We start from the raw sequence: 41027 nt of genomic DNA, 5'->3' as shown, positions 1-41027 counted from the left end.
AGGTCCCAAGGAACCCGAAACCGAGCACACTCGCCAATGCCTGGAAAGTGCCGGTAAGGGTCGCACCACCCGAGCCGCCGGAATAGGTGACAGGCTTGCCACTTGTGGCCTGGAAGAACTGCGCAAACGTGATGGGCGTCACCGCAGCTGCTGGGCTCGCCAGCGCAAGGCCAACACCAGCGAGTGCGGGGACGAGCGATTTGGAACGGAACATCCTCCACCTCCGTTAATCAACCTAATGACACGAGGCCTGCAAGAACCGTGCCAATTCGAAAGGTGGCAGAACCCTCTGAAATGACGAGGGGCGCGCTGGATGGTTGTGACGGAGGTGTAAAAAAACTTGACAGGACGGGTAACGATTTAACAATCTTCAGGTTGGAAGGTCGCCGCGACAGACCTGTCTCGAGCCGTGGCTCAGAAGGCGTTCTTGGGGGCGAGCACGGCAAAGACGGTACGGAAGAGAATGTAGAGGTCGAAACCGACCGACCAGTTCTCGATATAGTGGAGATCGTGCTCCACCCGTTTCTTGAGCTTGTCCTCGGTATCGGTCTCGCCGCGGAAGCCGCAGACCTGGGCCCAGCCGGTCATGCCGGGCTTGACCTTGTGGCGGGCGGCATAGGTCTGGACGACCTCGTGGAACAGCCGGCCGCCGGCCCGGGTCGAGGGCGCGTGGGGCCTGGGGCCGACGAGCGACATGTCCCCCTTGAGCACGTTCAGAAGCTGGGGGAGCTCGTCGATCGAGGTGCGGCGGATGATGGCGCCGACTCGAGTCACGCGCTTGTCGCCGCGGGTTGCCTGGCGGATGCCATCGGTCTCACAAGCATCGTGCGTCATCGAGCGGAACTTGAGCACATTGAACAGGCGGTTGTTGAAGCCCTCGCGCGGCTGGCGGAAGAAGATGGGGCCTGGGCTGTCGAGTTTGATCGCAATCGCCGTGAGCAGAAGAAGGGGCCAGATGACGGCAAGGATGGCAAGCGTGAGCAGGATGTCCTCGGCCCGCTTGATGATGGCGTCCGTCCCCGAGATGGGGCGTTCAAACAGGGTGAGGACTGGCAGATCGCCGAGCAGCACCAGCGGCCGGTGGGCAAATGCGAAGCTTGCAAGGTCGGGCGCGAGCCGGATCCGCACAGGCGTGAGGGCGAGCTTGGCGACCACGCTGCGAATCCGCTCCTCGGCCGACCAAGGCAGCGCGACGATCACCTGGTCAATGAGGCCTTCGCGGATGGCCGCGATGAGATCATCTGAGGTGCCAAACACAGGCAGATCATCGACAACAATCGGCACGCGACCGTCGCGCCGATCGTCAAAGAAGCCAAGCAGCGAGATGGTCAAGCGGTCATTGCCACGGATATAGTGGGCAAGGCGCTGGCCCTGCGCCCCGGCACCGAAGATGACCGCCCGACTGTCGAACACGCCTCGGCGCTTGAGGCGCCGGAGCCAAAGCGTGAGCGCAGCGCGGCTACCGGCCAGCATTACGCCGCCAGTCACAAACCAAGTCACGGCCCAGCCGCGTGAGAATTCGGCCGAGACCTTGAGCAGAAACCCGATCGTAGTCAGGAACAGCGCGACCATGCCCCAGCTTGTGAAGAGCCGCTGCCAGGCCCGGCGAAGGGAGAACTGGGCATCGAGATCATAGGTGCCGACGATCTCGGCGATGAGCCCGAAGAGGAGGCCACCGCCGAGAATCACACGCAGATAGTCGGCGAGAAGGGAGGCCGGGATCACCTCGCCCCACAAGTAGAGGGCAATGGCACCGGATGCGAGCACGAGCCCGAACTCGATCAAGCGGATGAGAAACACTACGAAGTCAATCGGAAGCTTCGCTTCCTCAATTGCAGGGACGGGCCGAGCGGCGGCGGCGCCAACAGCAAGTTGCCTATTCATGCCATGCATCGAACGTAACTCGGCAGCGAACCGGCACACCGAGGCGATTCGCTGCAAATCTTGTGCCACCAAAGCCAGGCGAGTTGCGGGCCCCGCCCGTTGCCGCTAGCGAAGCGCTCGGCGGGCAGAGCTGGACCTCGGCCTCCGGAAGGACCGGACGGAAAGGACAGGGAGGGATGGAAACCATCTACGACTGGGCGACGGTTGCAATCTTTGCTGGCCTTATCGTCCTTTTTCTGCAGCGATCCGTCGGCCCGGCGCGCGACAGCCTGTGGCAATATCTTGGCGCTTCGGTCGCGCTTGCTGTTCTGAACCAAGTGGGAAATGCCGCGATCGATCAAGACAATATGCTCTACCATGTGGTTGCCGCTGGCGGAATTGCAGCCGTGGTCGCCTTCATCGTCGTCGTGCTCAAGCCCTTCACGGACTTTCGGGACTGACGCCAGCCCGCCGCCCGAGGCACTCTTGCGCACGACGCGCCTTGCCTCCGTGTCAGCTCCGCCCTCGCTCATGCTTTTTGCTCGACTGCACGCGCCATCGGGCGGCCAACCAGGGCCACAAGCGATGCATCCGACACCGAAGAGAGGAGAAGGCGGGCAAATTCCTCAAGGGCTTGGAAGACCTCTGGCGTGGGATCGCCGACGGTCGACATCCGGACCAGCACGCCATCGGCAATCAGGCCCTGCATCTCGGTCCTGAGCTTCATGAGCCGTTGCTCGTTGTTGCTGGTCGGAAGGAGGTCTCCCAATCGCGTCCAGTAGAGGATGGGTTCGATGCGCTCGTTGGCGCGTGCCGTGAGCGCCCGCATCGGCACCCGCCCCCCGCCGACTTGCACCTCGACTCGCTCGGACCGATCGATCGAAAAGCCCACAGCGCGGTAGCATACCTCCGGCCGGTGGAGCTGGAGAAGGTCGCTCTGGACGCTGCCAAAGGCGATAACGAGCATGACAGGAATGACATCCTTGCCGGTATAGAGCCGCGAGAGCTGCTGATCATATAAAGTGGCAGCAAGGCTGCCCTCGCGCGGCTCGGGCAGGACAAAGTCATTGGAGGGCGTCACGACCCATGGCCCGATGCGTTCGGGAATTACATCCTCAAGGCGTTTGTCCCCAAGCAGGTTCAACCGGTTGCGTGGCTTCAGCGCCCATGCAGCCCCTGCAGCCCCAAGCAGCGGCACGCCGCGCAGAAGATCACGCCGCCGGAGCATCGGAAGATCTCGCAAGAAGGCGCCTGACCGGAGTCAGCAACCCATCGATGAGGAAGATGAGGAGAAGGGCAGAAACAAAGGTAACAATGCCGGCTGCGTCATGGAGATAGCCTTGGGCCATGGCATCGCCCAAATAGTAGGTGATAAGAACGAGGATGATGACCCGGATGACGTTGGCAAGGATCGCAATCGGCAGGACCAGCGCGACAAGCACGAGCGCATAGCGCCACGAGGCGTTATGGAACAGGTAGATATAGAAGAGGCCGATGGCGGTCAGGCTGATGATGGAGTTGAGGCCGGCACAAGCATCTTCGACCAGCAGCTGATACTGGGCAATGTAGAGTGTGACACCAACCTGGACGATGGGATAGCCAACGGCCTGGAGCAGGCGCGTGACAATATCGGATACGAGATATTTGAGCGGAAGCGTGATCGAATCGAGCAGCCAGCCGGGAAGCGGCACGGCAAAGCCGAGGTAGAGGATCGGGAACCATAGCTTGCGAAGCATGCGCCAGCCGATCAGGCTGTAGGCGATCGCGATCCCGGCAATGTAAAGGGCGCCAACCTCGAGAACGAGAAACCCGTAGGCCCGCCCGAAAACATAGATGGCAGCCGCCACAAGGAGAACGAGGAAGGAGAGCCAGAAGCTGCCCGGCACGGCCTCCCGGCGGATCTCATCGGCCCGCCGCCAGATGAGCCATAGTCCGGTTGCAAGAACGATCGGGCCATGGACACCTTCCTCGCGCGTCCAGCTCTGCGTGGCAACCGCAACGAGGGTCGGGATGCCGACAGCCAAAAGCCCAAGCATGAATACAGGATTGCGGGCAGCAACGCCCTTCAGCCCGTCATCAACCCGAAAATGTGCAACTTGCATCGCCCGCCCCCGAAGAGAGGTGGTTGGTCGCCGGTCGGATCAGGGGTCGGCGTAATTGTTGAGAACCGAGCCAACCAACGTCGCCCGTGCTGCCGCCAGCTGTGAGGCCAGTGCCTGAACATCCTTGACGAACGCCGTGTCGCGGCGCGCCACCACGAGGGCGTAACCAAGAACCCCGGCCACGGTCAGCGCATCCGCATTCTCGTTGGTCGCAGGCGTGTCGAAGATGGCGACATCGAACTCCCGCAACACGATGTCTACACCAGCGCGGAACCGGGCACCGGAGAGAAGCTCCTGTGGGCGGGCGACTGGCGGCCCCGCTGGAATGATCGAGAGGTTCGGAAGAACATTGGGATAGATGACCCGCTCTGGCCGATTGGCCTGCAGGGCGAGATAGGATGTGAGGCCCGGCCCGCTCGGATCAATGCCAAAGATGGCGTCGATCCGCGGGTTGCGGAGATTGGCATCGACCAGCAGGGTCTTGTAGCCGACTTGGGACAGGGCTGCGGCAAGATTGGCCGAAATATAGGTCGCCCCCGACCCATCGACGGCAGCGCAGACAGCGAGCGCCCGGCGCCCTGCACTCACATGCTGGGAGATGAGCTGGGTGCGCAGCAGCCGGATCGCCTCGGCCCGCGGGCTGGCCGGATCGGAGAGGACGACCAGTTCATCCGAGACTTCCGATGACGGCGCAAGGCTAAGCGCAAGGCTCCCCTCGAGCTGGGCCCGCGCCTCGGCCACATCCTCAGGCGTTGCCAGCGCCAGATCGACTGCAGCTCGGTCGAAATCGAGCCCCGTGCGCGCCTGATGCTCGGCCACGCGCCGCGCATCCTCGTCTGAGAGCATCCCGGTCTGGAGCAGCGCGTCGCCCATGGGCACAAGCTCGCGTCCGCCCGGCTCCTCGGGTGTCGCCAGAACTTCTGGTGTGTCAGCCATGATCAGATCGCCTGCAGTTCGCTGTCATCGTCGCGGTCGGAGCGGCGCCCGAGCAGGCGGCGCATCTGGAGCCGGAGCGGCGAGGCTGGAGGCATTCCAACCGACACCAGCACGGGCGCACCAGTCGCATAGGCGAGATCTTCAGCCCCACGCACACGGCGCGCGATGAACTCGGCCGCCAGCGCGGCAAGAAGGCCAAGCAGAATCCCGAAGATTCCCGCAAGCGTCATGATGCGCCCCATTTTCGGGTAACTCGGGGTCTGCTCGGCAATCGGGTCACCGAGATAGACCATCGAGGTTTCCGAAACATCGGACTCCATCCGAAGATCCGCCGAGCGGGAGAGCGCGCGCTCATAAAGTGTGCGCCGCAGCTCGACTTCGCGATCGAGCGCCAAGAGCTCATCATAGATCGGCTTTCGCGCCAGAACGATTTGCTGCTGGGCCCGGATATCGGCTTCGAGCTTGGCCAGCGAACCGCGGGCAATGCTGGCGGAAGCGCTCCGGCTGGCCTCCTGCTGGCGATTGACATTGGCCAACTGGGTCTCAATTACACGCTTACGCGCCAGCGCTGCCTTGTAGGCCGGATGCGCAGGGCCAAGCTGCTCGGAAGCGCGCGCAATCTCTTCCTCAATGGCGGCAAGCTGGACTCGAAGCTGGTCGCCTGCGACATTGGGAACGGCCTCGCTCGCAGCTGCAAGGGCCGAGCTGCTCTTGTCGCGCAAGGCTGCTTCCGCCGCTTGCAGAGCCTGGAGCTTCGCCATCTCGACGTCCGGGCTCCCGGGGCCGGCTGTCAGGGTGATATTGTTCGCCTTCATGAAGGCATTGCGGCGCTCTTCGGCCTCCTCGAGCATCTCACGCTCCTTGGCAGCCTGTTCGGCATACCAAGCGCCAGAACGGCCAGCGGCATCGGTCTTGAGCCGAAGCGCCTCCTGCACATAGGCGTCACGAACGGCACCGACGACCTGGCGGGCATATTCGGGCGTGGGGCCTTCGACCCGGATCTCGAAGATGGAAGTCGCGCCGACCTGACCTGCTGAGACACGTTCACTGATCTGGTTGGCAAGCCAGCGGCGAATACCGCCATCTTCCTCCCGGAAGCCGGACTTCTGGTAGGCCGCAATTGTCGCGGGGTCATTGGCCAGCCCAAGCCGGTCGACAACAGCGCCGGTCACGCGCGGATCGCGGACCAATTCGGTCTGGGTAAAAATATAGGGCCTGGCGTCCCGCAAGGTCACGCCCGATCCCGTCACGGGATCCGACTGGCTGGTATCAATGAGAAGCCGGGCCGACGCCGAATAGCGCTTGGGCAGGGCCGATGCGACCAGAGTGGCCACAATGAAGCAGGCAAGCGCCGTGCCGAGCACAAGCCAGCGGCGCGCCCAGAAGATCCGCAGGAACTGAATGAGGTTCACGCCCATTCTCCTTCAAAGCGAACACCAGCGACCGCAAGAGATATGGAGGCAGTCGCAACCCGCCAGCCTGGAGGCCAGCCAGACCCCGCTGCCTTGAAATGCCCGATAGCGCGGTTTTGCATTGGCGTCACCCTTGCCAACTGGTAAATTCGGTCTCGCTTGGATCGCCTGCAGCCTGTCGCCCCGGCGCGGACTGGCGCATGTCAGAAGCCTGCCACGCGCAGCGTGATGACGTCACCGGCCTTGACAGGTGTGTCGACCTTTGCGTCACGAATGCGCTTGCCGTCGCGCTCGAGCTGGAACTTTCGCACATTGCTGCCAGGTGCAGCGCCACCTGCCATGGCGATGACTCGGCCAACCGTCATCCCCTCGAGCAAGGGATAGCCGCCAGGGCGCATCACGCCGCCCATCACATAGACAATCTCGGGCTCAGGGACGACGATGGTCAGGCCGGGCTCAAGCCGGATGTCGGCCGCAGGATCGCCCTTGAGGACCGAGTCGATGCTGATCGTCTGCTCGTCTGCACCGCTGCGCCGAATGATGATCTGGCGCGACCCATCGCCGCGCACCCAGCCCGCCTTCAAGAGAATGTCGAGAAGGGTATAGGGCTGGTCGAGCGGGTAAATGCCCGGCCTCTGGACCTGGCCGACCACCCGGACAGTGCGCGACTGATAGTCGCCGATCTCGACATTGACGACTGGAGACTTGAGAAGGCGCGCATCCGTCAGGCGGCGGCTGACGTCAGCTGCAAGCGAGACAACCGTATGCCCTTCCGCCCGGATCTGGCCGATGAATGGCATCGATATGGTGCCGTCTGGCTTGATCCTGGTGGTAACGTTGAAGCTCTCGTGGCCGAACACCGTGATTGCAACCACGTCCCCAGGGCCGAAGACATAGCCCTCAAAGGTGCCTTGCGGTTTCGCGGCCAAACTGGGCTGGGCTGCAGCCGGTAGAGCAGCGACGGCAGCAGCCAGCGCCAAGACAAGCGCCCAAAAACCCGGGCGCTGCCAACGCCCGGAAGACGATCGAGCCCAGCGCCGAGACGGGAGCCGTTGTGAGGCCGCGGCGGCCGAGGTTCCAGCTTGCAGACGCGTCTCAATCATGATCCACTCCAGTGCGCGAAGATGAAGGCAGGGACAAGTGGCGGCAATGGGAACCAACGGCCGCGCCACCGTTCACTTGCGGCAACGGATGGCGCGCCTTCGGCCGCGGGGCAGCAGGATGGCCGCGGCCTGTCACCGGAAGACAAACCGGAGCGTGCCGGCGACTTGGTCCGAATTCGTCTTGAAGTCGAGGGCCTCGACCTTACGGACCTCGTGGAAATAGTCGAAACCCAAGACCAGTCGCTCGCTGAGGGTGAGATCGGTACCGAAGAAAGCGCGCCGGGTGCTGTCCTCGAAATTCCGAAGGCCACCGACCGGAATGGCCCTTCCGCCCCGGCGATCAAGCTCGGCCAGGTCAACACCGGAGGATAGCGTCACGCGCGGCCGCAGCCGATAGGTGACGGTGCCATTGACAACGCTCTCGATCACGAAGTTGGCAAGGGCATCGCGACCGAGTGATACGCTCCGGCCGGCACTAAGCGCTGCACCCCAGCGGACATCGGCATAGTTCACTCCGAGATTCCCAGTCCAACCCGAGAAATCGTCGGCAAGCGGAGCCTTTGACTTCGTCTTGGTATAGCCGAAGACGCCATTGGCTGCGACCCGGCGAGACAGGCGATAAGTGATGAAGCCCGAAACCCCGACGCTTTCGACTCCGTTGACGTTGCCCGAGGGCGGCGCCTCGCCAGGAGGAGGAAGGCCCGGATCAAGCGGCTGATTGGGGAAGCGTACATCCTGGACGCTGGCCTGAACGCCGACCTGGGCGCGCGCGGAAAGAGCATAGCCGAGCGAGGGTGCGATGCTCCAGAACTCGGAATCATTGAGGCGGACGACGGGCAAACGTTCGCCGCGGAACCGGTTCTTGCCAACCGCGACATTGAGGCCTGGCACCAGCCGGCTTGGCAGGTTGCAACTCCCGCTTGCAGAGAGGATCGTCACTCGGTTGACGGGATTCGTGCGCACGAGCTGATCGGTTGCGCGGACCTCGTTCGTCGACCAGCCTCCGCCCAGGCGGCCGCTGCAGAATGCGCCCGCACGCCAATCCCATCCGCCATCGACTTGGACTCGGTCGGTTTCGCGATCCTCGTTGCGGAGCAGGAGGTTGCGCCCGACACTGGCAGCAAGGGAGAAGGCTTGCCGGTTCACTTGGCGACCAAAGCCGATCAGCGCGAGCGGCGTCACCAGGATGTCGCTTTTGGAATCCCTCGCGCCTGGCGGCAGATCGCCTTCGATGCGAAGGAAATTGTCATCATACCGGGCGTTGACGGAAGCGGCGAGCGTGAAGCCAGTCGCCCGGATGATGCTTGCGCCAAGTCGAGGCAAGGCATCGGCTCCGAAAACCCGCTGCGGGTCGACGACGACGAGCCCAGCCTCGGCTGCGCCTGGCACCGTCGGTGTCAAGCGCGCCCCCGGGCGATTGTCGACCGGCGGCGGGCCGGGCCGGGGCGGAGGCGGCGCGCTGTCAGGCGCATAGGGCGTGGTGCGGACTCCAGGGGGTGCCATCCCCTCGGGTATGGGCACAGGCTCGAAGCTGCGGACCGGGCCGATCGGCTCTGGAAGGACGGGCTTGCTGGTCGCATCCGGCGCGGCTGACGGCTCCGCTTCGGGCTGGCGTTCCGGCTCGGTCGGAGGAGCGGTGCGGGGCTCAGCCGGAGCCGGTGTCACCTGCGCTGGGGCCGGCGTTGCAGCACTGAGCCCGCAGAAAACAGCAGCAAGGGCAAGAGCGCCCGGACCCGTAGCGCCCGGACCCGTGCTTGCTGCCAAGGCCGGAGCCCGGCTCGCCAGGGCATCAAGACCATGTCTGGTGGTCACAATCTTATATCCCCGTATTCTCTCATATCCCCTTATTCTCCCGCACCCTATTTATTCTCCTGCACCCTGGCGCGACCGCCTTAGCCGCATGAGGGCTGGTCAAGCAATGCGTGCCCGAATCATGTTAACCTTTTTGCAACTGGACCGTCAGGGGGGAGGTGTGACAGGCGCCGCGGCCATCCCTTGTGGCCGCCACAGCCGAAGGTGCGGCGCGGTTTGGACGCGGACCGGCTTTGAACACGAAAGGGTTTGTCGCTAGGGACGCGCAAGACGGCTGGAGGATGGACGTGGGCGCATCGCAGGACCGGCACAAGGGAGAGGATCCGAGTGCTCCATCCGCCTCCGGCGGGCTCGGCGGCTTTGCGCGGCGTTCGCTGCGCCGGCTCGCAGGTGGTGAGGCCGAGCCTGCCGCGGCAGTCAGCCGGCTGCCTCGCTTCGCGGTTGCAGCAACGGAAGAGCTCGCCGATGTTCGCCCGGTTGCCGGTCGTGTGCATCCGGAACGAGCGCGGCTTGCCCTTGCGGACGCACTCGCAGCCTCGCAGCCAGTCACCAGTCGCGAGCGCTTCGCTGGCCGCACTGACGTTCTTTCGGATCTCATTTCCGCCATTGAGCAGCAGCGCGCCCATGTTGTGCTCTACGGCGAGCGGGGAATTGGCAAGACCAGCCTTGCCCATGTCTTCGCCGAGACAGCACGCGATGCCCGCTATCTGGTGCTCTATGGCTCCTGCGGAGTGGAAGCTTCGTTCGATGACATGTTCCGGTCGTTTGCAGCCCAGATCCCGCTCCTCTACCATGCCGATGTCTCACCCGTCGCTGATGAGCGCGAGCATCAGCGCAGTTTTGTTGAGCTGGTCGACTCCAATCCGCTTGATCCGCGCAGCCTTGCCGAGCTGTTCGCCCGCATTGTTGGAACTCGAGTGATCCTCATCCTCGATGAATATGACCGGGTGCGCGATCCTGCGTTCCGGCGCGATGTCGCTGAGCTCATCAAGAACCTCTCCGACCGGGCAGCACGAGTCCAGCTCGTGCTGACGGGAGTTGCCTCCAACCTCGATGAGCTGGTGGGGTTTACGCCATCGATCCGGCGCAACATCGTCGGCATCGGTGTCGGGCCGATGGCAGATGCCGACATGGCGTTCATCCTCGACCGGGCGGAGGCGGCAACCGGCCTCATCTTCCTGCCTGATGCGCGCGCGCGTGTGCTCCGCATGGCAGCCGGCTCGCCCTATCTTGTGCGCCTGATCGGCTCCAGGGCAGCGCTGCGCGCGCTCGATGCGCGGCGGGCCGAAGTGACGGCAGAGGACGTGACGGCTGGTACCGAGGCCGTGCTCAGCGAGTGGAGCTCAGGGCTTCCCTCGCGCGTGCAGCGCTTGCTGGCACGTGCCGATGTCCGCGCAGACATGCCGCTTTTGATTGCAGCTGCCAAGGCTTCGGGCACGCCGGAGGGCTGGTTCGCGCCCGAGGATCTTGCCGGTGTGGTCTTGAGCATGGACGGTGCCATGGATGTCGCTGCCATCGCCAGCCGGCTGGCCGCGCTGGCGCGCGAATCGGACTTGTTCGAGGCGCAGGCCGAGACCAGCGATGGACCAAGGGAACAGCGCTACCGCTTTCGCACCCAAGGCGTGGCACAGCTTCTCAACCTTTCGGCAGCGCTTGCCCGGGGCGACAGCTGATGCCGGATGCGAAGACCGGCGCAACCCCTGCCTCCTCTGCGTCCAAGGAAGGTTGCAGCAAGACGCAAGCAACGCCCCAAAGCGACGATCGACGTCTCGAGGCCAGCGTCATCGTCCCTCACCTCAACACGCCCGAGAGGCTCGAGCGGCTGCTCAAGTCCCTTGCCACGCAGGAGCTGCCAGGCGGGCAATTCGAAGTGATCGTGGTCGACAATGGCTCGACGGCGCCGCTCGACGCCCTGCAGGCCCGCTGGCCCGATGTGCGATTCCTCCATTGCCCAACGCGCGGGCCAGGGCCGGCACGGAACATGGGGGTCGCAGCCGCCCGTGCCGACCGGCTTGCCTTCATCGATGCCGACATGCGCGCTGGCCCGGGCTGGCTTGCAGCTGGGCTTGCCGCGCTTGCGCGCACGCCATCGGGCCATGTCGGCGGTGACGTGCGGATCGATGCTATCGACCCGGACCAAATGACCGGGACGGAAGCGTTCGAGGCCGTCTTTGCCTACCGGATGGACCGCTATATTGCCCGTGAAGGCTTTACTGGAACCGGCAACCTGTTCATCACTCGCGCCCTTTTCGAGGCGGCTGGACCGTTCGGCGGTATCGGGACGCAGGAAGACAAGGATTTTGGCCAGCGGGCAACCCGGCTCGGCCGGCCGCCCGTCTTTGCCCCCGATGCCGTGGCCTTTCATCCTGCCCGCAGCTCGCTTGCCGAGATGCGGACCCGCTGGCAGCGGCTTTCGGTGCAGGCGCTCAACAGCCATCTGCGCGATGGTGGCAGTCTTGCTGCCTGGCGGCTGCGGGCGCTTCTGGTGATGGCATCGGGCCTTGGCCATGCCCCCCGCTTACTGCTATCGCCCCGCATCAAGGGTGTGAGGGCGCGGCTGCGCGGGCTTGGCGTGCTCCTTGCGATCCGATGGGTTCGTGGACTGGACATGTTGCGCCATGCCAAATCCGCGGCCATGGGCTGCGAGCCTGGCGCAGAGCAGTGGAACACATGACCATGAACAAGCCAATGCGCCCCGTGGAACTCGACGCTGGCGCGCCCCCCATTCCCTCCTCGCAGCCGACTGTGAGGCTGTGCGTCGTGATGGTAAACTGGAATGGCTGGCGAGACACCATCGAGTGCCTCGAGTCGCTCCTGCGTTCGACGGTCAGGCCCCGCATCATCGTCGTGGACAATGGTTCGGAGAATGGCTCCGTCGAGCGGATCATCGCGTGGGCCTCGGGCGCTGAACCCTATGAGCCGCCGGCCGGTGCACTGCGGCGGCTGACAAATCCCCCCATCGAGAAGCCTGTGACCATCGACGTCGTCGACGTCGCAACTGCAGCCAGCCAGCCACCTGGAGGCGCAGATGTCACGATCATCAAGAGCCCAGAGAACCTCGGCTTTGCCGCCGGCAATAACATCGGCTTGCGGCATGCCCTGCAGGATGCGCGGACCAGCTACTTCTGGTGCCTCAACAATGACACGGTGGTCGAGCCAGGGGCAGTTTCGGCGCTGATCGCCCGGATGGATGCGACCCATAAGGTCGGCATGTGCGGAACCCAGGTGCGCTATTATCACCGGCCCGGCCATTGGCAGTGCCTCAACGGCAGCCGCTTCCGGCTCTTGACGGGCATGAGCCGGGGGATCGGCCGCGACGTGCCGGTAACCCGCCAGTTCAACCCGCGCACGGTTGCAGAAGAGACCGATTTCGTGCTCGGCGCCTCGCTGTGTGCAAGCCGCGCCTTTCTTGAGACCGTCGGGCTCATGGAGGAGAGCTATTTCCTCTACTTCGAGGAGATGGACTGGGCAGTCAGGAACCGCGGCCGGTTCGCGACCGCCTTTGCCCACGGCGCCATCATCTACCACAAGGAGGGCGGCTCTCTGGGGTCGTCTTCGCGCAAGGGCAGGCGCACGCCGATGGCCGAATATTATCTGATGCGCAGCCGAATCAAATTCTACCGGCGTCACTTTCCGCTGCTTTGGCCGCTGCAATATCCGCTAAGCGTGGCACTCATCCTGCGCCGGCTGTGGCGCCGGCAGCCGGAAAAGGCGGCAACCATGGTGCGCGCCATGCTCGGGCTTCGCCGCGTCTGAGGCCGGGACGCCCGCCAAGGCCCAAGATCGCGCACGCTGGATGACAACAAACTCACAGCATCCGAAAGGACAGGACATGACGGGGATCATCGGAGGCAAGAGCAAGAAGGGCCCTGGCGGCGCTGTGCGCACTCCACTGCTGGCATCCGCCTTGGCGCTGCTGCTTGCTGCCTGTGGCGATGGAAAGACGGGCGGCGGCGACCCGCCGTCTGGCCAGGTCGTCGCCCGGCTCGATGGCACCGACATCACGCTTCTTGAAGTGAACGCCGAACTGGCCGGCGCCAATATCCCGCCAGAGATGAGTCGGCGTGACGCCGAGATCGCGGCACTCCAGCAAATCATCAGCCGACGGGCGCTCATGCAGGCCGCACGTGAGCGCAAGCTCGACCAGTCGCCCCAGTTCAAGCTGCAGGAGCGGCGCGCCACCGAGCAGCTTTTGGCGCAGGCGTTCGCATCGGAGATTGCAGCGAAGATCTCGCAGCCGACACGCGAGGATGTGGACAAGTTTATCGCCGAGAACCCGGACTTGTTCGACAAGCGCAAGATCTGGGAAGTTGACCAGATCCGCTTCATGCGCCCAGCCCAGCTCGAGAAGCTGCCTTTGGCCACTGTCAAGACGATGGAGGGCGTGGAGCAGGTCCTGAGCGAGGCGGGAATCGAGTTTCAGCGCGGCCCGAACCGGTTGGATGCGCTCGGCGCCAATCCGGAGTTCGTCCGCGCCATCGCCAAGCTGCTTACGGAAAAGCCAGGTGAGCTGTTCATGTTCCCGCAGCCGGTTCCAGGCGGGCAGATGATGCTGGTAAACCAAGTGCGTAACACGATCGTGCAGCCGTTTACGGGCGAGCGGGCTCGCTCTGCTGCGACCGAACTTCTGCGCAACCTCCGAGTGCAAGAGGCGCTCCGGAAAGAAGTCGAGAGCCTGGTGAAGGCGGCGCGCGAGCGCGTGACCTATCAGGAGGGGTATGCACCCAAGGAGCCCCCCGCTGCGCCAGAACCGGAGAAGGTGCTTGCCCCCCCGGCAACCGGCGAAGCTGCGGCGCCAGCACCTGCGCCAGGCCCCGCTGCGGCCATGCCGGCGGGCAACTGATCCAGGCGGCGGGTTCCGGGTGCAGGGGCCACCTGCAACCCGCCGTCCCCAGCCCAAGGTGCAATGAAAGACCGCCATGGCGCGCCCGCTCAAGATCGGCCTCATCTGGCACAGCGACAACAGCGCCAACCTCGGGGTCGGCGCACTGACCGTCAGCAATATCGCGCTGCTTCAGGACGCTGCCGCACGGGCGGGAGTGGAAGCCCGTTTCGAGCTCTTCAAGTTTCGTGATTCCGGCGCACCCTATGTGACCGGCTTCCAAGCGATACACCCGATCGACTCCCGCTACCTCTCGTCCCCCCGGGGATTCTTCACCGATGTACGCCGGCTCGATGCCCTGTTCGACATTGGCGGCGGCGACAGCTTCACGGACATCTACCCCGACCGTCGCTTCCTCTTCATCCTGCTGTCGAAGGTCCTCGCAATCGCCGCCGGCACGCCGCTCATCCTCTCGCCCCAGACCATCGGACCGTTCTCGCGCCAGCCCCACCGGTCGGCTGCAGCCTGGACCATGGGCCGGGCGAGGGCAGTGTTCACCCGCGACCCGCTGAGCCTTGATGCTGCCCGCGCCCTGGCCCCAGGAGCCCGGTTGTTCGGGGCTGTCGATGTGGCCTTTGCCCTCCCCTTCACGCCGGCACCCAGGGGTCCTGGCAGGCGTGTCGGCCTCAATGTCTCGGGGCTGCTCTATGCCGGCGGGTACACCGGCAGGAACGAGTTCGGGCTCGGGCTCGACTACCGGGACTATACCCACCGGCTCATCGAGGCCCTGCTCGCGCGTGGCGATGTCCGGGTCGAGCTGGTCAAGCATGTTTTCGCCCATGGCAATTCGAGCGAGGACGACCCCGCCGTCGCCCGGGCGCTGGCGGCGCGCTATCCCGGGCTCGTCGAAGCCCCCGACTTTGCCTCGCCATCGGAGGCGAAGTCCTACATTTCCGGCCTCGATTTCCTGGTCGGCGCGCGGATGCACGCAACCATTGCCGCCTTCTCGGCTGGCGTTCCCGTGGTGCCGGTCAGCTACAGCCGAAAGTTCGAGGGACTGTTCGGCGGGCTTGGCTACCGCTGGCTGGTGCCGGCAAAGGGCATGTCGACCGACGAGGCCCTGGCCTTCACGGTCGATGCGCTCGACCGGCGGGACGAGGTTGCAGCCGACATCGGGGCCGCCGCCGCGCGGGTGCGCGAAGGGCTCGAAACCTACGTGGGTTTTGTTGCCGGGCTGTTCGCCGATCTGGCCCGCAGCGTGCGTTCGCCATGACCGAGCCAGAAAGCGGCTTTTGTCCCCAGTTTGGCCCATGCTAAGAGCCTCCGCAATGCGTGCGACGGCCGTCCACCCCCGGAGACCCTGATGCCCGTTCTCGAGACCCTGCAGCTTTCCGACGATGTCGTCGCGCTCGATGTCGCGCAGGCGAGCGCGGCCGGGGCGGCGCTCCACGATCGCTACGTCGCCGCCGACCCGTTTCCGAGCATCGTCCTCGACGACTTTTTCGCCCCCGACGTGCTGCGGCCGCTCTTGGCCGAATGGCCGGCCGCTGGCGCCGGCAAAAGCTATGACCGCGCCCAGGAGCGGCTGAAATATGAGTGGCAGCCCAAGGACATCCGCACGCCCCGGCTGCGCGCCTTTCTGGCCGAGATGAACGGCGAGCCGATGCTCCGCTTTCTCGAGGCGCTGACGGGAATTCCGAAGCTCATCGCCGACCCCTATTATGTGGGCGGCGGGCTGCACGAAACCAGGCCGGGCGGACATCTCTCGATCCACGCCGACTTCAATGTCCGCAAGGGCATGAATGTCATCCGCCGGCTCAACCTCCTCGTTTACCTCAACGACGACTGGGACGAGCGCTGGGGCGGCCATCTGGAGCTGTGGACGCGGGACATGAAGGAGCGACGTGCCCAGATCGCCCCGATCATGGGCCGCGCGGTCATCTTCAACACCGACCTCGACAGCTTCCACGGTGTGCCCGACCCGCTGGCGTGCCCGCCGGACCGGTCGCGCAAGTCGCTCGCGCTCTACTATTATACGGCGCCCGAAGAGGGCATCCGCAACGTGCCCGTGCGCACCACCGTGTTCAAGCCGCGGCCGGGCACCGCCGACCGCCCGGACCGCGAAGTGGCGAGGCGACATTTCATCCACGACTGGGTGCCGCCCGCCCTGCTGCGCATGGTTGCCCGGCACGGATAACTACAGGCCCGACAGAACACACCCCATGACACGACGCGGCATCATCTTGGCCGGCGGCTCCGGCACGCGCCTCTACCCGCTGACGAAACCGGTCTCGAAACAGCTGATGCCGGTCTATGACAAGCCGATGATCTACTACCCGCTCTCGGTCCTGATGCTGGCTGGGGTCAGGGAAATTTTGGTCATCACCACGCCGCATGACCGGCCCGCCTTCGAAGCCCTGCTGGGGGACGGACAGCAGTGGGGCCTCGCACTCAGCTATGCAGTGCAGCCGCAGCCAGGAGGCTTGGCACAGGCCTATCTTATCGGCGCGGATTTCGTGCGGACTGAGCCCTCAGTGCTGATTTTGGGCGACAATATTTTCTACGGTCATGGCCTCCCCGACCTGCTTCGGGAAGCGTCGCAGCGCCTGCATGGCGCAAGCGTGTTCGGCTACCAGGTGAAGAATCCGTCCGACTATGGCGTCGTCAGCTTCGGCGCCGACGGCCGCGCCGAGACGATCGAGGAGAAGCCCCGGGAGCCCAAGAGCAACTTCGCCGTCACTGGCCTCTATTTCTATGATGGGCGGGCGGTCGACTATGCCCACGCCCTCACGCCGTCCGCGCGCGGCGAACTCGAGATCACGGACTTGAACCGCAAATATCTCGAAGCCGGTGACCTTCATGTCGCGCTCATGGGGCGGGGCTTTGCCTGGCTCGACACGGGAACGCACGCAAGCCTACTCGATGCCGCCCTCTATGTGCGGATCGTCGAGGAGCGACAGGGGCTCAAGATCTGCTGTCCAGAGGAAATCGCCTGGCGGCAGGGGTTCATCACAACGGAGGAGCTGCTGCGGCTGGCGGAGCCGCTCAGGAAATCGGGCTATGGCGAGTATCTGCTCCGGCAGGTGGAGCGCCGCGCGTGATCATCGAAAGCCTCGATCTGCCGGATGTCAAGCGCATCCGGCCACGAATCCATGGTGACTCGCGTGGCTTCTTTCTTGAGACGTTCAATGCCCGGGCTTTCGCAGATGCCGGCCTGCCGACGACATGGGTACAGGACAACCACAGCCGCTCGACCCGCGGCGTCCTGCGCGGGCTCCACTACCAGCTGCACGCGCCGCAAGGAAAGCTGGTCCGGGTGGCGCGAGGCCGCGTCTTCGATGTCGCGGTCGATATCCGCAAGAGCTCACCAAGTTTCGGCCGCTGGGCCGGCGCCATCCTGACCGAGGAAGGGCAGGAGATGCTCTGGATTCCGCCTGGCTTCGCACACGGCTTCCTGGTGCTCTCCGATGTCGCCGATTTTCTCTACAAGTGCACGACTCTCTGGCACCAGCCGAGCGACCGCGGGATCCGCTGGGATGATCCCGAAATCGGGATCGAATGGCCGCTCGATGGCCCCGCGGGTGCGCGCATGTCCCCCCAGCTATCCCCGAAGGACGCCGCAGCACCGCTGCTCGCTGATGCGGAGGTCTTTCCTTGAGGGTGCTGGTGACGGGAGGCAGCGGCCAGCTCGGACGCGCGCTGGCAGCAGCCGCGGCGCCAGACGTCGCGCTCATTGCGCCCCCCAAAGCTGACTTCGACATCACCGACCGCAGAGCCATGGCCCGCATAATCGCCGAAGTGGCACCCGACGTCCTCATCAATGCTGCTGCCTACACGGCAGTCGACCGGGCCGAGCGCGAGCCAGAGCAGGCCATGCTGGTCAATGGCACGGCACCCGGCTGGCTGGCGGAGGCAGCCCAGGCTGCCGGAGCAGCCTTTGTCCATGTCTCAACCGACTTCGTGTTCGACGGGGCGCGCGGCAGCCCCTACCCGCCCGATGCCCTCCCCTCCCCGCTCAGCGTCTATGGCGCGACCAAGCGGGCCGGGGAGGAAGCGGTCCTTGCCGCGCACCCCGATGCGCTGGTGGTGCGCACCGCCTGGGTCTATGCTGCCGAAGGGCAGAATTTCGTGCGCACCATGCTGCGTCTTCTGGCCGAACGCGATGAAGTGCGCGTGGTGGCCGACCAGGTGGGATCGCCAACCCATGCAGCAAGCCTCGCCCGGGCCCTCCTCGCCTTGGTGCGGGCGGGAGCAACGGGAGTCCAGCACTGGACCGACGCCGGAGTGGCGTCCTGGTATGATTTTGCCATTGCAATCCGCGAGGAAGCGCTGGCACGCTGGCTGCTGGCCCATGCGGCCCCCGTTGTCCCCATCAGGACAGCAGACTATCCAACCGCAGCAAAGCGACCATCCTGTTCTGTCCTCGACTGTTCGGCGGCGCGGGCGTGCATTGGGCTGCCTGCCCACTGGCGCGAGGAACTTCGCGTTGCCCTCGACATGATCGTGACTGGGCGGGCAGCGTGATCGCCGCGCGGGCCGGTTGAGGCGCTGGTGCGCGCGCAGCGCATCCGTCGCCTTCTGGTCAGGCTCCGGCGGAACCGGCTGTCGCTTTCCGTGGCAGGCGCGCTCCTCGTGGTGGTGATTGCGGCAACTGCGCTCGGCCATTTGCTGCGGGAGCTCAACTGGGCCGAAGTTGGAACAGCGCTCGGTCAGATTTCAGCCGGACAGTTTCTGGCTGCCCTGGTGCTGACGGCACTCAGCTACCTTCTGCTTGCAGGCTACGACCTGCTGGCGCTTGCAGCGATGGGCCAGCAGCTGCCCTGGTGGCGGTGTGCGCTTGGCGCCTTCTCCGCCTACAGCTTCAGCCACAACCTCGGGTTTGCACCCATAACTGCCGGTGCTGCGCGCTGGCGAGCCTATGCGGGAACCGGGCTTTCCGCCGCCGACATCGCCCGTATCGTGGTGATCGCCGGCGTGACCTACTGGCTGGGCATCTTCCTGCTACTTGGCCTGTTTCTCATCACGCATCGCGGCGCGCTCCGGATCGATGACATGACGGTGTCGCACCCCTTGCAAGTGATGCTGGGAGCACTCGTGCTTGGCGCGATTCTGCTCTACCTCTTCGCTTGCACCCGGCAGCGGGGGCCGCTCACGCTTCTGGGTTGGCGGCTTCCGGTGCCAACACTCCCGCAGGCCTTGCTCCAGTTCCTGCTAGCGGCGGCTGATATCGCTCTTGCCAGCGCTGCCCTCCTGGTGCTGCTGCCGACGCATGTCTGGGGGCATTATCCGCAACTGCTGGTTGCCTATGTGGTGGCCGTCGTCGTCGCGCTCATCACCCATGCGCCAGGCGGCCTTGGCGTGTTTGAGGCCGTCATGCTCGTCACGCTTCCGGCCATTGACCGGCCGGAGCTGGTCTCGGCGCTCCTCCTCTACCGCCTCATCTATTATTGGCTGCCATTCGGGACAGCCGTGCTGTTGCTGGGCGGGCGCGAGGCGCTCCGTTTTCGCGCCACGCCGTTCACGCCCCATAAAGAGCTACCGGATTAGCGGCTTCTCGTCTCTGACCCCCTTGAGCGGCCCTCGTGCCCCGGCACGAGGGCTATTTTTTGCGGCGGCCGTAGCCCCAGGACGCAAGAACAGTGCTAGACTTGGCCAGGCAAACGCGCGACGCGAATGGAAGTTGCTGCCCGCCGCACAAGCGGCCGTAGCAAGGAGCCTTAGAGCATCCGGACGTCGAACGCACTCACCCGTTCGGCTGTCGCCGTGCATTCGAGCCGCAGCCGATTGGTTTCCTTCGGCCAGGTGCCCGTCACTTCGCTGACCAGGTGCCAACCCGCGCCGCGGCGTTCAGATGAGACGACCCGGTCCAGCCGAAGTGCAGTTGCGCCCGAATGCCCGAGCTGCCGGCCGGCCTCGGCCATGCAGGCCTTGGCTTCGACTTGGGCTGCTGCAGGGAACAGGCGATAGTCCGCCTGGAGCGTCGAGGCAGGCCGGGTTGTATCGGCCGTCTGGCCGCGCGCGTTCAAGATGGCGATGAGGCCAGCGGCGAGCCCGGCACCGAGCATGCCAGCAGCCACCCCGGAGCCGCTGCCACCACTGCTGCTGCTGCCAACATTGCCATACTGGGGCTGGAAGCTGCCGCGGCCGTAGGCGAAGCGTGCCTCGCAGCCATAGTTCACCCAGATCGACCGCGAATCATACCCCCAGCTGCGACCGGCCCGGCATTCTGCCCGTGACAGCTTCTCGATGAGCTCGACTCGCCCGCCAGTTGCAACCGGGCAGCGGTTGTAGCGATTGTTGCTGCTGCGGCAGCGGATCTCGCCAGCAAAGCCGCTGCCCCAGCTGCCCCCTGAGCCGCCCCAGCTGCCGCCCGAGCCACCCCAGCTGCCGCCCGAGCCGCCCCAGTTGCCACCAGAGCCAGTCGCAGAGCCGTAGAGAAACGTGGCCTGGCAGCCGTTGCGCACCCAGATGGCGCTGCGGTCATAGCGCCAAGTCTGGCCCTCGATGCAGGGCGCATTCGAAAGCTGGCGTAGCAGCTCGACGCGCCCACCCGTCTGGACCCGGCAGCGCTGCTCGCGGTTATCGATGCTGCGGCAAGTGATTTCCCCGCCCGAGCCACCCCAGCCGGAACCACCCGAACCGCCCCAGCCCGAGCCGCCCGAACCACCCGAGCCACCCCAGCCGGAACCACCCGAGCCACCCCAGCCCGAACCGCGGTCCTCAACTGCAGCCTCAAAGATACCGCCACAGCCATTCGAGACCAAAAGGTTGCTGCCGAGCTGGCGAAAAGTGCGGCCCTCGCGACAGACCATCGAACGGTCGGGGCCCTTGTAGGTGACCGACCGGGTTCCATCCGGCAGTGGGCAGCGGTTCTGCCGCCCCGGCGCCGAATAGCACTGAACTTCCACATAGCGGGTGGACTGGGCCGCTGCGGGCGCTGCAAGCGGCAGAATGACGGCCACAGGCGCCACCTGTGCCAGAACGGTCGCTCCCGCCGTGACCGATGCCACGAGATTCCGAATATCCATGCCTTCGTCTCCGTTGCGCCCTGTTGCTCGCGGAAGAACCCTAGCCAAGCGCAAGCCTACTGCCAAGGCAGGACGACACGCCGTTGGCACACCGCCCCCCAGCCGCTAACGCGGCAAGCGGAACCGGAGTTTGGATGGCCAACATCTTTGCAACAGTTGAAGCGCGCGTGGCGGAAGCCATCGCAGCGCTGGAGGCAGAGGGCAGCATCGCCAGCGGCCATGGGGTGCGACCCGTTGTCGAGCCGCCGCGCGATGCAGCGCATGGTGACGTTGCAACCAATGCCGCGCTGGCGCTCACCAAGGCGGCGGGCGTGCCGCCGCGCCAGCTTGCTGCGCGCTTGGCGATGCTGCTTGCGCGCGCGCCGGAAATTGCGCAGGCTGAAGTTGCCGGGCCGGGGTTTCTGAACCTCACCCTGGCCCGGGACGTGTGGGCGCAGGAGCTTTGGACCATCCGGGCTGCGGGAGACACCTATGGCAAGCAGCCGCCGCGAGATGAAGCACTGCCGATCAATGTCGAATTCGTCTCTGCCAATCCCACTGGCCCCATGCACGTCGGCCATTGCCGGGGCGCAGTCGTGGGCGATGCGCTTGCGAACCTGCTCGCCTTTGCCGGCCACCGGGTGGTGCGCGAATATTACGTAAACGATGCCGGCGCGCAGGTGGACGCGCTCGCACGCTCGGTGCATCTGCGCTACCGCGAAGCACTCGGCGAGGATATCGGCCCCATCCCAGAAGGGCTTTACCCTGGAGACTATTTGGTGCCGGTGGGAGAAGCGCTGGCCAGGGAATTCGGTGACCGCTTCCTTGGCCGCCCCGAGGCCGAATGGCTGGAGCTGTTCCGGGCACGGGCAGTCGCTGCGATGATGGACTGCATCCGATCCGATCTCGAGAGCCTCGGGATCCGCCACGACATCTTCACTTCCGAAGCCGAGCTCCAGGCCCGTGGTGCACCCGCAGCAGCGGAAGCGCGGCTGCGCGCCGAGGGCCTCGTCTATGATGGGACCCTGCCGCCGCCCAAGGGCGAGGCGCAAGAGGACTGGGAGCCCTCGGTGTTGCCGCTATTCCGGGCAACTGCCTTCGGCGACGATGTCGATCGCCCGATCCGAAAGTCAGACGGAAGCTGGACCTATTTCGGCGCCGACATGGCCTATCATGCCGAGAAGGCAGCCCGGTCTTCGGCCCTCATCGACATCTGGGGCGCTGACCATTCCGGGACTGTGAAGCGGATTATGGCCGCAGTTGAAGCGCTTTCGGGCGGGCGCGTGCCCTTCGATGTCAAGCTTGTGCAGATGGTGAGGATTTTCCGTGGTGGTGAGCCAGTCCGCATGTCCAAGCGCGCTGGCAATTTTGTCAGCCTTGCCGACGTGGTCGAGGAAGTCGGGCCAGATGTGACGCGGTTCATGATGTTGACCAAGCGGCCGGAAAGCCCGCTTGACTTCGACTATGTGAAGGCCGTGGAGCAATCGCGCGAGAACCCGGTCTTCTATGTCCAATATGCGCACGCGCGGATCCGCTCGGTCGAGCGCCGGGCCGAGGGGCTGGCGCTGCCAGTCCCCGCCCCGCTCGACCGGCTCGACGATGCGGAATGGGACTTGGTCAAGCGGATGGCGCAATGGCCGCGCCTGGTCGAGCAGGCGGCGACTGCGCGCGAGCCGCATCGGATCGCCTTCTACCTTCACGATCTGGCCAGCGCCTTTCACGCGCTTTGGAACCGCGGCAATGACGATCCCATGTTCCGGATCATGACAGACGACCCCGGCCTGACCGCAGCCCGACTGACACTCGCAGGCGCCGTGGGGCAGATTCTCCGCGCTGGGCTGTCGATCATGGGTGTCAAAGCCGTCGAGGAGCTGCGCTGATGGCGCGCACGCCCTCGCCCCGCCAAGAGGCAGCGCGCGGCCGCGAGCCCTGGCTTGAGGAAGCTGATCCCGAGCTTGCCGAGGCAACCCTCATCGGCCGCAAGACCTTGTGGACTCTTCTGGGCGCGCTCCTCCTCCTGATTGCGATCGTGGTCGCTGGCCTCTTGCTTGTCACACGCAAGGCCGACGGGCCCGGGGACATCCCGGCTGCCGACAAAGTGCCACTGGTCCCATCGCCGGGGCCTTGGCGCGTGCCTGCCGAGGGCCCGGGCATCGAGGGCACACCAGTCGAAGGCCAAGGGCAGCTCATGTTTCCTGCGGGCGAGGGGCAGGCGCCCGATGGCCGCATTGACCCCGACCGGCTGCCGGAAACACCAGTCCCGTTGCCGCCACGCGAGCCGGCCGGGGGCCCGCCCACCGACCTTCTCGGCCAGTCGGAGGCTGCGAACTTGCCAGCCCCCGAGCCACAAGAAATTCCCCCGCGCCGGCCCGAACCGCCGCCAGCACCCGCTCTCAAACCCGCGCCGCCAGTACCAACTTCGCAACCCGCGCCACCCGCGCCTGCAGATAGCGGTTCATTTGCCATGGTCCAGCTCGGGGCCTTTTCGTCCGAAGCTGCAGCGCGGCGTGCCTTTCGAGATCTTGCTGCCCGCCATCCGGAGCTCCGAGGCTTGCGGCCGGAGCTCAGCCGCACCAATCCCGGTGAAGACCGGACTCTCTGGCGGCTGCGGGTGATGCTCGATGCAGGCGTCGAGCCACGCAGCTTCTGTGATCGGCTGCGGGTGGCTGGCGATGCCTGCGCCCCCGTGCGCTGAGCAGGAGAGGATTTTGATGCGATCGCTTCTCGTCACTGGCGGCGCTGGCTTCATCGGTGCCAATTTTGTGCGCCTTTGGGCACGCGAGCGCCCCGATGACCGGCTGACTGTGCTCGATTCGCTAACCTATGCTGGCAACCGCGCCAATCTCGCCAATGTGAAGGCGGAGCTGGTGGTCGGCGATATCCGCAACGCAACGCTGGTTGAGGAACTGTTGGCGAGCAGACAGGTGGACACACTTGTCCACTTCGCTGCCGAAAGCCATGTCGACCGCTCGATCACCGGGCCCGACGCCTTCATCGAAACCAATATTCTTGGGACCCACACCCTCCTCAAAGCCGCACGCAAGGCCTGGCTGGGGGACAGCCGACGGCCCCACCGCTTCCACCATATCTCAACCGACGAGGTCTACGGGACGCTGGCGCCCGACGACCCGCCGTTCCACGAGACGACGCCCTATGCCCCGAACTCGCCCTATTCGGCATCCAAGGCAGCCTCTGACCATCTGGTTCGTGCCTATCATCACACTTATGGGCTGGAGACCACGACATCGAATTGCTCGAACAACTATGGCCCCTTCCAGTTCCCCGAGAAGCTCATTCCCCTGTTCCTCTTGAACGCGCTCGAAGGAAAGCCACTCCCCATCTATGGCGACGGGATGCAAGTGCGGGACTGGCTTCATGTCGAGGACCATTGCCGCGGCATCATGGCCGTCATCGACTGTGGCCGGCCGGGGGAGACCTATAATATTGGCGGCGGCGCGGAGCTTCCCAACCTGACCGTCATCGACACGCTGTGCCATACCGTGGATCAGGCCTTCGCTGCCGACCCCGGCCTTGCGCTCCGCTTTCCGGATTGCCCGGCAGCACGCGGCAAGCCCACGGCCAGCCTCAAGACATTCGTCGCCGACCGCCCCGGCCACGACCGGCGCTATGCGATCGACTGCAGCAAAGCGATGGCCGAGCTCGGCTATGCACCGCGCTACGATTTTGCGAGCGGCTTCGCCCAGACCGTTCAATGGTATCTCGAAAACGAGCCCTGGTGGCGGGCGATCCGCGACGGCAGCTACCGCGCCGCTGCCTGAACTGGGGCAACCCGCGCGCCCATGCGATAGAAGCCAGCAGCGCCCGCCCCGCTCCCGGGCCTCTGCGGGCTGCGGGCATGGAGGAGAAGCGGCTGCGTGACTTTGGATAGTTGAATCCGCTGGGGCTCGCCGCCTAGCAGCGGGGCGACAGCAAGGGGAGAACAGCATGGCAAGGTCGATGTTCCGGCCTGATCTTCTCGCCGGCCAGAAGATCCTGGTGACAGGTGGCGGCACTGGGCTTGGCCGGTCGATGGCCGAGGCGTTTGCCGCCCATGGCGCTGAAGTCGTCATCTGGGGCCGACGCGGGCAGGTGCTGGAAGAGGCCGCAGCCGAGATGCGCGCAGCAACCGGCGGCACAGTCACGCCCATGGCCGTCGATATCCGCAACGCCGGCCAGATCGACGAGGCCATGGAGACCATCTTCGCCGACCGGCCGCTTACTGGCCTTGTCAACAACGCTGCCGGCAATTTCATCAGCCGCACCGAGGATTTGTCGGCCAATGCCTTCAACGCCATCGCCTCCATCGTGGCGCACGGCACGTTCAACACCACAGTTGCTGCAGGCAAACGCTGGATCGCCGGTGGCCACAAGGGGAACATCCTCTCGATTGTCACGACTTGGGTGTGGAACGGCTCGCCCTTCACCGTGCCTTCGGCCATGTCGAAGGCAGGCGTTGCGGCAATGACACAGAGTCTTGCTGTCGAGTGGGGCCCCAAAGGCATCCGCGCCAACGCCATTGCGCCGGGGCCGTTCCCGACCAAGGGGGCGTGGGAGCGGCTGATGCCGGCACCTCTTGCCGCCAAGATCGGCGGCGGCTCGGGAGCAGAGCAGATTCCGCTGCGGCGGCTTGGTGACCATTTCGAGCTGGCCCAGCTCGCCCTCTTTCTGATGGCAGACGAGTGCGCCTATTTGACTGGCGAGATCATCGCGATCGACGGTGGCCAATGGCTGGTGAGTGGTGGCAATTTCAGCCAGTTGACCAGGCTGGAGGCGTCGGACTGGGAGATGATCGCAGCTGCCATCCGCGCGACCAACCAGCAGGACCGGGCCCAGCGCACCACCTGAGGCGGCCCGGGCGCGATTGACCATGACGCGCAGCGCCTCCTAGGCTTCTTTCATGACCATCGACCAGGGGCTTCTCCTCGGCTTTGCCATCCTCGTCTTCCTCGCCGCTGTTGTCGTCTTTGTCGTGATCCCGGCGCGACGGCGAAGGCTCATCCAAGTGCCGCCACCGGAGGCAGTGCCCCGTGCCGAAGAGGCCACCAGGCAAGGGACGGAGCTTCCTCCGCTGACCGTGCCGCCAGCCGCAGGCCCGCCAGATGACTTGCGCCAGATCAAGGGGGTGGGACCGAAGCTCGCCACCCTGCTCGGCGAGCTCGGGATCACCCGGTTCCAGCAGATCGCCGACATGAGCGAGGCCGAGCTCGCTGCACTCGACGCGCGCCTCGGCCAGTTCCAGGGGCGGCCAGCGCGTGATCGCTGGCAGGAGCAAGCGCGGCTTCTCGCAGCAGGGGACGTCAAGGGCTTCGAACAGCTGCACGGCAAGCTCGGCGACAGCGCTTGAACGCGCCCGAGACCCGCACGGACACTGCTGCTGCCCGGCCTGCCAGCCGGCGGGCGCTGGCCTTCATCGTACTCCTGGTGTGGATCGACACCTTGTCCTTCGGGCTTGTCATCCCGGTGCTGCCCACCATGGTGATGCGGCTTGGGGGCGTCTCGCTCTCCGAGGCTTCGGCGATTGGCGGCTGGCTGGTCATGAGCTTTGCCATCGCCCAGTTCATGGCCGCGCCGGTCCTCGGCGGGCTCTCCGATCGCTTTGGCCGGCGGCCGGTGCTGCTTGTCTCGAGCGCAGGCCATGCCCTCGCATTCCTTATCGCAGCCTTCGCGCCCAACCTCCTCGTCCTCTTCATCGGCCGGATCATCGCAGGGGCAACGGGCGCAAGCTATGCCACGGCTTACGCCTATATTGCCGATGTCACAGAGCCGGAGAAGCGGGCGCAAAACTTCGGGCTGGTGGGCGTGGCCTTCGGGCTCGGCTTCATGGCCGGACCCGCCCTCGGCGGGCTGCTCGGGGCAGAGGATTATCGGCTTCCCTTCCTTGCCGCCTCGGCCGCCTGCATGGCCAATTTCCTGCTCGGTTGGTTCGTGCTGCCGGAAAGCCTGCGCCAAGACCTGAGGCGGACGTTCAGCCTTGCCCGCGCCAACCCATTTTCGACCTTCCGCCGGCTCTCGGCCGTGCGCGGTCCGCTGCTCGTGCTCGCCATCGTCCATTTCCTCTGGTGGATGGCAATCCAGGCGCAGCACACCATCTGGCCCTATTACACCCAGTATCGCTATGGCTGGTCGCCACAAGATGTCGGCTTGTCGCTCGGCATGGTCGGGCTGCTCTCCGTCCTGGTCAATGGTCTCTTGGTCAAGCGAGCAGTCAAGCGCCTGGGCGAAGCGCGGACCCTGCGCGCCGGGCTGCTTGCGGGTGTGCTTGCCGCCAGCCTCTATGCGCTTGCCGAAACGCCAGCACTTCTGCTCGGCGGCATTCTCATCGGCTCCCTTGGCGCTTTGGCTCCGGCATCCCTGCAGGCACTCGCGACGTCGATGACTGCCCCCGATGCCCAGGGTGAACTGCAAGGAGCGCTGAATGCGATTTCGAGCGTAACAATCGTGCTCGGGCCGCCGCTCTATGCGCAAATTTTCGCCAGCGTCTCGGGTGCGGACGCGCTGCTCCGTCTTCCCGGCGCACCCTTTTTCGTTGCCGCCACCATGGCTGGCGCTGCCTTCCTGCTGGTGACAATGGGCCTCCAGGCGCCGCGGCGGATTGCCCGGGCTTGACCACGAGCAGCGGTGATGGCTGGCAGCAGCAGGCACGGGGGTTGCAAAGTCGGAGGGAATTGCCCTTCCCTTCCGGCCTAGGGGCAAGGCCGAGGAGAAGGTTGAACGGGAGTGGGAAGTGAGAAGAAGCTCATGGATGCGCGGGGTGGCATTAGTGGCTGTGCTGGCCCTGCTCGCAGGGAGTGGCTGGCCGGGTGCGCCCGCCGGCGAGGCGGGGCCAGCCGAGACTGACAGCCTGGCGAAGGCAGGCTCGGCCCATGCCGAATGGCTGAGCTATGGCGGCACCTATGACGAGCAGCGTCATTCACGGCTGGCGCAGATCAACAGGGGCAATGTCGCCAAACTCGGGGTCGCCTGGACCTATGACCTTTCCACCGGCCGTGGCGTGGAGGCAACGCCCATCATTGCCGACGGCGTCATGTATGTGACCTCGAGCTGGTCGGTTCTGCATGCGCTCGATGCACGAACCGGCCGGGAGCTCTGGGTGCACGATCCCGGAGTTGACCGGGCAGTCGGAGCCAAGGCCTGCTGCGATGTCGTCAATCGCGGCGTTGCCATCCGCGACGGCGTCCTTTTCCTTGGCGTGCTCGATGGCCGCCTCCAGGCGCTCGATGCGAAGACGGGCAAGCTCATCTGGTCGGTGACAACCGTCGACCAGACGAAGCCCTATACCATCACAGGCGCACCGCGGGTGGTGAAGGATATGGTCCTCATCGGCAATGGCGGAGCCGAGCTTGGCGTGCGTGGCTATCTCTCTGCCTATGATATCAAGGACGGTTCGCTGCGCTGGCGCTTCTACACGGTGCCGAACCCTGACAAGCGCCCCGATGGCGCAGCATCCGACACGGCGCTGGCGCGGCTTGCCAATCCGACCTGGGGCAATCGCGGCGCCTGGACCCGCGATGGCGGCGGCGGCACAGTGTGGGACGCAATCGTCTATGACGAGCGCAATGACCAGGTCATCATGGGTGTTGGCAACGGCAGCCCATGGAATGCCGACGTCCGCGACCCCGAAGGCAAGGGCGACAATCTCTTCGTCTCCTCGATCGTTGCCGTGGATGCCGACACGGGACACTACCGCTGGCATTACCAGACGACGCCGCGCGACAATTGGGACTATACCGCCACGCAGACGCTCATCCTCGCCGAGCTGCCGCTGGGACCAAAAGGCACAATGCGGCGCGTCGTCATGCAGGCGCCCAAGAACGGCTTCTTCTACGTGCTTGACGCGAAAACCGGCGCGCTCCTCTCCGGCGATGCCTTCGTGCCAATGACCTGGGCAAGCGGGCTTGACGCGCGCGGCCGGCCTATCGAGACGAAACAGGCTCGCTACGGGGATACCAGCATGCTGGTGGCGCCAGGTCCGCTTGGCGCCCACAACTGGCATCCAATGGCCTACAGCCCGACCGAGCGGTTGGTCTTCATCCCAGCCCAGGAAATCCCGCAGGCGATGCACCGGGACGCTTTGATGGCGACTCGGCCGGTCGCGTGGAACACGGGAGTGGATTTCTCCTCTGGCTTCGCACCGCGGCTGCCCGAAGGCACGCTGAAGGCGGTGCGCGCCATGCTGAAGGGGCGGCTCATCGCTTGGGACCCAGTCGCGCGCAAGCCGCGCTGGACAGTCGAGCATGAAGGCCCGTGGAATGGCGGCATTCTCTCAACTGCAGGCGGGCTCGTCTTCCAAGGCACGGTCAAGGGCGATTTCGTCGCCTATGAGGCGGCGACCGGGCGCAAGCTTTGGGCCATGAACTTGAAGTCCGGAATTGCCGCCCCTCCCGTTACCTATGCGCTTGATGGCGAGCAGTATGTGACCGTGGCGACCGGCTGGGGCACCGCCTTCGCGCTTGCCGCTGGCTTCTTCTTCGATCGCGAAGTGCCACCCAAGCTCGGCCGCGTCGTTACCTTCCGGCTGGGGGGCAACGGTACCATTCCCGACCCCGATCTGCCGATGGTCGAGCGCACGCCAAAAGCGCCGGCCTTCGGCACGCCGCAGATGGTCGAAGCCGGCTTTCTCCATTACGCGCGCAATTGCGCCGTCTGCCACGGGCCGCTTGCCATTTCGTCAGGCGTGCTTCCCGACCTGCGCTGGTCCCCGATCACAGCCGATCCCAGGCAGTGGGAGGAGGTCGTGCTCAAAGGAAGTCTCGCCGGCAACGGCATGATCAGCTTTGCCAGGCACCTGACCCCAGATGAGGCCGAAGCGATCCGGGCCTATGTGCTCGACCGGGCCAATAACCCGACGGGCTGAGGGCTCAGAGCTTCGCGAGCGCCTTGCCAATGTCCGCGGGGCTCATGCCGGCATAATCTTTGCCGATCTCGCCAAGAAGGGCGCTGCGCACATCTTCTGCAAGGTGGCTTCGGATCATGCCCAGCGCCCGCGGCGCTGCAACCAGGAGGAGGCCAGCCTTTGCTTGCGGCAAGAGAATGGCGATGCGGTCAGCGATCGACCGGCAGAACCCCTCCTCAGCCTTGTCGTGGATGTCGATTCCCTCATAGGCGCTGCGCCGGCTTCCACTGCTCTCGAAGGCCCGGCCCGGGCGGTCAGCGCCGATTTCGGACGTGCGCGGAAATGCAACCGCTTCCTGCTCGATAAGCTCGAGGTCGGGCGCGAAGGCATTGCCGCGATTGCGATAGAGCGCCATGCGCCCGCCATCGGCCACCACCACCAGCGCATCGTGAGGAAGCTTCATGCCTTTCTCTCCCAGAAGTCGCGACCCCGGCGTGATTCGAACACGCAACCCCCTGCTTAGAAGGCAGGCGCTCTCTCCGGTTGAGCTACGGGGTCTTGTCCAAAACCTAGCCCGAGCGCAGCCTCAACGGAAGTTGTCGGCATAACTCTTGAGGATGAGCCGCTTGGTCTGTGGCGGCACGACTTCAACCTCCAGCCCCTGAGTGCGCGCATAGGCAAGCGCTGCTTCCAGCGTCGGGAAGCTCAAGCGCAGCTGCTCGGCCGTGTCAGCACCCCCGGCCCAGCCCATGAGCGGGTCGGGCCGCTTGGGGCGCTCGCTCTCCCACTCGAGAATGAACAGGTTGGCCCGCGCCCGGCCGGACTGGGTGGCGGGCTTCCCCTGCTGATAGATGCGTGCGCGCGCCATGCCGCTGGTAAAGGCGCAAGGCGCACATGTTGCAAGAGCCCGAAACTGGTCCTGCGGTCTTCTCTCGACATAGCTGTTACGCATGCGGACAACGGGCCAGACTCGCCAGTCAGATCGCCTTCGAGCGCGGCCTTTACGCATCGGCAAGACAGCTCCTCCCGCCAGGGATGCTATCGATAATGGCAGCGCAAGGCCGCAGCAGACGTCTGCCCAGCTGCTCCGTGCCAAACCCGGCAAGGTCGCAGGTCCAGGCAATGTTCCAGGTGGCGGCTCGACGCTGGCCGGGGCGAAGCGCTCGCGCGCGCCAGGGTCACGGGTGGCGTTGACGGGAAGGCCAGTCAGAGCAGCCGCACTGCTCAAGGCCAGCTCAGTAGGCGCGGTCGATGGCAAAGGCGACGGTCTCGGCGAGTGCGGCGCGCGCAGCACTTTCAGGCAGGACTGCGAGTGCATCGAGCGCGCGGCTGCCGTAGAGGCGGGCGCGCGCAAGCGTATCCTCAATAGCGCCTGTTTCAGCAAGGCGGGCAACAGCTTCTGCAAGCGCGTCCGCCCCGTTTGCCTCGCCCCGCATGGCCCGCGCCCAGAAGCGGCGCGCCTCGGTGTCGCCGCGGGCATGGGCGAGGATGACCGGAAGCGTCACCTTGCCGTCGCGGAAATCATCGCCCGTGTCCTTGCCCATGGTCGCGGAGTCGGAGACATAGTCGATCGCGTCGTCGACGAGCTGGAAGGCGATCCCGAGGTTGCGGCCATAGGCTTCGAGCGCGTCTTCAATCGCCTGGCCACGCTCGGCAACGACAGCAGCGATCTGGCAGGCGGCAGCAAACAGCGCTGCGGTCTTGGCGCTGATGATGGCAAGATAACGTTCCTCGCTGGTTTCAACCACACGTTGGGTGGTGAGCTGCGCCACTTCCCCCTCAGCAATGACAGCGCTGGCGCGCGAGAGGATTTTCAGCACCTTCAAGGAGCCATCCTCCACCATCAGCTCAAAAGCGCGGCTGAAGAGGAAATCGCCGACGAGGACAGAGGCGCCATTGCCCCAGATGATGTTGGCCGTCGCCCGGCCGCGCCGCAGGTCCGAGCCGTCGACGACATCGTCATGGAGGAGTGTGGCAGTGTGGATGAACTCGACAGCAGCAGCGAGCCGGTGGTGACGGTCGCCGGCATAGTCGAGCGCTGCAGCGCTGCCCAGCGTCAGCATCGGCCGCAGCCGCTTGCCACCGCCGGCAATCAAGTGGCCAGCAAGCTCGGGGATGAGCGCGACTTCGCTCTGCATCCGGTCGAGAATCACGCGGTTGACGGCATTGAGACCGGGCGCGACCAAGGCCATCAAGGGCGCAAGGCTCGGCTTCGCCCGCTTGAGCGGGAGGACTTGCGCAGGAGGTGGCGTTGCCGACATCGCCACCCCGGCTATGGGGCGAATTGGGCGAAGGCAAGGCCCAGCGGGTCGCACGCTGGGGAAGTCCCGGAGGTGAGGCAGGGGAGTGACATGTCAGACAAGCTCAGGGACTATCGCCGGAGCATCGACAACATCGACGCGGCCCTCGTTCACTTGCTCGCCGAGCGGTTCAAGATCACCCAGAAGGTCGGCGCCTTCAAGGCAGCCGCCGGGCTGCCTCCAGCAGATCCGGAGCGCGAAGCCCAGCAGGTTGCGCGGCTGAGGCGGCTTGCACAGGAGGCCGAGCTCGACCCGGACTTCACCGAGAAGTTCCTGCGCTTCATCATCGATGAAGTGATCCGCCACCACGCGCAAGCCGGGGGCAGCGCCGCAGCGGCTAGAGAAGCCAGTCGAGCGGAAGGAGCGCCAGCAACCGAATAAGAGCCCGGTCGCGCCAGCGGGTGCCTGGCTCGGACAGATGCCTGGTCCCGTCCGCCTCGTGCCAGACGAAACCCTGCCCAGACTGCTCGACTCGATAGGCCGCACCCGGAAAGCCAGCAGCGAACTCGGCAGCGAGCGCACCCGCAAGCCGCGGGCTTTCGATAATGACGCCGAGCTCGGTGTTGAAGACAAGACTGCGGGGGTCGAAGTTGAATGATCCGATGAAGAGCCGTTCACTATCGACTGTGAAGGTCTTGGCATGGAGTGCCGAGCCGGAGGCGCGAAACGAGGACCGCCGCGCCCAGCGCTGGCGACCGCCAGCTGCGGCCAAGCCCGGGGACGGTGCCTCGCGCAACTGCCTCTTGGCCTCGAACAGGCGCACACCCGCAGCAAGCAGGGCCCGGCGATGCGGGGCATAGCCGCTGTGGACAATGCGGTGATTGTTGGCTTCCCAGCTGTTGGTGAGGATTGCAACTTGCACGCCAGCCCTGGCGAGCCCGACAAGCGCGGCAACGCCTGCGCGCGTCGGGACGAAATAGGGCGAGACCAGCCCGAGCGCACGCTTGGGCTGGCCGATCACGTACAGCAGCTGGCGATCAAGAAAATGGTCGCGGCCTGCCGTGCCGAGCCCCTTGCCGGGATCGTCGCTGACGAGCGTGCATCGAACCCACTCCAGCCCTGCTGGGTCAAGCAGGGGATCAGGTTTCGGCGCTGGGCCAAGAGCCGGGCCATAGAGCTGCGCTTCAGGCCGTGCCATAGCCTCGGCGGCGCGTGTTCGGAGGCGGGCACCAGGCCAGGCTTTGACGCGCTCAAGGATCCGGCTTGCAGCATGGGCGGAGGCGCTTTCCCAGTAACGGGCAAAGTCGGCGGCTAAATCGGCCACCACCGGGCCAGCGACGATGGTGTCGAGATCAGCAAAGAGAGTGGCATCGGTTGCGCCGAAATATTCATCGCCGATGTTGCGGCCGCCCAAAATGGCAAGTGTGCCATCGGCGATCAGCGCCTTGTTGTGCATCCGCCGGTTCAGCCGGTCGAAATCGACCAGATAGCCAAGCGACTTGATGCGGCGAAGGACGAAGGGATTGAACAGCCGCACTTCGATTCGCGGGTGCTCGTCGATGGACCTGAGCGCCGGATCGAGCCCGGCGATGCCATTGTCATCGAGAAGAAGCCTGACCTGGACACCGCGCTCGGCCGCCACCAGCAGCTCTGCAAGCAGGACAAGGCCAGCGATGTCGCAACGCCAGATATAGTATTGGACGTCGAGGCTGGCCTGCGCTGCGCGCACCAGACGGACCCTTGCTGCGAGTGCCTCCAGGGGATCCAGCAGGGGACGCACGCCCGACAGGCCCGGATGCGCAGCAACCGCAGGCGCGAAACGCTGGCCAAGCGCAGTCGCTTTCAGCGGCCGGGGAGGACCGAGCTTCGGCCTCGGCTCCGGAGGCGGAAGGCGAGACAGCCACCAGAGAGTGAGCCAGAACGTGGCCGCAGCTGCGGCAGCGACAAGGAAGAGCCCGCCCGCCGTCACAAGCGCGCGGCCTTCCTCATGACAGACCGAGGCCGAGCTGCACCCAGACCGGCAGATGATCAGATGCGATTCGCGCAGTCGCAGAGGCATGAACGCCAAAGTCGCGGACCGAAAGGTCAGCGCTGGCAAAGATGCGGTCGAGCCGGCCGATCGGCAAGCGCGCGGGAAAGCTGGCTGGCAGCGGCAACGGCCGCAGCCGGGCGCTGAGCGCTCGCAGGCTGGGCTCATCGGCCCGCCAGCAGTTCAAATCCCCCATCACGAGGGTTGGCGGGTCACCGGGTGCTGCTGCAAGGTGCTGGAGGACGGCCTCGGCCTGGTTCCGGCGCTGCAAGCCGGAAAGATCGAGATGCATGCCAGCAACGCGCAAGGTGCCAGGCCCGACTCCAAGGTCGGCAAGCACGGCGCCGCGCGGCTCGATGGCTGGCAAGCGGATCCGCCGATAGCGGAGCGGGACCACGCCGTTCCTGACCAAAACGGCATTGCCGTGCCAGCCGAGGCTGATACCAGAGCAGTCGAACGGGACGGCGCGCCAGCCGCGGGCCGCAAGCAAGGGCACAGGCAGGACGGAGTGGCGAATGCCGAAGCGCCGATCGGCCTCTTGCAGGACGGCGATGTCCGCCCCGATCTCGTCGAGTACGTCGAGGATCCGCTCGGGCTGACGGCGGCCATCAGAACCCACGGCCTTGTGGATATTGTAGCTCACCGCAACCAGATCTCGTGGAGGCGAGGCCAGAAGCTGCGCGGCTTCGTGGAGGTCCGGCGCCGCGTCCATGGCCGTCAAGCTAGGTCCGTCGGTCGAGCCCTGCAATCGCCGTGTCGGTCAGGCCCTTCAGCTCTTGCTGGCGGGCAGCGAGGATCTCACTGGCGGCACGAGTGGCAAGCTCGGTTGCCCGTGCCCGCAATTCCGCCTCGGCGGTGCGCTGGGCAGCCGCAATCCGGTCCTCGGCCAGACGCGTGGCGCGGGCAATCGCTGCTGCCGCCTCGTCTTCTGCGCCAGCGAGGATACGCGCAGCATCTGCTTCGGCGCGGGCGCGCATATCAGCTGCGTCCCGACGGGCCTGCTCGGCCTCGGCGGCAGCCTTGTCACGAATGGCCTGTGCTTCGGCCCGCAGGGCTTCTGCCTCGGCAAGGTCTGCACGCACCTTGGCGACCCGGCTGTCGAGTGCACCGAGAATGGCCCGGAAGGCGCCAAGGCGCCACAGAACAAGGACGAAAAGGCCAAAGGCGAGCCCAACCCAGCCATAGCTGTCGAGCCCGAGGAAGGCATCGGCGGCGTGCGAGGCGTCGGTGCCGGGTTGGGCTTGCTTGGCCATGTCAGGCTGCCACCTTCTGGATCACCTTGCGGGCCTCGTCGAGCCCGACTTCAAGCCCAGCGACCTTCCCGACCATGGCCGCAGCCGCCTCGGCTGCCACTTCGTCAAGCGCTGCAATCGCCTCCGCACGCGCTGCCGCAAGCGCGGACTCCGCTTCGCGGGCCCGCGCTGCCAGCGCTGCCTCCGCCTTCGACAGCCGCTCGGCCACCAGCGCATCAGCACGAGCACGGGCGCTTCCTGTGAGCTTGAGGGCCTCAGCCCGAGCCTCACCGAGTTCGGTCGTGCGGTCGGTGGCCGCCACTTCTGCTTCGGCCCGGGCCTGCTCTGCTGCTGCAAGATCAGTCGCGATCTTTATCCGGCGATCCGCAACGGCCTGCTCCACCTTCGGCAGCGCGCGCGAGGCAACCAAATAGAGGGCAGCAAAGACGAGCACCAACCAGATGACCTGGGGTGCGAAGACGGACGGGTCGAACTGGGGCATGGGGCTTCCCGCCGCGCGTCAGACGACGAAGAGGAGGATGAGGGCAACGAGGAAGGAGAAGATGCCAAGCGCTTCCGTCACTGCAAAGCCGAACAGGAGGTTGGGCCGCTGGGCGTTGGCAGCGGCCGGGTTGCGGAGCGCGCCAGAAAGAAACAGGCCGAAGATGATGCCGACGCCAAGGGCGGCAAGGCCCATGCCGAAGGTGGCGATCCCAGCGCCAATGAGTTTCGCCGCAGCAGCATCCATGTGTCTGTCCTTCTCAGTGTTCGAGGTTGATGGAGTCGTTCAAGTAGACGCACGTGAGCAAGGCAAAGACATAGGCCTGCACCACTGCGACCAGGAGTTCGAGCGCGAACAGTGCGACATTCATGGCCAGGGGCAGGATGCCAAGCGCAACCAGCCCCCCGCCGGCAAGTCCAAGCGAAATGACAAAGCCGGCAAACACCTTCAGAAGGATGTGGCCGGCAGTCATGTTCGCAAACAGACGCACGGCCAGCGTGACTGGCCGCGACAGGAAGGAGATGAGCTCAATCAGGATGATAAGGGGAAGGAGCACAACCGGAGTCTGAGGCGGCACGAACAGCGAGAAGAAGTGGAGGCCGTGGCGCCAGAAGCCGATGACGATCGTGAGGATGAAGATGAAGGCGGCTAGTGCTGCCGTCACAGCGAGATGGCTGGTCACCGTATAGCTGAACGGAAACAGGCCAATGACGTTGCAGGCAAGAATGAACATGAAGAGCGAGAAGATGAAGGGGAGATAGGCCTTGCCCTTCGGCCCAATATTCTCGTCGATCATGCCGGCGATAAATTCGTGCAGCGTCTCCAGTGCAGCCTGCCAGCGGTTAGGAACAAGCCCCGCGTTCCGCGTTCCAAGCCAGAGGAAGAGGGTGAGCGCAGCAAGCGCAATCAGCATGAACAGCGACGCGTTGGTGAAGCTCGCATCCACGCCGCCGACAGAGAATTCAGCGTAGCGCTTGATCGCAAATTGCTCGAGCGGACTTGCCATGCGCGCGCGTCTCTCACCCTGACCCTGGCGGACCCTCGGACCCGCCGTCTTCTCGTGCCGCTGCCGCCGCCTCCGCCTCGACCGCCCGAGTCTCCTGCTCGACTGCGCGCAGGAGATTGCGGAAGCCCGCCGCCACTCCCAGCATCAGGAAGAGGATGGCAAGCCAAGGTTCAGTCCCGAGCTGGCGGTCGAGAAACCAGCCAAGCCCGAAGCCGACCACGGTTGCGACCGCAAGCTCGGCCGCATAGCGGGTGCCCCGCGCCAGCGCGGATGTGGCCACCTGCCGAACCTCAGGCGCCTGCCGTGCTTTCGCTGCCCGGATGCGCGCGTCGAGATCCTCGCTCGCACGCTCTTGGGCCGGGTCAGTCACGGAATAGCGCCCCATGTCGCCAGACGGACCAGTGCGGAAGGACATGGCCCTACCCGCACGCAGGCGGTTAGGGGCAGTCGCTGGCAACGTCAAGCAGCGAGCAGGTCGCCAGCTGCCGCAAGTTCGACGCTAACAAGCTGGGAAACCCCAGGTTCAGCCATGGTGACACCGTAGAGGCGATGCATGGCAGCCATGCTGATCATGTTGTGGGTGACAATCAGGAAGCGCGTCGCAGTCGTTTCCGCCATATGCGCAAGCAGGCGGCAGAACCGCTCGACATTGGCGTCATCGAGCGGTGCATCGACTTCGTCAAGCACGCAGATGGGCGCCGGACGCGTGCGGAAAAGCGCAAAGATGAGCGCTATCGCGGTGAGCGCCTGCTCCCCGCCCGACAGCAGCGAGAGCGATTGCAGCTTCTTGCCAGGCGGCTGGGCGCGGATCTCGAGCCCGGCTTCGAGCGGGTCATCGCTGTCGACGAAGCCGAGCTCAGCCGAGCCACCATCAAAGAGTGTCTGGAACAGCTCACGGAACGCCCGGTCGACCGCTGAGAAGGCCTCTGTCAGGCGCGCACGGGCTTCGCGGTTCAACACACCGATCGAAGCACGCAGGCGGGCCACTGCCGTCTCCAGTTCGGCCTTCTCGGCGCGCTTGCGGGTGAGATCGGCTTCGAGGTTTGCAAGCTCCTCGGCAGCAACAAGGTTGACTGGCCCCATGCGCTCGCGCTCGGCAACAAGGGCCGGGAGCTCGCGCGCGCGCGCAGCCAGGGCTGCTTCGTCAGGGCAGTCTGCTGGAGCTTCGGGCTCGCCGCCAGCCTCGCTGACGAGGCGCTGGAGCCTGTCCTGGGCGGCGGCAGCAGCAGCGGTGGCAGCACCGCGTGCCTCGCGCAGGTCGGCTACCCGTGCTGCGGCGCTGCGGGCGGCACGATCAAGGTCGGCAAGTTCGAGGTCAGCAGCAAGCACGGCATCGCCAGCTGCGCTGCGAGCCGCTTCAGCAGCTGCAAGCTCGGCTTCGATTGCCTGCAATCGCGCCGTCATGGCAGCAGGGGTCCCGACGAGCGCGGCATGCTCGGAATCAAGCTGCTCGATACGGCCAGCAAGCCGGTCCATCGCTTCCAGGGCTTCGCCTGCGCGGGCTTCCCAGGCCTCCATCTCGCGCGCGAGGCCGGCTGCACGCGCGCGCTCCTCGGCCGCCGTGCGCACCAGGGCAGCGAGATGAGCGCGGGCGCGGGCAAGGTCAGCTCGGGCCCTCTCGGCAGCGAGGCGGGCGTCGCCGACGGCCTCCGCGGCCGCGCTGGCATCCGGAAGCTCAGAGACCTTGACGGCAGCTGCAGCAGCATCTTCCGCCGCACTCTCGGCTTCGACCGTAAGCCGCTCGACCGATGCCGCAATCGCACTGCGGCGGGCGTGGCTTTCGGCAGCAGCGTTGCGCGCGCCCTGAAGCCGCGCTTCGGCGTCAGCCTGGGCGCGCTGTGCTGCCGCTTCGGCTGCAACTGCGGCGCGCTCGGCAGCGACAGCCGCAGCCACACGATCCCGCTGGCAGGCGAGCTCGGCTTCAGCCTCAGCACACCGTGCCCTGGGTGCTGGAAGCGCAGTCTCGATTTCCGCGAGCCGGTTGGCCTGACGCAGCGTTTCAGCGACTGCAGCGCTGCGCCCGCCCGGCGGCGCTTCAAAACCATCCCAGCGCCAGAGAAAGCCTTCACGGCTGACCAGACGCTGGCCAGGCTTGAGCGCTGCCAGAAGCGCAGCTGCCGGGACTTCAGTCACAAGCCCGACTTGGGCCAGGCGACGCGCCAACTGGGGCGGTGCTGCCACATGGGGGGCAAGCGGCGCCACACCAGGGGGAAGCGGTGGATCATCTGGCGTGATGGGAGCGCCCGCCCAACGCCGGGCCGGAGGCGAACCAGCGTCCGCCGGTCCAGCTTCCGCATCGGCATCGTCGCCGAGTGCAGCTGCCAGCGCTGCTTCATAGCCAGCTTCTGCTTCGAGATAGAGACTGCGCGCTGGCTTCGATGCGTCGCCCGACAGGCGGCGAAGAGCATCTTTCTCGGCTTCGAGACCGCGAACCTCTGCCCGCGCCGCCGCCAGAGCCACTTCGATGGCTGCGCGCGCCTCTTCGGCTGCCCGCCGCGCCGCAGCTGCCTCGGCGACTCGAGTCCGGGCCGCGGCGGTCGCATCCGCAGCCCTGGCGGCTGCCTCCGCTGCCGCGCTGACGCGCTGGTCCGCAGCCCCCGTGCTGCCTTCGGCATCAAGACGCTTCAACGCTGCGAGCTGACGGTCACGTTCGCCTGCAACCCGTGCGAGTCGGCTGCGCGCTGCATCAGCTGCAGCCCTCACGGCACGGGCTTCGGCCACGATCGCTGCATGCGCTGCAACCGCCTCTGCAAGCGCCTGCTCAGCCTCGGCAGCGAGCGCCTCGCAATGCGTCACATCGGCTGCCGCTGGCCCGGCTGCCGCCTCAGCATCTGCAGCCTCCGCCATGGCTGCCGTGCGTTCGGCCTCGAGGCGCGCACCGGTTGTGTGGCTGTCCGCGCGCCGGCGCTCGGCTTCGCTGCGCTCCGCACGCGCAGCGGCAAGCGCGGCCGCAAGGTCACGCTGGCGCTGCTCGGCTGCAACCCGCTCGGCAACGAGAGTGGCACGGGCAGTGAGAATGGCCTGGAGACGAGCGGCAGCCTCAGCTTCGGCCTGGCGCAGTCCTGGCAGCGCTGCAGCTTTCGAGGCTTGCGCAGTGCGCAAAACGGCTTCGGCCTCCTCGGCAGCAGCGAGCTCGGCCTCGGCTTTGCGGACATCAGCCTCGGCGGCCTCAGCCCGAGCCGACGCGTCAAGGAAGGCGAGCCGAACCGAGGCCGCCTCAGCGGCACGGATGCGGGAAGACAAGTCGCGATAGCGCTCAGCTGCTCGGGCCTGACGACGAAGGGTGGAAGCCTGCGCTTCGCCCGCTGCCACGATTTCAGCAAGGCGCCCAAGATTTGAATCCGCGGCCTTCAGCCGGATCTCGGCCTCCCGGCGGCGCACCGCAAGGCCGCTCACTCCGGCGGCATCCTCAAGCAGCTGGCGCCGTTCATCAGGCCGAGCAGCGATGAGTGCAGCCACCCGGCCTTGGCTCACGAGCGCAGGCGAGTGGGCACCAGTTGCAGCATCGGCGAACAGCATCTGGACGTCGCGCTGGCGGACCTCGCGGGCGTTGATGCGATAGTCGCTGCCACTGCCGCGCTCGATCCGGCGCACCACTTCGAGCCTGTCCTCGCCGTTGAAGGCCGCCGGTGCCCGGCGGTCACGGTTGTCGAGCGACAAGGCCACTTCGGCGAAGTTGCGCGCCGGGCGCTTCGCAGTGCCGGCGAAAATCACATCCTCCATTCCGCCGCCAGTCGCCGCCGAGCCGCCGCGCAGCGACTTGGCTGAGCTTTCGCCCATGACCCAGCGCAACGCCTCAAGAAGGTTCGACTTGCCGCAGCCATTGGGCCCGACGATCCCGGTGAGGCCGGGGAGAATGGCAAGCTCGGTCGGCTCGACGAACGACTTGAACCCAACCAGGCGAAGCCGCTCAAACTGCATTAGCCGGAACGTTCCGGCCCAGTCACGACAACGCAGCTTCCAGCCGCGGGCGCAACACCTCCCAGCTGGTCGCACCATCGACCTTGCGGCCATTGATGAAGAAGGTGGGCGTAGCGTTGACCTGCAGCTTCTCCATGGCGATTTTCTGGTTCGCCATCAGACGCTCCATTGCAGCAGCATCGCCAACACATTGCTCGAACCGCGCGC

At 65.6% G+C, this 41027-nt stretch carries 40 protein-coding genes and 1 tRNA gene; 19 read left to right on the top strand and 22 right to left on the bottom strand.

From position 1 onward, the window contains the following. Both ACWIQA_RS09335 and ACWIQA_RS09330 read right to left on the bottom strand, forming a co-directional pair. A partial coding sequence (locus tag ACWIQA_RS09335) for a hypothetical protein (protein ID WP_448582801.1) occupies positions 1 to 214 on the bottom strand: 214 nt, incomplete at its 3' end. Positions 215 to 414: 200 nt separating this feature from the next. Next, positions 415 to 1884 carry an undecaprenyl-phosphate glucose phosphotransferase gene (locus ACWIQA_RS09330; protein ID WP_448582800.1) on the bottom strand — a complete coding sequence of 490 codons (1470 nt, stop codon included), beginning with the start codon at positions 1882 to 1884 and terminating at the stop codon, positions 415 to 417. A 176-nt stretch (positions 1885 to 2060) separates the two neighbouring features. Here ACWIQA_RS09330 and ACWIQA_RS09325 point away from each other — a divergent pair, with 176 nt between their 5' ends. Next, entirely contained in the window at positions 2061 to 2324 is a 264-nt protein-coding gene (locus ACWIQA_RS09325) for an XrtV sorting system accessory protein (protein WP_448582799.1), read from the top strand. A gap of 68 nt (positions 2325 to 2392) precedes the next feature. Here ACWIQA_RS09325 and epsI read toward each other — a convergent pair whose 3' ends face one another. The 6 genes from epsI to ACWIQA_RS09295 form a co-directional block, all read right to left on the bottom strand. Beyond that, complete coding sequence (gene epsI / locus ACWIQA_RS09320; RefSeq protein WP_448582798.1) at positions 2393 to 3106, bottom strand: exosortase-associated protein EpsI, V-type; 714 nt, start codon at positions 3104 to 3106, stop codon at positions 2393 to 2395. Continuing rightward, complete coding sequence (gene xrtV / locus ACWIQA_RS09315; RefSeq protein WP_448582797.1) at positions 3075 to 3965, bottom strand: exosortase V; 891 nt, start codon at positions 3963 to 3965, stop codon at positions 3075 to 3077. Before xrtV ends, epsI begins: the two co-directional genes overlap by 32 nt. Positions 3966 to 4004: 39 nt before the next feature. Next, complete coding sequence (locus ACWIQA_RS09310) at positions 4005 to 4901, bottom strand: CpsD/CapB family tyrosine-protein kinase (RefSeq protein ID WP_448582796.1); 897 nt, start codon at positions 4899 to 4901, stop codon at positions 4005 to 4007. A 2-nt stretch (positions 4902 to 4903) separates the two neighbouring features. After that, positions 4904 to 6313, bottom strand: coding sequence for a GumC family protein (locus ACWIQA_RS09305; protein ID WP_448582795.1), 1410 nt, complete (start codon positions 6311 to 6313; stop codon positions 4904 to 4906). 203 nt (positions 6314 to 6516) lie between these two features. After that, on the bottom strand, positions 6517 to 7293 hold the full coding sequence (locus tag ACWIQA_RS09300) for an SLBB domain-containing protein (protein WP_448582794.1): 777 nt from the start codon (positions 7291 to 7293) through the stop codon (positions 6517 to 6519). 255 nt (positions 7294 to 7548) lie between these two features. Then, the gene (locus ACWIQA_RS09295; RefSeq protein ID WP_448582793.1) at positions 7549 to 9081 is read right to left on the bottom strand and encodes a hypothetical protein; all 1533 of its coding nucleotides are present in this window, start codon (positions 9079 to 9081) and stop codon (positions 7549 to 7551) included. A 434-nt stretch (positions 9082 to 9515) separates the two neighbouring features. Between ACWIQA_RS09295 and ACWIQA_RS09290 the strand changes: the two genes are divergently transcribed. The 10 genes from ACWIQA_RS09290 to ACWIQA_RS09245 all read left to right on the top strand — a co-directional run bounded on the left by ACWIQA_RS09290 (position 9516) and on the right by ACWIQA_RS09245 (position 19597). After that, positions 9516 to 10901, top strand: coding sequence for an AAA family ATPase (locus ACWIQA_RS09290; protein ID WP_448582792.1), 1386 nt, complete (start codon positions 9516 to 9518; stop codon positions 10899 to 10901). Beyond that, a complete protein-coding gene (locus ACWIQA_RS09285; protein WP_448582791.1) occupies positions 10901 to 11902 on the top strand; it encodes a glycosyltransferase in 1002 nt (333 codons plus the stop codon). Before ACWIQA_RS09290 ends, ACWIQA_RS09285 begins: the two co-directional genes overlap by 1 nt. A 14-nt stretch (positions 11903 to 11916) precedes the next feature. After that, positions 11917 to 12984, top strand: a complete 1068-nt coding sequence (locus ACWIQA_RS09280) for a glycosyltransferase family 2 protein (RefSeq protein WP_448582790.1) — start codon at positions 11917 to 11919, stop codon at positions 12982 to 12984. A gap of 76 nt (positions 12985 to 13060) precedes the next feature. After that, positions 13061 to 14071, top strand: coding sequence for a hypothetical protein (locus ACWIQA_RS09275; protein ID WP_448582789.1), 1011 nt, complete (start codon positions 13061 to 13063; stop codon positions 14069 to 14071). 76 nt (positions 14072 to 14147) lie between these two features. Next, on the top strand, positions 14148 to 15323 hold the full coding sequence (locus ACWIQA_RS09270) for a polysaccharide pyruvyl transferase family protein (protein WP_448582788.1): 1176 nt from the start codon (positions 14148 to 14150) through the stop codon (positions 15321 to 15323). Between the two features lie 90 nt (positions 15324 to 15413). Continuing rightward, positions 15414 to 16247 carry a 2OG-Fe(II) oxygenase gene (locus ACWIQA_RS09265; protein ID WP_448582787.1) on the top strand — a complete coding sequence of 278 codons (834 nt, stop codon included), beginning with the start codon at positions 15414 to 15416 and terminating at the stop codon, positions 16245 to 16247. A gap of 25 nt (positions 16248 to 16272) precedes the next feature. After that, on the top strand, positions 16273 to 17151 hold the full coding sequence (rfbA, locus tag ACWIQA_RS09260; protein WP_448582786.1) for a glucose-1-phosphate thymidylyltransferase RfbA: 879 nt from the start codon (positions 16273 to 16275) through the stop codon (positions 17149 to 17151). Then, entirely contained in the window at positions 17148 to 17708 is a 561-nt protein-coding gene (gene rfbC / locus ACWIQA_RS09255) for a dTDP-4-dehydrorhamnose 3,5-epimerase (RefSeq protein WP_448582785.1), read from the top strand. Before rfbA ends, rfbC begins: the two co-directional genes overlap by 4 nt. Further along, on the top strand, positions 17705 to 18574 hold the full coding sequence (gene rfbD / locus ACWIQA_RS09250) for a dTDP-4-dehydrorhamnose reductase (protein ID WP_448582784.1): 870 nt from the start codon (positions 17705 to 17707) through the stop codon (positions 18572 to 18574). The genes rfbC and rfbD overlap by 4 nt, the downstream gene beginning before the upstream one ends. A 90-nt stretch (positions 18575 to 18664) precedes the next feature. Further along, the gene (locus ACWIQA_RS09245) at positions 18665 to 19597 is read left to right on the top strand and encodes a lysylphosphatidylglycerol synthase domain-containing protein (protein ID WP_448582783.1); all 933 of its coding nucleotides are present in this window, start codon (positions 18665 to 18667) and stop codon (positions 19595 to 19597) included. A gap of 170 nt (positions 19598 to 19767) precedes the next feature. On the opposite strand, the gene ACWIQA_RS09240 is transcribed toward ACWIQA_RS09245, so the two are convergent. After that, a complete protein-coding gene (locus ACWIQA_RS09240; RefSeq protein WP_448582782.1) occupies positions 19768 to 21078 on the bottom strand; it encodes a DUF3011 domain-containing protein in 1311 nt (436 codons plus the stop codon). Positions 21079 to 21212: 134 nt separating this feature from the next. Here ACWIQA_RS09240 and argS point away from each other — a divergent pair, with 134 nt between their 5' ends. The 7 genes from argS (at position 21213) to ACWIQA_RS09205 (ending at position 29911) form a co-directional block, all read left to right on the top strand. Then, a complete protein-coding gene (gene argS / locus ACWIQA_RS09235; protein ID WP_448582781.1) occupies positions 21213 to 22937 on the top strand; it encodes an arginine--tRNA ligase in 1725 nt (574 codons plus the stop codon). Beyond that, a complete protein-coding gene (locus ACWIQA_RS09230; protein WP_448582780.1) occupies positions 22937 to 23752 on the top strand; it encodes an SPOR domain-containing protein in 816 nt (271 codons plus the stop codon). Before argS ends, ACWIQA_RS09230 begins: the two co-directional genes overlap by 1 nt. Positions 23753 to 23768: 16 nt before the next feature. Further along, positions 23769 to 24836, top strand: coding sequence for a dTDP-glucose 4,6-dehydratase (gene rfbB / locus ACWIQA_RS09225; protein WP_448582779.1), 1068 nt, complete (start codon positions 23769 to 23771; stop codon positions 24834 to 24836). 166 nt (positions 24837 to 25002) lie between these two features. Next, the gene (locus ACWIQA_RS09220; protein ID WP_448582778.1) at positions 25003 to 25902 is read left to right on the top strand and encodes an SDR family oxidoreductase; all 900 of its coding nucleotides are present in this window, start codon (positions 25003 to 25005) and stop codon (positions 25900 to 25902) included. A gap of 52 nt (positions 25903 to 25954) precedes the next feature. Next, positions 25955 to 26401 (top strand): hypothetical protein, encoded by a 447-nt coding sequence (locus tag ACWIQA_RS09215; RefSeq protein ID WP_448582777.1) that lies wholly within the window; start codon positions 25955 to 25957, stop codon positions 26399 to 26401. After that, a complete protein-coding gene (locus ACWIQA_RS09210) occupies positions 26398 to 27663 on the top strand; it encodes an MFS transporter (RefSeq protein WP_448582776.1) in 1266 nt (421 codons plus the stop codon). Before ACWIQA_RS09215 ends, ACWIQA_RS09210 begins: the two co-directional genes overlap by 4 nt. A gap of 154 nt (positions 27664 to 27817) precedes the next feature. Next, positions 27818 to 29911, top strand: a complete 2094-nt coding sequence (locus ACWIQA_RS09205; protein ID WP_448582775.1) for a PQQ-dependent dehydrogenase, methanol/ethanol family — start codon at positions 27818 to 27820, stop codon at positions 29909 to 29911. A 4-nt stretch (positions 29912 to 29915) separates the two neighbouring features. Here ACWIQA_RS09205 and ACWIQA_RS09200 read toward each other — a convergent pair whose 3' ends face one another. From ACWIQA_RS09200 to ACWIQA_RS09185, 4 genes are all read right to left on the bottom strand, one after another. Then, a complete protein-coding gene (locus ACWIQA_RS09200) occupies positions 29916 to 30353 on the bottom strand; it encodes a baeRF12 domain-containing protein (RefSeq protein ID WP_448582774.1) in 438 nt (145 codons plus the stop codon). A gap of 21 nt (positions 30354 to 30374) precedes the next feature. Next, a tRNA-Arg gene (locus tag ACWIQA_RS09195) sits at positions 30375 to 30448 on the bottom strand. 28 nt (positions 30449 to 30476) lie between these two features. After that, positions 30477 to 30758, bottom strand: coding sequence for an ETC complex I subunit (locus ACWIQA_RS09190; protein WP_448582773.1), 282 nt, complete (start codon positions 30756 to 30758; stop codon positions 30477 to 30479). A gap of 367 nt (positions 30759 to 31125) precedes the next feature. Next, positions 31126 to 32151: a polyprenyl synthetase family protein gene (locus tag ACWIQA_RS09185; RefSeq protein WP_448582772.1), complete on the bottom strand. Its 1026-nt coding sequence runs from the start codon at positions 32149 to 32151 to the stop codon at positions 31126 to 31128. A gap of 90 nt (positions 32152 to 32241) precedes the next feature. On the opposite strand from ACWIQA_RS09185, the gene ACWIQA_RS09180 reads away from it, so the two are divergent. Then, positions 32242 to 32571, top strand: a complete 330-nt coding sequence (locus tag ACWIQA_RS09180; protein WP_448582771.1) for a chorismate mutase — start codon at positions 32242 to 32244, stop codon at positions 32569 to 32571. On the opposite strand, the gene ACWIQA_RS09175 is transcribed toward ACWIQA_RS09180, so the two are convergent. From ACWIQA_RS09175 to ACWIQA_RS09135, 9 genes are all read right to left on the bottom strand, one after another. Then, positions 32528 to 33910 carry a phospholipase D-like domain-containing protein gene (locus tag ACWIQA_RS09175; RefSeq protein WP_448582770.1) on the bottom strand — a complete coding sequence of 461 codons (1383 nt, stop codon included), beginning with the start codon at positions 33908 to 33910 and terminating at the stop codon, positions 32528 to 32530. The genes ACWIQA_RS09180 and ACWIQA_RS09175 overlap by 44 nt on opposite strands. A gap of 205 nt (positions 33911 to 34115) precedes the next feature. After that, positions 34116 to 34871, bottom strand: a complete 756-nt coding sequence (locus ACWIQA_RS09170; protein WP_448582769.1) for an endonuclease/exonuclease/phosphatase family protein — start codon at positions 34869 to 34871, stop codon at positions 34116 to 34118. 10 nt (positions 34872 to 34881) lie between these two features. Beyond that, positions 34882 to 35412 carry a F0F1 ATP synthase subunit B family protein gene (locus ACWIQA_RS09165; RefSeq protein ID WP_448582768.1) on the bottom strand — a complete coding sequence of 177 codons (531 nt, stop codon included), beginning with the start codon at positions 35410 to 35412 and terminating at the stop codon, positions 34882 to 34884. Position 35413: 1 nt separating this feature from the next. Next, positions 35414 to 35893, bottom strand: coding sequence for a F0F1 ATP synthase subunit B family protein (locus ACWIQA_RS09160; RefSeq protein WP_448582767.1), 480 nt, complete (start codon positions 35891 to 35893; stop codon positions 35414 to 35416). A gap of 18 nt (positions 35894 to 35911) precedes the next feature. After that, positions 35912 to 36139, bottom strand: a complete 228-nt coding sequence (locus ACWIQA_RS09155) for a F0F1 ATP synthase subunit C (protein ID WP_194745029.1) — start codon at positions 36137 to 36139, stop codon at positions 35912 to 35914. A 13-nt stretch (positions 36140 to 36152) separates the two neighbouring features. Continuing rightward, a complete protein-coding gene (locus ACWIQA_RS09150) occupies positions 36153 to 36899 on the bottom strand; it encodes a F0F1 ATP synthase subunit A (RefSeq protein ID WP_448582766.1) in 747 nt (248 codons plus the stop codon). A gap of 13 nt (positions 36900 to 36912) precedes the next feature. Further along, entirely contained in the window at positions 36913 to 37314 is a 402-nt protein-coding gene (locus ACWIQA_RS09145; RefSeq protein WP_448582765.1) for an AtpZ/AtpI family protein, read from the bottom strand. A 44-nt stretch (positions 37315 to 37358) separates the two neighbouring features. Next, complete coding sequence (locus ACWIQA_RS09140) at positions 37359 to 40820, bottom strand: chromosome segregation SMC family protein (RefSeq protein ID WP_448582764.1); 3462 nt, start codon at positions 40818 to 40820, stop codon at positions 37359 to 37361. 22 nt (positions 40821 to 40842) lie between these two features. Next, positions 40843 to 41027, bottom strand: a 185-nt coding sequence (locus tag ACWIQA_RS09135) for a DsbA family protein (RefSeq protein ID WP_448582763.1), incomplete at its 5' end; no start/stop codon positions are given.

It is taken from the genome of Thermaurantiacus sp. (genome assembly GCF_053487655.1).
This window is presented reverse-complemented; position numbering and strand designations above follow the sequence as displayed.

Excerpts from the sequence above, each read along its gene's own strand:
- ACWIQA_RS09330 (WP_448582800.1), bottom strand. The coding sequence starts at position 1,884 with ATGAATAGGCAACTTGCTGTTGGCGCCGCCGCCGCTCGGCCCGTCCCT.
- ACWIQA_RS09325 (WP_448582799.1), top strand. The coding sequence starts at position 2,061 with ATGGAAACCATCTACGACTGGGCGACGGTTGCAATCTTTGCTGGCCTT.
- xrtV (WP_448582797.1), bottom strand. The coding sequence starts at position 3,965 with ATGCAAGTTGCACATTTTCGGGTTGATGACGGGCTGAAGGGCGTTGCT.
- ACWIQA_RS09310 (WP_448582796.1), bottom strand. The coding sequence starts at position 4,901 with ATGGCTGACACACCAGAAGTTCTGGCGACACCCGAGGAGCCGGGCGGA.
- ACWIQA_RS09285 (WP_448582791.1), top strand. The coding sequence starts at position 10,901 with ATGCCGGATGCGAAGACCGGCGCAACCCCTGCCTCCTCTGCGTCCAAG.
- ACWIQA_RS09280 (WP_448582790.1), top strand. The coding sequence starts at position 11,917 with ATGCGCCCCGTGGAACTCGACGCTGGCGCGCCCCCCATTCCCTCCTCG.
- ACWIQA_RS09275 (WP_448582789.1), top strand. The coding sequence starts at position 13,061 with ATGACGGGGATCATCGGAGGCAAGAGCAAGAAGGGCCCTGGCGGCGCT.
- ACWIQA_RS09270 (WP_448582788.1), top strand. The coding sequence starts at position 14,148 with ATGGCGCGCCCGCTCAAGATCGGCCTCATCTGGCACAGCGACAACAGC.
- ACWIQA_RS09265 (WP_448582787.1), top strand. The coding sequence starts at position 15,414 with ATGCCCGTTCTCGAGACCCTGCAGCTTTCCGACGATGTCGTCGCGCTC.
- rfbA (WP_448582786.1), top strand. The coding sequence starts at position 16,273 with ATGACACGACGCGGCATCATCTTGGCCGGCGGCTCCGGCACGCGCCTC.
- ACWIQA_RS09240 (WP_448582782.1), bottom strand. The coding sequence starts at position 21,078 with ATGGATATTCGGAATCTCGTGGCATCGGTCACGGCGGGAGCGACCGTT.
- argS (WP_448582781.1), top strand. The coding sequence starts at position 21,213 with ATGGCCAACATCTTTGCAACAGTTGAAGCGCGCGTGGCGGAAGCCATC.
- ACWIQA_RS09230 (WP_448582780.1), top strand. The coding sequence starts at position 22,937 with ATGGCGCGCACGCCCTCGCCCCGCCAAGAGGCAGCGCGCGGCCGCGAG.
- rfbB (WP_448582779.1), top strand. The coding sequence starts at position 23,769 with ATGCGATCGCTTCTCGTCACTGGCGGCGCTGGCTTCATCGGTGCCAAT.
- ACWIQA_RS09220 (WP_448582778.1), top strand. The coding sequence starts at position 25,003 with ATGGCAAGGTCGATGTTCCGGCCTGATCTTCTCGCCGGCCAGAAGATC.
- ACWIQA_RS09215 (WP_448582777.1), top strand. The coding sequence starts at position 25,955 with ATGACCATCGACCAGGGGCTTCTCCTCGGCTTTGCCATCCTCGTCTTC.
- ACWIQA_RS09200 (WP_448582774.1), bottom strand. The coding sequence starts at position 30,353 with ATGAAGCTTCCTCACGATGCGCTGGTGGTGGTGGCCGATGGCGGGCGC.
- ACWIQA_RS09190 (WP_448582773.1), bottom strand. The coding sequence starts at position 30,758 with ATGGCGCGCGCACGCATCTATCAGCAGGGGAAGCCCGCCACCCAGTCC.
- ACWIQA_RS09185 (WP_448582772.1), bottom strand. The coding sequence starts at position 32,151 with ATGTCGGCAACGCCACCTCCTGCGCAAGTCCTCCCGCTCAAGCGGGCG.
- ACWIQA_RS09180 (WP_448582771.1), top strand. The coding sequence starts at position 32,242 with ATGTCAGACAAGCTCAGGGACTATCGCCGGAGCATCGACAACATCGAC.
- ACWIQA_RS09170 (WP_448582769.1), bottom strand. The coding sequence starts at position 34,871 with ATGGACGCGGCGCCGGACCTCCACGAAGCCGCGCAGCTTCTGGCCTCG.
- ACWIQA_RS09165 (WP_448582768.1), bottom strand. The coding sequence starts at position 35,412 with ATGGCCAAGCAAGCCCAACCCGGCACCGACGCCTCGCACGCCGCCGAT.
- ACWIQA_RS09160 (WP_448582767.1), bottom strand. The coding sequence starts at position 35,893 with ATGCCCCAGTTCGACCCGTCCGTCTTCGCACCCCAGGTCATCTGGTTG.
- ACWIQA_RS09155 (WP_194745029.1), bottom strand. The coding sequence starts at position 36,139 with ATGGATGCTGCTGCGGCGAAACTCATTGGCGCTGGGATCGCCACCTTC.
- ACWIQA_RS09150 (WP_448582766.1), bottom strand. The coding sequence starts at position 36,899 with ATGGCAAGTCCGCTCGAGCAATTTGCGATCAAGCGCTACGCTGAATTC.
- ACWIQA_RS09145 (WP_448582765.1), bottom strand. The coding sequence starts at position 37,314 with ATGTCCTTCCGCACTGGTCCGTCTGGCGACATGGGGCGCTATTCCGTG.
- ACWIQA_RS09140 (WP_448582764.1), bottom strand. The coding sequence starts at position 40,820 with ATGCAGTTTGAGCGGCTTCGCCTGGTTGGGTTCAAGTCGTTCGTCGAG.